This window comes from Streptomyces sp. NPDC088554 (assembly GCF_044752945.1).
Lineage (GTDB): Bacteria > Actinomycetota > Actinomycetes > Streptomycetales > Streptomycetaceae > Streptomyces.
Genome location: NZ_JBIVMF010000016.1, coordinates 54,952 through 108,321, shown reverse-complemented (window position 1 = coordinate 108,321; position 53,370 = coordinate 54,952). Strand labels below are relative to the sequence as shown.

The following is a 53,370-nucleotide window of genomic DNA, read 5'->3' as shown; positions in this document are numbered from 1 at the left end:
GTCATCCGGCAGGGCGAGGACATGGGCCGTCCCTCCACACTGACCCTGGCTGTCGACGCCGCCGATCCGCGGGTCCGGGTCAGCGGCCGGGCGGTCTCCCTCGTCTGACGTCCCTGTGTCCCTAGTGCCGGATACCGGTCAGCAGCACCGGCGCGACGGCGATGAGCAGGGGCAGCAGGGGGGCGAGCGTGGCGGCCATGGTGGTGGCGGCCCTGCGGGTGGGGTCGAGGCGGGGCGGGGGTTCGAGGAGACGCTGGACGCGCTGGTGGAGCAGGGGGCGCGGGGTCGCGCAGGAGAGGACGCCCCGGTGCTCGTTGAGCCCGATCAGGGCGAGCGCGGTGGTGAGGTGTCCGCAGCGGCGGGAGGCGGTGTCGTCGGCGGCCAGCTCGACCAGCCGGTGGGTCTGGGCGCGGAAGTGGGCGAACAGCGGGACGCCGGGGAAGCCCGTGGCCAGGGCCTGGGAGAGATGCAGGAGCCAGTCGTGGTGGGCGCGGGCGTGGCCCAGTTCGTGGGCGAGGACGGCGTCGACCTGGTGGCTGGTGAGACGGGCCAGGGCTCCGGTGGTGACGACGAGCTGGGGCGGGCTGCCGGGCAGCCACCACGCGTCGGGGTACTCGTCCTCCAGTACGAGGAGCGCGCCCCGGACGGCGGGCAGCCCTGCGGGCAGCTCGGGGGCGCGTTCTCGCAGGTGGACGCGGCGCAGCCGGCGGCGTCTGCGGGCGTCGGCCAGCTCGCGGGCGAGCATGGCCGTGGTCCAGGCCGCCCCACTGGCCAGCAGGAGCGTCAGCGCGGTGGTCCAGGGCGGCACGGCCGCCAGGTCGTACGCGGCGGTGCCCCGGGGGGACGCCGCCGAGAAGACATGGGCCCGGAAGGTGTGGAAGACGGCCGAGGCACCCAGCAGGAGCGCCGCCAGACAGCACAGCAGGACGGTGGCGACCAGGCACTGCCACACCCACAGCGCGAGCACGGGTTCCCGGTCCGGCCAGTCGGCCCGGGTCAGGACGCTGGGCACCACCAGCGCGGCCGTCAGGGCGATCCCGGTCAGCAGGGACAGGGCGACCGTCATCGCGCCGGCTCACCGGCCACCGCGAGAGCCACCGCGAAGGCCGCCGCGGACTCCCGTACGGGCTCCGGCGCGGACTCTCGTACGGACTCCCGTGCCGCGTGCGGCACCGGGCTGTCGGCGCGTACGGTCATATCGCGGGTCCTTCTCCTTGAACAGGGCGCCCGCCGCCGCGCGGCGGCGGCGATCAGCGGTGTGGCGGCACAACCGTTGCCGCACGCGTGGTGTGCCGCCTCCAGCATGCCCGATCCGGCGCCCGGAGGAGCCGTTCCGCCACGGCGCGGGCCTCGTGCTCGCGGTGAGCGGTGGCCCGTGACAGCCCTCCGGCCGCTGACCTGTGCGGTCAGCGGCCGGAGGGGTGCGGTGGTGGGGCGTGGTTCAGGGGCGGCGGGCGATGATCCCGCCGTACGGCCACTGGTCGCGGAACTCCTGGTCGGGGAAGATCCGGAACTCCGGGAAGCCCGCGTCCCGGAGCGACAGGGACCATTCCTCGGCCGTCAGATAGCCGACGTGGGATCTGCGGGGCGGGTCCAACTCGGCCCGGTAGTAGCTGTGCAGGGTCGACTGGAGGAACTCGCACGGGAAGAACTGCCCCGGGCGGCCCCGGCTGCCGATCGTGAACGCGAGCCAGCCGCCCGGCTTGAGGATCCGGTGGCACGAGGTGAGCACGCGCTCCAGGTTCTCCACGTCGTGCAGGACGCTCTCGAAGATGACGATGTCCGCCGACGCGTCCTGGAGGTACGGCAGTTCGTCGTAGTCGTCGAGCTGGTCGAGGTCGACCCGGTCGAAGTGGATCCGCTCCAGCAGCTCGGGCGCCTCCTCACGGACCATCTCCTCGGACCGTCGCATCAGGGCCCGGTTGATGTCGGTGAAGCCGAACGACTCGATGTGCTCGGCGCGTTCGCGGAAGCCCTCGATCCGGAAGGCTTCGCGCAGCGTCGCGCCGAGACCGGCGCCGCCCTCGAAGACCACGACGGGCTTCCCGGCGCGCAGCCGCAGGTCGAGGGTGCGGGCGACCAGGCTGTTGCACGCCCGCTTCGGGGCGGCGTCGACCATGAGGTACTGCCAGGTGCGCCAGGTCTCCTCGGCGCCGATCGCCTCCTCCAGCAGGACCAGGCCGTCGCGCCCCTGGAGCACACCGCCCGCGATGCTCTCGATGTGTTTCATGGCCAGGAGGGTCGGCGAGTTCGCCCCGTCGCCGAAGTACTCCGCCTCGGAGGTGGCGGCCCGCCGGATCATTTCCTCCGTGGGGCGGTAGGCGTCACCGTCCCGGAGCAGATCGCCCCGGTCGTGGAGGTATTCGATCAGGCGCTTGCGGAAGAAGAACGGCTGGCGTTCCGTCACGCCCTTCGGCGGTTCCGCGTCGGGGTCGTGGATGACCACGCCCTCGGCGATGAGATGTTTCAGCGCGATGCGCGGCAGAACGAGCGCGGCTTCGTGCCGAATCGTGCGGACGTGTTCCGTGTACGCGACGGAGTACACATCGTCCATGTAGAGGGAGTCTATTTCCCACTCGTGTTCGGTCGTCTTCATTCGGTTTTCCCCCGTTGTCGTACTGTTTCGATGGTGCCGCGCACGCCTCTGTGCCATGCGCGTGAAGAGTGCCGTGCGCGTCGTTCTTCCCGTACGCGCCGATGGCACTTCCGTTATGTCGCGCTCTCCCGCCGGGTCCATTCCGATACCCGGTCGGCGACCGCCTGCGGGCGGGCCACCCAGCGGAAGTGATCCGTCTTCTTGAGCCGGAGTTCCTCCGGGGGGATCTCCATACGGGTCACATCCGCCGCCCTGAGCTTCCCCACGAAATGCTCCGCGCAGGTGAGGGGGACAAACGGATCGTCCGGGAACACCACGCAGAGCGTGGGTACCTTTGATTCCGCGAGGGCCTTCTCGTAGTCCACGGAGCTGTTCGCGACCTTGTAGCGGCCGGTCATCGATTCGTATCCCCAGTCGCGCATGAGGCGGCGGGCCTCTTTCCCCGCGAAGGGGATCCACTGCGGGAGATAGCCCCACAGCAGGGTGACCGCGAACATCAGCTGAAGGCCGAAGAACCGGCCGACAGCACGGAGTCCCGGCACCTTGCGGTACCAGGCCGAGCCGCTGGCGATCACGACGACATGACTGACCCGCGCCGAGGTCGCGCCGAACAGCGCCCCCAGTTGCCCGCCGAGACTGTGCCCGGCGACGACGACCTGTTCGGTGCCGAATTTCTGGCACACCGAGTCGACGATCGCCGGGAGTTCGAGTTCGACGATCTCCGCGTAACCGAAGGAGGTACGGCGGGACGCCCGTACCGAACTGCCTCCGCTTCCGCGCAGATCCGCCAGCGCGACATTGAATCCCTCTTCGGCGAGGACATCACAGAGAATTTCGTAGTACGCGGCCCTGACGCCCATCGCCGGAAGGAGGAGAAGGGCGGGCGCGTTCGGCGCGCTCGTCGGGAAGAGACTGATCTCCGTGGAACTTCCGTCCTCGAAGAGCACCTGGGTCGTCTGCGACGAGTCCTGGTCGTCTGCTTGGCTGTCGGGCATGGTCACACCGTTTCTGGCTGCTGGCCGGAGCTAACCCAGCGGGAAGTCGAGATCGGAGAACAGATACTGGTCGTCATGGGCGCGTTCGAGACGGGCCAGCGCGGCCCGGTCGATATCGTCGAGGACAATCGGTTCCCTCCCGATCCGTGTGGCGATCCGCCGCAGGCACAGCACCAGCCAGGTTCCGTCGGCGATGAAGGGATCCGACGATTCCGTACACCAGTTCAGCCATTTCCAGGCGCATGCTCCCGCGGCATGGAGATGACTGTAACGGGCCGCGAGATCATAGGCGGCGCCGCTGCGATTCCAATCGGCGTCGCCCGCGTTCCGTACGGTCTCGGTGTCGAGCCGGTCCGTCTCGGCCCCGAACCACTCCAGGAGTTCCAGGAGTTCCCGCCGGGGGGCGAGTGTGTGGTGTCCGTCCCTGAGCGTCCGGTACGCCGCCGTCAGGCCGTGGAGGACCGCGTCCGCGTCCGTGGCGAGTTCGAGATCCTCCGCCGCCACCCAGTCGAGCGCGGGAGGTGCCGGGGCGAAGAGCCCGGAGGGTACGTCCGTGACCTGGTCCGCCGACCGGGCCCGTGCCAGACCGGGCAGTTGTTCCACGATCGCCTGGAGATTGACCGGGGACGACCCGTCGAACAGCGTGGTCACCGAGCAGTCGCGGCGCATCTTCTCGAAGATGCCGTGCCAGTGTTCCTCGGCCAGATAGGACCGGGCGCCGAGCACTCCACTGAGCGACTCGATGCTGTCGGTGGCCGTTCGCGGGACGAGGTACTTGACGCAGGCGGACATCAACGGGAGCTGGTCCGGGGCCAGATGGGCGGCCCGGCACGCCCCGAGGGCCAGGGTCTCGCCGATCAGGACATCGGTGTACGCGTCGACGAGCCGGCGCGCGACGGGCTCCATTGTCACGATCGGGGCGCCGTAGAGCGTACGGGAGCGTGCGAAGTCCAGGGCGGCCCGCAGGCAGGTGTCGAGCGCTCCCAGCGCGAAGCTGCCGACCATGACCCGGGTGATCTGGAGGGTTTCGAGGAGGATCTCCAGCCCCTGGCCCTTCTTGCCGATGACATCGGAGTCCCTCGCCGGGAGGTCCGTGAAGGTGATGCCGCCGAAGGCGGAGCCGCTCAGCCCGTGGGTGGCGATCCCGGGCAACGGTGTCCACGCGTCCGCGCCGGCCTCGGAGCGGGTCAGCAGGAAGAGGGTCAGGCCCCGGAAACCCGTGCCCGTACGGGCGGTGACCGTGGCCGCGGAGGCGTGTCCGGCGTTGTTGATCAGCCACTTCGTCCCGTCGATCCGCCAACCGCCGTCGGTGGTACGGGCGGTGACCTCGCCCGCGATGATGTCCGCGCCGTGCTCGCGCTCGCTCAGCGCGAAGGAGAGGAAGGCGCGCGACCTCAGCAGCGCGGCGACGGTGTGCCGCTGTTCGGTGGTGCCGCGCAGCCACACCGGAAGGCTTGCCAGCAGGCTGGCCCCGATGGCGACGGTCGCGGTCAGATCCCTGCGGGACAGCACCCGGGACAACGCGAAACACTCCTCCAGCGCGCGCAGCCGCCCGCCGTACGCCTCGGGAACGAGCTGGTCCGCGACCCCCCACGCGAACGCCGCGTCGCACAACTCCCCGGGGAAGGCACCCTTCCGGTCGGCCCGCACACTCCGGGCGAAGGAGCCTGGGCTCGCCTCGTCCCGGGGGTCGCCGAGCGCCCGTTCCAGCGATACGGCGAGGGACGGATCCTGTGGGGTGGTGGTCATGGCGCCTCACTCCCCCGACTGTCGGTGGGGAACATCGTGTACGGGGACGTCCCGTCCGCGTGGAGCCGCAGCAGCTCCGCGCAGAGGGACCGGGAGGTCGCGCGCCCCATCCGGGTGCCGGGGCGCAGCAGCGACACCAGGCCGGCCGCGAGCCAGGGCGCCGGGACGCCGGGGCCACCGTCGGGCGCCGCGAGCCAGGTCCTGGCCAGGCACACGGCGGCGAACACCCGGGCGTAACGGTCGCCGAGGCGCTGCCCCGCCTCGGCGCGCGGGTCGATGGAGCGCTCCGCCTCGGCGTACAGCTCCCCACCCAGCGTACGGAGCAGCTCCGCCGCTCGATGGAGGTCCGTGTCCTCCTCGGCGGCGGCGCGCGCCGTCAGCTCCGTACAGACCGGTTCCAGTCCGGCCGTCACCGGGTCCTCGTCCGCCACGGTGGGGAACGTATGGGCGCCGAGGGGGTGTTGGGGGTGTCCGGCCGGGGCGAAGAGGCGGTCGGCGCCGTGGTGGTCCGTGTCCGGTTCGCCCAGACAGGACGCCTGCGCCGCGAGGGCGCTCAGCACCACCGGTTCGCTCCCGTCGAAGAGGCTGAACAGCCGGACGTCCCGCAGCATCTTCTCGAAGATGCCCGCCCAGTGGCCCTCGCGCAGGAAGTACCGCGCGCCGAGCACCGTGCTCAGCGCGCGCATCCGTGACTCGACCAGGTGTGGTACGAGGTACTTGGCGACGGCCGACGAGACCGGGGCCAGGTCCGGGAGGAGGTGGAGCGCCCGGACGCAGGTGCGGCCGACCACTTCGGCCACGGAGAGATCGAGGTAGGCCGCGGCCAACTCGTCCTGGACGAAGGGGATGTCGATCGCGAGTCCGCCGTACAGCCGTCGCTCGCGCAGGAAGTCGACGGTGCAGCGCAGCGAGGTGTCGAGGGCGCCCAGACTGAGTCCGGGCACCAGGGTGCGGGTCACGAACAGCGCCTGGGCGATGAGTTCGAGGCCGCGCCCCGGCCGGCCGACACAGGCCGACGCGGGAACGCGCGCGTCCCGGAAGCGGATACCGGCGATATCCGCGCCCCGGATCCCATGGGTGGAGATCTTGGGAAGCAACTCGTAGCTGTCGGACGGCAGTTCGTGGAGGTCGATCAGCAGGAGCGTCAGGGACCGCAGCCCCTGCCTGTCCGGCTCGCGGACCAGCAGACACAGGAAGCGGGCCAGCCGGATGTTGTTGATGAGCCATTTGGTGCCGTTGACGGTGTAACCGGCCTCCGTGCGGTGGCCGGTGACCTCGCCGGAGAGCAGGTCCGCGCCGTGGTCCCGCTCGGTGAGCCCGAGGGCCACCCGCTCGCTGTTGAGGACCGACCGGGCGACTTCCTTACGCTGGGCTGGAGTTCCGGCGAGCCAGACCGGCATCGCCGATGCCACGGGCGAGTTGGCGATGACGGCGACCGCCGGATCACGTCCGGCGACGACCCGTCCCAGCTCGAACAGCTCCTCCAGGGAGGCCAGCCGCCCGCCGAGCGCCTCGGGCACCTGGTGGGCGGAGTATCCCCAGTCGTGCAGGGCGTCGAGCGAGGCGCCGGGGAACCGTTCGCGCCGGTCGTCCGCGACCGCCCGCCCATAGGTGAGCGGGCCGTCGGGACGTAACGGATCGCCGAGGAAGTCGGCCAGCCGGCGGGCCCGGTCCCCCGGCACCGAGGGGATCATGGTCAGGCGGGAGATGGCGCGCTCCCCTCGTCCGGGGGAAGCGGCGCGCCCGCGGCGACCTGGACGAGCACGCGCTTCAGCGTTCCCTCCAGCAGCTGACCGCGCGTCAGCAGGCGCTGGAATTTTCCGCTGGTGGTCCGTGGCAGCGCGTTCCTGCGCAGGAGTACGACGTCGACGGAGGCGCCGGCCAGCTCTCCCGCGGCGGCTTCCCTGATCGCCGATACGGTCGGCCCGTACGGCGGGGACACCACGGCGACCTCGGCGAGCACACCGATGCGTTCGGGTGTTCCGGTCCCGGGATCGGGCGGAAGAACGACGGCGATCGCGTGCCCCTTGTGGACGCCCGGCAGATTCCGGATCGCGTCCTCGATGTCCTGCGGGTAGTAGTTCTGCCCGCCGAGGATCATCATCTCTTTCCGGCGGCCGGTCACATAGAGCCGGGAATCCGCCAGATAGCCGAGGTCTCCGGTGGAGCACCATTCGATGGTGCCCCCGTCGACAGCGCCGGTGTCACCGGCTTCTCCCTTTTCCCCGAAGTATCCCCGCATCACAGGGACACCACGGATCTCGATCTCGCCCACGGTGCGCTCGGGGAGATCCGTTCCGCTATCCGTGATCCTGACGTCGACACTCGATACCGGAATACCGCAGCTGACGATTCCCCGGGCTCCCGGAGTGCGCGGTTCGGCGGGTCGGGCGTGACCGGTGCTGTTCAGCACGGACCGGTCCACCCAGTCGACCGCGGCCCTCTCGTCGACAGGGGCGAAAGTGACCGCGAGGGTCGCCTCGGCCAGCCCGTAACAAGGGGTCATGGCCTCCGGAGCCAGACCGGCGGCGGCGAAGTGGCGGCCGAACTCGGAGACGAGTTCCGGATCGATGGGTTCCGCTCCGTTGAGCGCCACCCGGAGCGAGGAGAGATCATATTCCGCGACGTCGTCCGGCTCGATGGCGTCGATGAGATACCGGTACGAGAAGTTCGGTCCGACGGTGATATCGGCCCCGAACGCACAGAATTCCCGCAGCCACTCCTCCGGATGTTTGACGAAGTCCTGCGGCGCCGAGATACGGATGTCGATTCCGGCCGCCACCCCCGCCAGCGTGGAGAAGAGGCCCATGTCGTGGGAGAGCGGCAGCCAGTGGCAGAGCACGTCGTCCGCGCGGGGGCGGACGCCCTCGTGCAGCGCCCTGATCCCCGCCAGCACATTGCGGTGTGTCAGCGCGACACCGCGGGGGTTCGAGGTGCTGCCCGAGGTGTACTGGATGAGCGCCAGGTCCTCCTCGTCCACCACCGGCAGACCGGCCGGGCCGGCGTCCCCGCCGGTGGCGGTATCGGTACGGCCGGGCCCCAGCGTGATGGTCCTGATGTGCGGCAGCAGCTCCGCGAAGTGCTCGGCGTAGGTCTCGTCGACCACGGCGAACCGGACGCCGCAGTCCTCCACGACATGGCCGAGCCGGGCCAGATACGCCGCGCTGAGGCCCACCGAGACGGAGAGCGGCACGATGACCGCGCCCGCCGCCGCGACGCCGCCGAGGGCGCGCAGCAGCTCCAGGTTGGAGCGGATCAGTACGGCGACGGGCATGCCCGGCTCGATACCGGCGGCCAGCAGGCGGTGCGCCACCTCGCGGCCGCTCCTGGCGAGTTCCTCGAAATCGACGGATTCCTCTTTGGGGAAGGACCCGATCGTTTTCCCCGGATAACGCTCCGCCGCATGGTCGAACATACCGCCCAGGGTCCGGACGGAAGCGGGAAGCAGGGTCATCAGGCCGCCGACCTCTGCTCGTCACGCGCGGCCCGCCGCAGAGCGACGACCTCGTTCGCGATATCTCCCAGCGGGGCCTTCTGGAAGAGGACGTCGTCTTCCAGCTCGATCCCGAATTGACGCTCCATCTTCCCGGCGATCCGGAGGAGCTTGATGGATTCGACCAGTGCGAGGTCGGTGATCCTCGACTCCTCGGTTATCCGGTCGAGCGGAATCTTGAGAATGTTCGAAATGATGTGGGCCAGGCCCTCGAACACTTCGGCGCGGTCGGATGATTCCGGCACAGCGACTTCCCTTCGATGTTCAAATTTTGACGGAGTGGTGCGCAGTGAAGGAAATACCTGCGACACCTCTACGCCCCCGTTTTGGTGTCTGCCCGTTCGGCCGACCGATACAGAGTCAACAGCCGTCGAGCTTGCTCCCGCAAGTGGAACCAGCCCAATTTTACTGGCTGTTAACTTCATCAATCTTCATCCAGCCTACGTCAACTCGCATTCGAATGAGAGGGGTTTTCCCAGTGACCTGCGCTACTCCCCGATGATCCCGACCAAACCAGCGCATTCAAGCCACTGGCCGTAAAAAACTTCTTGACACAGAAGAGACCGGCCGCGTCCGGGGGATCGTGCTGATTCCCCGGACGCGGCCGGCCGCGTACCGCTCGCTGCGCTCCTCGGGCTGCCGCGCGAGGTTCTTCGGACCTACTTGAGCAGGTACGCCTTCTCGACGGTGACGTCGTAGGTGTTGCCGCTCCGGTCCGTGAGCTTCGCCTTGAAGGAGACCGACGTGGCCTTCTTCGGGTGGCTCAGGGACAGGCTGCGCTTACCGCTCTTGGTGGTGACCGGCGCCTTGGACCACTTCTTGCCGCCGTCGTAGGAGACCTGCACCGAGAGCGACTTGAAGTTCTTGGCCGCCGGGCCCTGGATGGACAGCGGTACGGTGAGCTTCTTGCCGGCCGCCGCGGTGCTCGCCCGGGTCAGCTTCGGGGCGAAGCCGACCGTGGAGAGCGGCAGCGTCACGATCTTGGTGTCGGAGGTCTTCTTCGAGGTGAAGGTCCAGGCCGCGGCGATCCGGGTGCTGACACCGGCGACCTTGGTGGAGCGGGTCGCGTCCGTGCTGATCCGGTACTTCGCCGAGGTGTCGACCAGTTGGTCGGTGTACTCGCAGAGCGGGCCCCGCACGTTGACGATCTTCTTGCCGTCAACGGTGATCACCGTCTGCTGCTTGGTCACCTGGGAGTAGCCCGCGTTACCGGATCCGTCGGCGAACTCGGCCACGCAGGCCAGCATCTCGTTGCCCAGCCGCAGCGCGTTGCTGTTCCCGTCGATCCTCGGGCTGAACACACCGACGTTGTAGGTGTGGGTGTAGACCTTCTTGGCCTGGTAGGCCCTGAACCCGCCGTAGAGCTCCAGGTCGCTCCACTCGTCCGTGCTGGATCCCTGGCCGACGTTGAAGGCCCACTTGAAGCCCTTGGGCGTGGTGACGTACGCCTTCACCGCGCCCGGCAATGCGAAGCCCTTGGTGTACGTACCGCCCCCGGTCAGGTTGTTCTTGCTCCAGTACGGGTTGACGGAGCCCTTGCGGCTCTTGGCGGAGGAGCCGATCTTCAGGTTCACCTGGGCCAGCTCGCCCTTGGCGGCCTTGCGGGTGAACCCGGTGTACTGCGAACCGGCTCGGTTGTAGAGCAGGTTGTAGCTGGTCGATCCCTTCTGCCAGGTACCGCCGACCTGCGCGTCGAACTTCGAGGCGGGCACCGCCGCGCCGACCTGTCCGAGGCTCACGCCCTTGAAGGATTCCAGCGACCAGCCGGCGGTGAAGCCACCGGCGGGCGTGTTCAGGGCGTAGCCCGTGTAGGTCTCGACGACCTTCGCGGAGTCGGGCGCGGTGATGCTCACCGGCTTCGCCTTGCGCGCGTCGAAGACGACGGTGGTGTTCTTGGTGACCGACAGCTGCGGCTGCACCATCAGGGCGAGATCCTCGCCCCGGCTGCCCTGGGAGGTCATGATCGGCGCGTCGACCAGGTAGGAACCCTTTTCGAGCCGGATCTTCGCGACGCCGTCCTTCGCGTTGCCGTTCGCGTTCTTCCAGACATCGTTGGTGTGGCCGATGACCATGGCCATCGCCGGGGAGGGCTTGCCCTTGGCGTTGACGAACTTCAGTGTGACGTCGTACGACTCCTTCTCGCGGACCACACCGAAGGAGGTACGGACGCTCTGGCCGCCCTCCGTCGCCCTGGCCACGACCGCGCCGGAGAACCCACCGTCCACACCGCCGATCGAGGTGTTCGCGGTGAGGGTGACACCGGCCGTGCCGCCCGCGGGGACGGTGACCTGGTTCGCGCTCGTCGCGAAGAATCCGGCCGGGGCCGCCTTGCCGGTGGGTCCCGCCGTCTCCAGCGAGAGGTCCAGGGTGACCGGCTCCGTACCGCTGTTGCTGTAGGTCACCTGCTTGGTGATCGGCTTGGCGTTGGTGTGCGGCCACCGCTGGAGGCCGAAGTTGACCGACGTCTGCTCGCTGACCACGGTCTGGGTGATCGCCCTGGTCACATCGGCGCGGCCGGCGCCCTGCTGATAGGCCGTCAGACCCGCGCCGGACTTGGCGGACGCGGTCAGCACCTGCTTGATGCGCTTGCCGGTCCAGTCGGGGTGCCGCTGGGCGAGGATCGCGGCGGCACCCGCCACGTGCGGGGTCGCCATCGACGTACCGGACATCGACACATAGCCCGCGCCGGCCGGGGAGCCGAGGCTGCCCTGCGCCGCCTTGGCCGCGACGATGTCGACGCCGGGGGCGGTGATGTCGGGCTTGAGCGAGCCGTCCGCGGTGGGGCCGATGCTGGAGAAGTCGGCGATCCCGTCCTTGCGGTCGACCGCGCCCACGGTCAGGGCGGAGGCAGCGCTGCCCGGTGAGCCGATCGTGCTCACGCCGGGGCCTTCGTTGCCCGCCGCGATGACGAAGAGAATGTCCTTCTGCGCGGAGAGCCTGTTGACCGCCGTCTCCAGCGGGTCGTTCTCCGCGGTGTCCTCGCCGCCGAGGCTGAGGTTGGCGATCTTCGCACCCTGGTCGGCGGCCCACTGCATGCCCGCGATGATGCCGGAGTCCTCACCGAAACCGGTGTCGTCGAGCACCTTGCCGTCGAGGATCTTCGCGCCGGGCGCGACCCCCTTGAACTTCCCGCCGGACTTGGCGCCCGAGCCCGCCACGGTGGACGCGACATGGGTGCCGTGACCGATGTGGTCCACGGTGTTGCCCGAGCCGGAGAAGTCCTTCTGGGTTATCTCCACACCCTTGAGATCGGGATGCGTCTGGTCCACACCGGTGTCCAGGACCGCGACCTTCACGCCCTTGCCGTCGTACCCGGCGCCCCACGCGGTCGGCGCGCCGATCTGCGGCACACTCTTGTCCAGCGCCGCCTTGCGCACACCGTCCAGCCACACCCGGGCGATACCGGGCGCGGCCGTACGCGCCTCGGTCCCCTGCCCGCCCTCGGAGGTGAGCGCCTCCCACACCTCGGCGGTGTCGGTCTTGGGCGCGGTGAGCGCCTCCCCGCCGACGGCCGGGAGGTTACGGCGCACGGAGACGTCCGCGTCCTCGATGGCGGCCTTCGCGCGGGCCTTGTCCTTCGTGTACGAGACGATCAGCGGCAGCGTCTCGCGGTGCGCGTCGTCGTACTCGGCCCTGATCAGACCGCTCACATTGAACAGCCGCCGGTCCAGCTCGCCCCGGCCGATCAGGTCGGAGACATCGGCGGGCAGGACATACACATCGCCCGCGACGCGGTTGACGGCGATCCGGATGCCCTCGCGGCCCTTGGCGCGCTGAATGCGTGTCACCTGGCCCGCGGGGTCCAGATGGACCTGGTCCCCGGTGATCAGGGTCACCACGGAAGAACCCCGCTCCGCCTGCGCGGCCCGCGCGCCGAACGCCTGCCCGGCCGTACTACTGCCGCCGGAGTCCGGAACCGCCCCCACGGCCGCCCCCGACGTGAGTCCGGCGGTGAGCAGGGCGGCCACCATGACCGCGCCCGCTCTCTTTGTGTTACTGCGCAAATCTCCCCCAACCATGAGGTATCAAATCGAACAAAACCTCGAAGCAATAGATACCGAGTATGCACGTACCCAAAGGTCTCCGAGAACGACTCCCCGCCGGCCTCCTCGCCGCGCATGCCTCGTGCCGGGCCCCGGCACGTACGCATGACACCACGGTCGAGCGGGGTCACTACAGCCGAGAAGACGTTCCAAGGGCCGCGCGGGTTGCCCCGTACAGTGATCGATTTTTACCCGCCCTTGACACCCGGGCCCGTCAACTGGGCCCGGAGACCCCACCGATGGGCCCGGCCCCCGCCGGGGACGCCCGCAGGCGCTCAGGGCAGTACGGCGATGCCGTCCAGCTCGACCAGGGCCTGTTCGTCCCAGAGCCGTACAACTCCGATCACCGCCATGGCCGGATAGTCGCGGCCCGCCAACCGACGCCAGATCGCGCCGAGTTGGGGTGCGTGGGCACGGTAGTCGGCGATATCGGTGGCGTAGACGGTCACCCTGGCCAGCTCGCCCGGCGCACCGCCCGCCGCCGCGAGCGCGGCCAGCAGATTGGCGAGGGCGGTCTCGAACTGGGCGGGGAGGTCCGCCCCGACGACCTCGCCGTCTCCGTCGAGGGCGGTCTGCCCGGCCAGCAGGACCAGCCGGCCCCCGGTGGCGGTGACGGCGTGCGAGAAGCCGGTGGCGGGGGCGAGCCCGGGGGGATTGACGCGCTCCAGGGTCATCGGCGGGGCTCCGTCGCGTGCGGCCCGGATGCGGACACTGCTCGGCCCGCGGCTCCGGATCCGTACAACTCCTTTGCGATGATGGTGCGTTGGATCTCGCTGGCACCCTCGTAGATCCGGGTCGCCCGGACCTCGCGGTAGAGGTGTTCGAGCGGATGGCCCCGCTGGAGGGCACGGGCGCCGTGCAGCTGGACGGCGACATCCACGGCGTACTGCGCGGTCTCGGTGGCGTACAGCTTCGCCATGGCCGAGCGGGCGGGTACGTCCGGGGCGCCCGTGTCGTACGCGCAGGCCGCCGCGTACACCAGCAGCCGCGCCGCCTCGACCCGGGTCGCCACCTCCGCGACCTGGTGCGCGACGGACTGGAGGTCCTTGAGCGGGCCGCCGAACGCGGTGCGGTGCGCGGTGTGTTCGAGGGTCGCGTCCAGGGCGGCCTGCGCCATGCCCACCGCGAAGGCGCCGACGCTGGGGCGGAACAGGTTCAGTGTGTTCATCGCGACGCGGAAGCCGTGGCCCACCTCGCCGAGCACATCCGCGCGAGTCACCGGCACACCGTCGAAGGCGAGGGCGCCGATGGGGTGCGGGGAGAGCATCTCGATCGCGGATCCCGACAGGCCCGGCCGGTCCGCGGGGACGAGGAAAGCGGTGATGGACCGGGCCGCGGCGCCCCCGCCGGTCCCGCCGCCCCCGGCCTCGTCGCTCCCGGCCTGCTCGCTCCCGGTGCGGGCGAAGACCGTGTAGAAGTCGGCCTCGGGCGCGTTGGAGATCCAGCGCTTCTCACCGGTCAGCCGCCAGCCGTCGCCGCCACTGTCCGGTACGGCCCGCAGGGCGAGCGCGGCGGCGTCCGACCCCGCTCCGGGCTCGCTCAGCGCGAACGCCGCCACCGCCCGGCCCGCGCATACCTCGGGCACCCAGCGGTCCCGCTGCGTGCGCGTACCGGCCAGGACGACCGGGTACGTACCGAGGCCCTGGAGCGCGAGCGCGGTCTCCGCCTCGGTGCACCCCTGGGCCAAGGACTCACGCAGCAGGCATATTTCCAGTGCGCCTGAGCTGAACAGCCTTTTCAATAGGCCCAGTTGGCCGAGAGTAGAGACCAATTCCCGGTTGACTCTTCCGGGTCCACCCTTCTTGATGAGCGGGCGCAGCCGTTCCACGGCCAGTGTGCGCAGCTGTGCGCACCAGTCGTTCTGTACCGGATCGAGCGAGAATACGGGCATCCGGGCCCCCACTTCCAGCGCGTCTATCGCGTACGGTTGACTGTCGTCAACTTCACGATACGCTCGATGAGCGACGCCACCACCTCTAGGGGGCGAACCATGGAGCTGACACCGTCCGCCCACATCGACACCTTCGCGCGCGACCATCTGCCGCCCGCCGAGCAGTGGCCCCGGATTCTTCCCCTTCCCTCCGGGGCCCCCGCCTCCGACCGGCTCAATTGCGGCGCCGAGCTGCTGGACCGTACGGCCGAGCGGTTCGGCGCGGGACGGCCCGTCCTCCGTACCGGCGCGGGCGAGGTCTGGTCGTACGGGGAGCTGCGCGAGCGGGTCGACCGGATCGCGCATGTGCTCACCACGGATCTGGGCGTGGTGCCGGGCAACCGGGTGCTGCTGCGCGGGCCCACCACACCGTGGCTGGTCGCGTGCTGGCTGGCGGTGCTCAAGGCGGGCGCGGTGGCGGTGACGGTCCTGGCCCAGCACCGCGCGGCCGAGCTGGCCACGATGTGCGGGATCGCCCGGGTCGGACACGCGCTGTGCGACATCCGGTCGGTGGACGACCTGGTGCGGGCCGGGGTGCCGGGGCTGCTGATCACCACGTACGGCGGGGACGCGCCGGACGATCTGCTGCGGCTGGCGGAGGGCAGGCCGGCGCGGTACGAGGCGGTGGCGACGGCGGCGGACGATGTGGCGCTGATCGCCTTCACCTCGGGGACGACCGGCCGACCCAAGGGGTGCGCGCACTTCCACCGCGATGTGCTGGCCGTGGCCGACACCTTCTCGCGCCAGGTGCTGCGGCCGGGGCCCGGGGATCTGTTCGCGAGCAGCTCACCGCTCGGTTTCACCTTCGGTCTGGGCGGCCTGGTGGTGTTCCCGATGCGGGCCGGAGCGTGTGCGCTGCTGCTCGAACAGGCCACGCCCCGGCAGCTGTTGGCGGCGGTCGCGGAGCACCGGGTGTCGGTCCTGTTCACCGCGCCGACCGCGTACCGCGTGATGCTCGACGAACTGGCGGCGCGACCGTACGACATCTCCTCGCTGCGCCGGTGTGTGTCGGCCGGCGAGAATCTCACCGAGGCCACCTGGCGCGCGTGGCACGGGCGGACCGGGCTGCGGCTCATCAACGGGATCGGTGCGACCGAGCTGCTCCACATCTTCGTCTCCGCCGCCGACGGAGCCGCCAGACCCGGCTTCACCGGTGTGCCGGTGCCGGGGTGGCAGGCGCGGGTGGTGGACGGCGCGGGGGTGCCGGTGCCCGACGGGGAGCCGGGGCTGCTGGCCGTGCGTGGGCCGGTGGGGTGCCGTTATCTGGCGGATCCACGCCAGGCGGAGTACGTACGGGACGGCTGGAATCTGACCGGGGACACCTACATACGGGAGCCGGACGGCTACTTCCGCTATGTGGCCCGCGCGGACGACATGATTATCTCGGCCGGTCACAACATCCCGGGCCCGGAGGTCGAGGACGCGCTGCTGGCCCACCCCGATGTGGTCGAGGCGGCGGTGGTCGGGCTGCCCGACGCGCTGCGCGGCCGGACCGTGGCCGCGTATGTCGTGCTGCGCGCGGGAGTGGCGCGGGACGAGGGCACCGCGGGGGCGCTGCGGGAGTTCGTACGGGCCCGGCTGGTCCCGTACAAGTGTCCGCGCTCGGTCGTCTTCCTGGACGCGCTTCCCCGTACGCCCACGGGCAAGCTCCAGCGCTTCCTGCTGCGCGAGCCGTCCGGGGCGCGCGCGGAGCCCGGCTGAGCGGGAAGCCCCCACGACACGCCCCCCCATTCACCGGTCGGTCTAAAGTGATCCGCGTGGCCGAGCAGCACACCCCCCGATCCCTGATCGTCACCCTGTACGGCGCCTACGGCCGTACGGCGGCGGGCGCCCCGTTGCCCGTGGCGGAGCTGATCCGGCTGCTGGGCGCGCTCGGTGTGGACGCGCCCGCCGTACGGTCGGCGGTGTCCCGGCTCAAGCGGCGCGGGCTGCTGCTGCCCGAGCGTACGGCGGACGGCGCGGCCGGTTATGTCCTGTCGGCGGAGGGCAGGGAGCTGCTCGACGACGGCGACCGCCGGATCTACGCCCGCCCGGCGCCCCGGCTCTCCGACGGCTGGGTGCTGGCCGTGTTCACCGTCCCGGAGACCGAGCGGCACAAGCGCCACCTGCTGCGCTCCCGGCTGGGCAGGCTCGGCTTCGGTACGGTCGCCCCCGGTGTCTGGATCGCGCCGGCCCGGCTCCACGAGGAGACCCGGCACACCTTGCGGCGGCTCGGACTCGACCCGTACGTCGGGCTGTTCGGCGGTGACCACCTCGGTTTCGAGGCCACGGCGGACGCGGTGGGCCGCTGGTGGGACCTGGCCTCGATCGCCGCCCGGCACGAGGAGTTCCTGGCCGCGCACGAGCCGGTGCTGAACGACTGGGACAGCGGGGCGGGGGGTTCGCCCGAGGACGCCTACCGCGACTATCTGCTCGCCCTGGACTCCTGGCGCCATCTGCCGTACGCCGACCCCGGTCTGCCCGCCGCGCTGCTGCCCCGGGACTGGCCCGGCGACCGTTCCGCGCAGGTCTTCACCCGGCTCCACACCCTGCTGCGGGACACGGCGCTCGCCTTTGTGACCCCGCCGTTCAGCGGGGAGGGCCCGGCGTGAGCCGTGGTGTCGGGCGGTCCGCGCGGCCCGTCGGGGGCGGCCGGCTGCCCGCGCGGTAGGGCATGGGCCAGGGGGCGGCCGGGCCCTGGTACCCCTGTTCGGCGGCGGCGTGCAGGGTCCAGTGCGGGTCGTGGAGATGGGGGCGGGCGAGGGCACACAGGTCTGTACGGCCCGCGAGGATAAGGGAGTTGACGTCGTCCCAGGAGGAGATCGCGCCGACCGCGATGACCGGGACGGACAGGGCGTTGCGGATCAGATCGGCGAACGGCGTCTGATACGAGCGGCCGAACTCGGGGCGTTCGTCCGCGACGACCTGGCCGGTGGAGACATCGATCGCGTCGGCGCCGTGCGCGGCGAAGGCGCGGGCCATCGCGACGGCCTCCTCGGGGGTGGTGCCGCCCGGCGCCCAGTCGGTGGCGGATATCCGTACGGTGACGGGGAGTTCGGCGGGCCAGTCGGCACGTACGGCGTCCAGGACTTCGAGCGGGAAGCGCAGCCGGTTCGCCAGCGAACCGCCGTACGCGTCGGTGCGCCGATTGGTCAGCGGGGAAAGGAAACCGGAGAGCAAGTAGCCGTGAGCACAGTGCAGTTCGAGCAGATCGAAGCCGCTGCGCTGGGCCCTCCGGGCGGCTGCGGCGAACTGTTCGCGTATCAGGTCGAGTTGGCGCAGGTCGAGCTGGTGCGGGACCTGGCTGACGCCCGGCCGGTACGGCAGCGGCGAGGCGGCGGCCAGCGGCCAGTTGTCCACCGGGAGCGGCTCGTCCATGCCGTCCCACATCCGGCGGGTGGAGCCCTTGCGGCCCGCGTGGCCGAGCTGGACGCCGATCGCCGTACCGGGTGAGGACCGGTGGACGAAGTCGGTGACCCGGCGCCAACTCTCGCCCTGCTCACGGGTGTAGAGACCGGTGCAGCCGGGGGTGATCCGGCCCTCGGGGCTGACGCACACCATCTCGGTCATCACCAGACCGGCGCCGCCCAGGGCGCGCGCTCCGAGATGGACGAGGTGGAAGTCGCCGGGGACGCCGTCCACGGCGGAGTACATGTCCATGGGCGAGACGACGATCCTGTTGCGCAGGGTCAGTCGGCGCAGCCGGAAGGGGGTGAACATCGGGGGTGTGCCGGGCGGGCAGCCGAACTCCTCCTCCACCGCGCGGGTGAAGCCGGGGTCGCGCAGCCGCAGATTGCCGTGGGTGACCCGGCGGCTCCGGGTGAGCAGGCCGAAGGCGAACTGGCTCGGCGGCTGGTGGACATAGCCCGCCAGCTCCTCGAACCAGCGCAGACTGGCGGCGGCCGCGCGCTGGGTGGACTCGACGACCGGGCGGCGTTCGCTCTCGTACGCGGCGAGTGCGGCGGGCAGGTCCGGTCGCTCCTCGATACAGGCGGCGAGGGCGAGGGCGTCCTCGACGGCGAGTTTGGTGCCGGACCCGATGGAGAAGTGGGCGGTGTGGGCGGCGTCGCCGATGAGGACCGTACTCCCGTGGCTCCAGCGCTCGTTGACGACCGTGCGGAACGTGTTCCAGGTGGCGGAGGGACCGGAGCGCAACGGGCGCCCGCCCAGCGCGTCGGTGAACAGTTCGGCGCAGCGCTCGGTGGACTCCCGTACGCCGAGGTCCGCGAAGCCGGCGGCGCGCCAGACCTCTTCGCGCATTTCGACGATGACCGTGCTGCGGCCCCCGGTGGCGTTCCGCTCGTACGGATAGCCGTGGAGCTGCATCACCCCGTGTTCGGTCTCGGCGGTCTCGAAGCGGAACGCGTCGAGGGCGAAGTCCGCCGCGAGCCAGATGTAGCGGCAGCGATGGGCGGTGACGGTCGGCCCGAAGGCGTCGTGGTGTGCCGCGCGGGTGAGGCTGTGGACCCCGTCGGCGGCGACCACCAGGTCGTGGGTGGCGGCGAGTTCGGCGGCGGGTGGCGCTTCGGTGCGGAAGCGGAGCCGTACGCCGAGGGAGGCGCACCGCCGGTGCAGGATCTCCAGCAGCCGCTGTCTGCCGAGCGCGGCGAAGCCGTGGCCGCCCGAGGTGAGGGTACGTCCCCGGTGGACGATGTCGATGTCGTCCCAGCGGACGGACGCGTCCCGGAGCGCGTCGTGGAGCAGGGGGTCCGCGGCCTCGATGCCGCCGAGCGTCTCGTCGGAGAGGACCACCCCGAAGCCGAACGTCTCGTCGGGCGCGCGCCGTTCCCAGACGGTGATCTCGCGGGTGGGGTCGAGCTGTTTGAGCAGGGCCGCCGCGTACAGCCCGCCGGGTCCGCCGCCGATGACGGCGATACGCGCGGGCGCGGCCGGCGCGGACACGGTCAGCGCCCCTGCCACTTCGGCGGGCGTTTCCCGGTGAAGGCCGCGTGGAACTCCGCGTAGTCCTCGCCGTGCATCAGCAACGCCTGGGTGGCGGCGTCGAGTTCGACGGCGGCGGCGAGCGGCATGTCCAGCTCCGCGGTGAGCAGCGCCTTGGTCTGCGCGTACGCGAGAGCCGGGCCCGCCGCCAGCCTGCGCGCCAGTTCGCCCGCGCGGGCGTCGGCGCGCCCCTCGTCGGTCAGCTCACTGAGCAGCCCGATCCGCTCGGCCTCCGGCGCCGGTACGGGCTCGCCGAGCATCAGCAGCCGGGTCGCGTGGCCGAGCCCGACGACCCGGGGCAGCAGATAGGCCGCGCCCATGTCGCCGCCGGAGAGGCCGACCCGGGTGAAGAGGAAGGTGAAGCGGGCGGTGGGGTCCGCGATACGGAAGTCGGCGGCGAGGGCGAGGACGGCCCCGGCCCCGGCGGCGACTCCGTGCACTGCGGCGATCACCGGAAAGGGGCACTCCCTGATGGCCCGGACGACCTGCCCGGTCATCCGGTTGAAGTCGAGGAGCTGCCCGGTGTCCATGGCCAGGGTCGCGCCGATGATCTCGTCCACATCGCCGCCCGAGCAGAAGCCGCGCCCCTCCCCGGCCAGCACCACGGCGCGCGCGGAGCGCTCCCGGGACAGTTCGGCGAGCAGATCGCGCAGATCGGCGTAGGCGCCGAAGGTGAGCGCGTTGAGTTTCCCGGGGCGGGCGAGGGTGACGGTCGCGACACCGTCTTCTCTGGTCAGCCGCAGATGGTGCCACTTCGGGGTGCGGGACGCGGAGCCGGGGAACGGGCTCATGGAGTGCGGCCTCCTTCGGCGGAGTGTGCCGGTCACCTGGAGGGCGCGTACGGGTTCGCCGTACCGGCCCCGTAAAAAGGTATCACTCGCATGTGACCGTCGTCACGACCACGCGATAGAAGAGCGCGCACCCCTCCCGGGCCCACCTCGCCCAAGACCCCGCCCCTCGGGGCCGAAGGCCCCCCGCGCAAGGGGCGAAGGTCCTCCGTGCCCCGGGCAGCCGACCCTTTGCCCTACCTTTTAGGCACCGTAAAGTTGAATGTAATAGGACTTGCCGCGAGAACCCGCCCGCCCCACGACCCGCGCGCCGACCCGCGCGGCCCTCGATCGGACCACCCGCCCATGCCGGACACCGAAGACGCCTCACCCTGGCGCATCACGCTGCCGCACAGCGCGGAAGCCGTGCCGCTCGCGCGCGCCCTGGTGCGGTCGGCGCTGGCACATCTGACGGAGTCCGCCCACAGCGACACCGCCGAGCTGCTCACCGCGGAACTGGTCGCCAACGCCATCCAGCACACCGCGGGCGACCAGCCCATCGAGCTGGTCGTGGAGCTGCTGCCGAGCGGCTGCCAGGTCGAGGTGCACGACCGCGACCCGGCGCCGCCGGGCGATCTCGCCCACCCCGGGTCCATGCCGGACCCCTGGCAGGAGGACGGCCGCGGCCTGCTGCTGATCAGTACGCTCAGCTCGGCCTGCGGCCATCGCCCCACGGAACGAGGCAAGGCGGTCTGGTTCACCCTGCCCGCCGTCTGACCCCCATGCGCGTCAGGGAGTCCGCGCCAGCGTCGCGACCAGCACGGCCTTGATGGTGTGCAGCCGGTTCTCCGCCTCGTCGAAGACGACCGAGTGCGCCGACTCGAAGACCTCGTCGGTGACCTCCAGCGAGGTCAGCCCGTGGCGCGCGTGGATCTCGCGGCCGACCGCCGTGCCCAGATCATGGAAGGCCGGCAGGCAGTGCAGGAACTTCACCCCGGGGTTGCCGGTCGCGCGCAGCACGTCCATGGTCACGGCGTACGGGCCGAGCGCCTCGATCCGCTCGTCCCAGACCTCCTGGGGCTCCCCCATCGACACCCAGACATCGGTGGTCACGAAGTCCGCGCCCGCGACGCCCTCCTCGACGCTCTCGGTGAGGGTGAGCCGGGCCCCGCTCTCCTCGGCGGCCTCGCGGGCCAGGGCGAGGATCTCGTCCGCCGGCCAGTAGGCGCGCGGTGCGACGATCCGTACGTCCATTCCGAGCAGCGCACCGGTGACCAGGTACGAGTTGCCCATGTTGAAGCGGGCGTCCCCGAGGTAGGCGAAGGCGGTCTCCGTCAGGGGCTTGTCGGTGTGCTCGGTCATGGTGAGCACGTCGGCGAGCATCTGGGTGGGGTGCCAGTCGTCCGTCAGCCCGTTGAAGACCGGGACACCGGCGTGCGCCGCCAGCTCCTCGACCGTCGCCTGGGCATCCCCCCGGAACTCGATGCCGTCGAACATCCGACCGAGGACGCGCGCGGTGTCCCGGGCCGACTCCTTCTTGCCGATGTGCGAGCCCGACGGGTCGAGATACGTCGTGGAGGCGCCCTGGTCGGCAGCCGCCACCTCGAAGGCGCAGCGGGTGCGGGTCGAGGACTTCTCGAAGATCAACGCGATGTTCCTGCCCCGCAGCCGCTGGACCTCGGTACCCGCCTTCTTCGCCGCCTTCAGCTCGGCGGCCAGATCGATCAGGCCGCGGAACTCCTCGGCCGTGAAGTCCAGCTCCTTGAGGAAGTGGCGGCCTTCGAGGTGTATCGCCATGGTGGCTGCTCCTGGGGCACGAGAGAGGCGGAAAGGGTTCAGAACAGGGACAAACAGGGGTACGAGCCCATGTGAAGCTGTAACTATATACGATGCCCCGTATTGCTATACGGCCGCTTACCGCATCGCCGCCCCATCGCCGTACCGCCGCTCCACTCCACGACGTTCCGCTCCACGGCCGCTCTACTCCACAGCCGCCCGCTCCACCGGACAGCTCATACAGCGCGGCCCGCCCCGGCCCCGGCCCAGCTCGCTGCCCGGGATCTCGATCACCTCGATGCCCTGCTCGCGCAGATACGTGTTGGTGGTGACGTTGCGTTCGTACGCGACGACCACCCCCGGCTCGACGGCCAGGACGTTGCAGCCGTCGTCCCACTGCTCGCGCGCCGCCGAGTGCACGTCCTGGGTGGCGGTCAGCACGCGGATCTCCGGCCGCCCCAGGGCCGCCGCGATGGCCCGGTGCATATGCTCCGGCGGATGGTCCGTGACCTTCAGCTCCAGGCCGTCACCGCCGGGTTCGATGGTGTACGAGCGGAGCATGCCGAGCCCCGCGTACTGCGTGAACGTGGCACCGTCGACCATCGTCATCACCGTGTCGAGATGCATGAACGCCCGGCGCTTGGGCATGTCGAGCGCCACGATCGTGGTGGCGGAACCGGCCGCGAACAGCCCGCGCGCCAGCATCTCCACCGCCTGCGGGGTGGTGCGCTCGCTCATCCCGATCAGTACGGCGCCCCCGCCGATGACCAGCACATCGCCGCCCTCGATGGTGGAGGGGTAGTCGTCCTGCCCCTCCGACCAGTGGTGGAAGTCCCCGGCCGGGGCGCCGGATCCGGCGAAGAGGGGATGGTGCTTGTAGATCGCCTCGAAGTGCACGGTCTCGCGCTGCCGGGCCGGCCAGCGCATGGCGTTGATGGACACCCCGTCATAGATCCAGGCGGAGGTGTCGCGGGTGAAGAGGTGGTTGGGCAGCGGGTCGAGCAGGAAGTCGTCGAGCCCCATCACATGGAAGCGCACCGAGGTCGGCTCCGCGTGCCGCTCCAGGAACTCACGCTTGGTCATCCCGCCGACCAGCGCCTCCTCCAGCTCGGCCGCGGACAGTCCGTCGAAGATCTCCCGAAGGTGGTTGGTGGCGAGCGGCCCGTACGCCTTCTCGTCGAAGACCCGGTCCAGTACGAGCCCGCGCGCCTCCGGGATCTCCAGCGACTCGCGCAGGAGATCGCCGAAGAGATGGACCTGCACCCCTCTCTCCCTCAGCACCCCGGCGAACGCGTCGTGTTCCTCCTGTGCGCGGCGTACCCAGAGCACATCGTCGAAGAGCAACGCGTCCTTGTTGCCCGGGGTGAGCCTCTTCAGTTCGAGATCGGGGCGGTGCAGTATGACGCGGCCGAGGCGGCCGGTCTCGGAGTCGACATGAAATCCCATGCCCCCATCGTGACTCGATCACATCGTCAGCACCACCACGACCAGGGCCGCGACGATGGCCGGGATCAGGCCGGCGAAGCCGATCAGGACCATCCGGACATTGCCCCCCGTCCCGTGGTCGTCCCGGAAGACCGAGGGCGACACGGCGGAGGGCGGTACGAACCGCCCCCGGGTACGGGGCTCCTGAGTACGGGACTCCGGGCGGGGTTCCGTACGCGGCAGGTATCCCTTCGGCGGCCCGTACACCCGGCCGGTGTCATGGGCGGTCCCCGGCGGTTCGGACGTACCGTCGCGGCGGGCCGCCCGGTGCAGCGCCAGCCAGACCTCGTCGGTCAGCAACGGACCCCGCTCCGCCTCCAGGATCTGCCCGACCGCCGCCCGGCCCACCGGCCCCGACGCCTCGCTCAGCCGGGGCAGTACGGTGGCGAGCCGACGGCTGACCCGGGGGGCGCGTCAGTGCCGGACCGCCCACCGGTAGAGCGCGGCGGCGTTGGCCGCCCGGACCTCCGGGGACGGTGACGCCCCGGCGCCGTACCCCCGCGCCTCCTCCCCGCCCACCATGAACAGTTCGCGGTCCAGTACGGCGTCGCACAGCCGCCGCTTCTCGCGGGCCCAGTCGCAGTTGGAGTCGAGGGCGACCAGCCGGGACCGGTCGAAGGCGACCGGGATCGGACAGTGCGGGCAGATCGTGGGCCGGCGCACGGCTGCCGCGGCACCGGGGCGGGCGCGGGCGGGGCCTCGGTGGCCGGGGCGACCCCCCCCCGCCACCAGGAGCGCAGCCCCTTGCGGGGTGGGGTGAACTCGTACGACGGCTCCTCCTCCCAGCCGTCCCCGTCGCCCCCGGTCCCACCCCAGCTCCTGGCGCTTCCTGGCACGCCGGGCATCGAACTCGGCGCGCGCCCGGCCGAGCGGGTCCACCCCGACGGTGGCGCCCGCCAGCGGGTCGGGGACATTGAGCAGCCGCATCAACTCCACTGCGCCGGGCCGCTGTTCGGCGTACTGCTGGGACTGGCATGGCGCATAGCCCGCCGCCTTGGCCGCACCATCGGTACGGTCGACGACTTCATCACTGACTGGAACAGCGTCGACGAGCGTCCCGGAGTCCCCGAGCGCAAGGGGGTGATGTTGCGCCTGGACGGGATCGGGGACCGACTCACCGCAGTGGAACACGAACTCCCCCCCAACTCGGGCGCGTCCCTGCGAGATGCGGTCGACCGCGTAGACGTCGCACTCAACGGCTCACCACCGACACCAGCCGAATGACGCACCAAGCCCCTGCCCTCCTCCGGGAGGGCGGGGGCGCATCGTCATGTCCGGCTGCTCCTCGGTCGCGTATCGCAATAGCCATACAATCGCCGCCATGATTCGTGCGGTGGTCTTCGATGTCGGCGAGACGCTGGTCCGCGATGACCGGTACTGGGCGTCCTGGGCGGACTGGCTGAGGGCGCCCAGGCATACGGTCGCCGCGCTCGTCGGTGCCGTCGTCGCGCAGGGCCGGGACAACTCGGACGCCCTCCGCTTGATCAAACCCGGCCTCGACATCGCTGCGGAGTACGCGGCGCGGGAGGTCACCGGGCGCGGCGAGCAGCTGGATGACAGCGACCTGTACCCGGACGTCCGATCAGCGCTCGCGGCTCTCCAGGAATGCGGTGTCCGCGTGGTGATCGCAGGCAACCAGACGGCCCGAGCGGGCGAACTGCTGCGCGCGCTCGATCTGCCCGCCGATCTCATCGCCACCTCAGGCGAGTGGGGCGTCGCGAAGCCGTCGCACGCTTTCTTCGCCCGCGTCCTGGACGCCGCAGGCACACCGTCGCACGAGACGCTGTACGTCGGTGACCATCCAGCGAATGACATCGCCCCGGCTCGTGCGGCCGGACTGCGCACCGCGCATCTGCGCCGCGGCCCATGGGGATACCTCTGGGCTGACACCCCGGAAGCCGCCGAGGCGGACTGGCGAATCGACGACCTCCACCAGCTGCTGGGCATCGTGCGCTGACACTTTTCGGGGGGGGTACCACGACGAAAGTTCTCCAGGTCTCCACGCACTCGTACGGGTACGGTGCGAGCAGCCTGTCCTGAGGAGCACGCATGGCCTCCGACCGTCCGCACATCGGTCACCGCATCGCCACCCACCGCCGGGCCCGCCGTATGACGCAGGCGGATCTCTCGCGGATCTCGGGTGTCTCGCTCGCGATGATCCGCAGTATCGAGCGCGGTGCCCGCACCCCGAGTGACCGCACTCTCGACGCGCTCGCCGACGCGCTCGGCACCGATCCCTCGCGGCTGGTGACGGGTGGCCAGGGGCGCATGTCCGAGCGCGTGCAGGTCGCACTGCCTCGGCTGTCGGTGGCTATCGCCGGGTACGACATCGGCACGGAGGGGCGGCCAGGCCGACCGCTCGATGCGCTGCACGCTGCGGTAGCGTCCGCCAAGAGCCAGCGCCTGGCGGCCCAGTACAGCCGCCTCGCCGCCGGAGCGCCCGAGCTGATCGCGGACCTGCTGCACGCCGTGCACACGGCCGATACGGAGGGGCGGGCTCGGGCGGTACGCCTGCTGGTACGGGCTGCTCGCTCGGCGGACGCCGTGACGTACAAGGCGGGCTCGCACGACCTGTCCGCGCGCCTGATCGACGTGATGCGATGGGCCAGCGACCAGGCCGAGGACCCGCTGCTCATCGCTGTAGCTGCGTACGTCCAGACGGAGGTATTCCTGGCGGCCCGGTCCTACGTGCTGGGGCTGCGGGCGCTGGAGACGGCCATCGACGCGTGCCCCAGCCCTGACGATACGGCGGGTGCCGCCGCGCTTGGCGCGCTCCACATGCGCGCGGCTGTCGTCGCGGGCCGGGCGAACGATGCGGGTGCAGCCGATGCGCACATCGCGGAGGCCGGCATCTTGGCTGAACGGGTTCCCGAAGAAGTTTACTGCGGGACGGCATTCGGGCCGGACTCCGTCCGTATCCACATCCACGAGGTGAGCCTCGCCGTGAGCCTCGACGGGGATCACAACAACCGCGCGCTCGACATCGCCCGCGAGTGGGCACCGCCAGCCTCGATGCCGCGCGAGCGCCGGTCCGGCTTCCACATCGAGCTGGCCCGTGCCCAACTGCGCACCGGTCAGCGCCGGTCGGCCTTCGAGTCCCTGGCCACCGCCCGGTCGATCGCACCGCAGCACACCCGGTCGCATCCGTGGGCGACACCCAGTAGTGCTTGGCGTCGTCGAGCACCGGCAGCAGGACATACAGCTGGCGCAGCGCGTCCGCGAGCCGCAGCTCGTCCTCCAGGACGAGCCCCACATGGCGCGAGTCGCCCCACTGCGGGAACTGCTCGTCCAGCGCCACCGGTGTGACCTCCGCTGCCCAGCCCAGCGGCCCGAACAGCGCGCGGACCAGGTCGGCGCCGCCCCTCGCGGGCACGGCGGGGATCTCGATCCGCAGCGGCAGCGGGCTCGCCGCGCGCTCGGGAAGCGCCTTGCAGACACCGCTCAGCGCGCTCCCGAAGACCGTGCTGAGCGCGACCGCGAGCAGCGAGGAGGCCGCGTAGGGACGGTCGTTGACATACTGCGCGAGCGTCGCGTCGGGCGCGCCTCCCCGGCCCTTCCCCTTGCCCCTGCGGACCAGTGCCACCGGATCGATCTCCAGCAGCAGCGCCGCCGTACAGCGCTCGGCGGTCGCCTCGGGGTAGAGCACATGGGCGGTGCCATGCGACGTGGAGAACGTCTGCGCCCGATCAGGATGCTTGTGCAGCAGGAATCCGAGGTCGGTCGCGGGACGTTCTGGGGTACCGGTCGTACTGATCGTCAGGAACACCCGGTCGAGTATCGCTCCCCTCGCCCGCCGCCACGAGGGGTTTTACCCGCGACCTCCCGTGGTCAGGGCGGCGAGCGTCCCGATCTCGCTCGGGCCCACCCGACAGCAGCCGCCGACCAGTCGCGCTCCGGCGGCCTGCCAGGACCGCACCCTGGTCGGGTCGAAGGCGGGTTCACCGCGCCAGCCCCGGGCGGTCGCGTCCCACTCCTCGCCGCTGTTCGGGTAGACGACGACGGGCTTGCCCGTCACCTCGGCGGCTATCTCGACGGCGCGGTCCGTGTCCCCGGGCTCGCAGCAGTTGACGCCCACCGCGATCACCTGGTCGTTCCCCGCGGCCAGCGCGAACGCCTCGGCCAGCGGCTGTCCGGCCCGGGTGTACTCGCCCGCGATGGAGTACGAGAGCCAGACCGGCACCCCACAGCCGTCGGCGGCCCGCAGCAGCGCCTGCGCCTCATCGCTGTCCGGCACGGTCTCCAGGGCCAGCACATCGGGACCGGCCGAGGCCAGGGTCTCGATCCGGGGCCGATGGAAACGCTCCAGCTCGGCCACCGACAGTCCGTACCGCCCCCGGTACTCGCTGCCGTCCGCGAGCATCGCGCCGTACGGACCGACCGAAGCGGCCACCCATACCTCCCGCTCCCCCGCCGCACCCGCCGACCGCGCCAGCTCCACACTGCGGACCAGCAGCTCGCCCGCCTTCTCCCGGTCCATCCCGCGCTGGGCGAAGCCCTCGTAGGTCGCCTGGTAGCTGGAGGTGATGAGCACCTGTGCGCCCGCCCGTACATACGCCGCGTGGGCCGCCTCGATCTGCTCCGGGCTGTCGACCAGGAGCCTGGCCGACCAGAGGGAGTCGGACAGATCGCAGCCCTGGGACGCGAGCTGGTTGGAGAGGCCGCCGTCGAGGACGACGGTCTCCTCGGCGAGGGCTGCGGCGAGTGTACGGACGGGCTTCACGGCTGCTCCAGTGCTCCGGTTCGGTTGCTCCTGCGGTCAGGAACCAGGGAAATCCGGGACGGGCCCGGGGGAAACCAGTCTTACAGGTGCCGGCGCACCGGCACCCCTCAGCCCAGCTGGGACTGGACCTGGGCGGAGACCAGCTCCAGATGGTCGAGGTCGTCCAGGTCCATCACCTGGAGATAGATCCGGGACGCGCCGACGGCACCGTAACGTCCGATCTTGTCGACGACCTCGGCGGGCGAGCCCGCGAGCCCGTTCTCCTTCAGCTCGTCCACCTCCCGTCCGATGGCCGCGGCCCGCCGGGCCACCTCCGCGTCGTCCTTGCCGACACAGACGATCAGCGCGTTCGAGTACACGAGATCGTCCGCCGTGCGCCCGGCCGTCTCTGCGGCGGCCCGCACCCGGCCGAACTGCCGCTCGGTGTCCTCGATCGAGGCGAACGGCATATTGAACTCGTCCGCGTACTGTGCGGTGAGCCTCGGGGTGCGCTTCGCGCCGCCCCCGCCGATCAGGACCGGCACCTTGCGCTGCGCGGGCTTGGGCAGCGCGGGCGAGTCGGTCAGCTGGTAATACGTGCCGTCGTAGGTGAAGGTCTCGCCGACCTCGGTGGCCCACAGCCCGGTCACGATGGCCAGCTGCTCCTCCAGCCTGCCGAACTTCTCCCGGGGGAAGGGGATTCCGTACGCCTTGTGCTCCTCCTCGAACCAGCCCGCCCCGAGGCCCAGCTCGATCCGGCCGCCGGACATCTGGTCGACCTGCGCGACCTGGATGGCCAGCACACCCGGCAGCCGGAACGTCCCCGCGGTCATCAGGGTGCCCAGCCGGATCCGCTTGGTCTCGCGCGCCAGCCCGGCCAGAGTGATCCAGGCGTCCGTCGGTCCGGGGAGCCCGTCGACCGAGCCCATCTTCAGGTAGTGATCGGACCGGAAGAACCGGTTGTCTTGCTACCTGACTCTAGCCCAGGGGCCTGTGCACGCGAAAGCCCCGGCCACTCCATGGGGAGAGTGACCGGGGCTTCGAGCGGACGGGGACGCCACTGGCCGACCTCACCAGCAGCAGCGTCCCCGCCGCCCCTTCCCCGCGCAGGCCCGTCGGGAGCGCGCGCGGGGGTTCAGCGCTCCGTCCGTGCCGACTGGGGGAGGCAAGCACGGACGGAGCTGTCAGGAGGACTTCAGCGAGTACAGCCGCTCCCGCTCCGCGCGGGACTCTTTCACTCCTTCACGCCAGCGACGCAAAAGCTCCGCACCATCGGCGCAGGGCGCGTTGAGGCTGCACGGCTCGCATTCTTCGACGTGTGCAAGCCGCAGTCGGTATATGGCCTGCACGCGAGCGTTGATGGCCTTGATCGTGGTTGTCACGAGCGCCGCCCCTTCTTGTGCGGGTGCCGGCCGATCTCGATCGCCAGGTCCAGCGCGTGCGAGAGGTCATAGGCGGGACTCGTCGCGTCCGTTGCCTGCTTCCACTGCTTCGCCAGCGCCCCGCAGACGTCGCATCCGGGGGCGGGCTCGGGCGCCTTATGGACGGCCGGCTCCATCAGGTGCACCGGAGGCGTCATATGCCTCTGTCGGTATTCAGTAAGGTGGTTCACGTCGATCGCTCCTTCGAAGCGTCGTCCACGTCCCGGGACCGCCCCAAGCGGTCGCCGGGACATTCCTGTGCCTCCGCCCACTTTCACTCGCCGTGTGCGGATTGGCACTGCTAGTGTGACCCCACCGCAGGCATAGCGCAAGAGGACTTCACTAAAGAGCAAAATTGCTCGGCATGCTCCTACGTCCATCCCCTTTGTGGAACGATGTACCGACGAGGTGAGGAGGGGTAATGGCTGATCCAACAGTCCGGCGTCGACGACTCGGGTCTGAGCTGCGACGGATGCGTGAATCGGTGCCACTGACGCTGGATGAAGTCGCGCTGCGCGCAGATCTGACAGCAACCAAACTGAGCCGCATCGAGACAGCTCGTATCAACGTCAAACCGTCTGATCTTGACGGGATACTGGATCTGTACGGCGGGGTTGACGTCGCGAAGCGAGCGGCCCTTCACACCCTCGCCAAGGATGGCGGCAAGCGCGGATGGTGGCAGACGTACCGGGATGTCATCTCGCCGGAGTACGCGGACCTGATCAGCCTGGAGGCTGACGCCAGGTCGATGCGCGTCTTTCAGACGTCGCTTATTCCGGGCTTGCTCCAGACATCCGCCTACGCCCGCGCAACGATCGACGCCATCAACATGACGTCGACGGCCGACCACGTGAACGCCCTCGTCGAAGTCCGCATGGCACGCCAGTCGGTACTGACGAGACCGGAGCCGCTGGAGTTGTGGGCGATCATCCACGAGGCCGCACTCCGTACGACGATCTCGGGCGCCCGCGCGATGAAGGATCAGCTACAGAAGCTGCTGGACCTCTCTGAACTTCCGCATGTATCCATACAGGTGCTCCCGCTGAGCGCCACACCGCACCCCGGGATGGCGGGATCGTTCTCAGTGATCGGATTTTCCGACACCACGGGACTGGACGTTGTCCTGGTTGAGGGCATGACGTCGTCCTTGTATGTGGAGGATCCTGCGGAAGTATCGCGGTACGGCCTTGCGTACGAACGCCTCCGGGCGAGCGCACGGCCGTTCAGCGAATCGGCCGACCTCATCGCAGAACTGAAGGACACCCTATGACTCACATCAACGCGTCCGTCCACGGCGTACTCGCGTGGACGAAGTCGTCGTACAGCGACGGCGGGAACAACTGCCTGGAGGTCGCTCACGGCCTCTCGGCCGTCATGCCCGTGCGCGACTCCAAGAACCCCACCGGACCCGCTCTCGTCATCCCTGGGGGCGCCTGGAGCGCGTTCGTGGGTGCGGTGAAGACAGGCGACGTCGCCTAATCTGACGCCCAACGCGCAGAGCCCCCATCAGATCGGTGGGGGCTCTGTCGCGGTTCAGAGGTGCGGCAGATCGGCGTAGAGGTCTGGCACCGTGCCCGTACCGTCGCACGCGGAGCACTCCATGGTGTCCGGGCCGGCGCAGAGCGGGCAGTGAGGGTCTCGGTAGTCGTTCGCCGTTCGGCCGGTGCCGAAGCAGTCACCGCAGATCGTCCGGGGCGGGGAGGGTGTCGTCGTGGAGGATGCCATGGGTCCATTGTGGCCGACGTCGGTCCGCGGACGGGCCAGAACGCACGAAACCCCCTGCCTCGTCTGAGACAGGGGGTCGGGTGACTCTTATAGATTCGGGCTCAAGGGTCCACGTCGGATAAGACTGATCCGGTCTTCGGATTGGTAGGTGTTCGTCCAATGGTCACCTCCGGACGTCCACCGAACGTTGACGAAGCCGCCAGCCATCCACATCTTCTCAGCGACGATGTGCACCTTATCGTTCAGCACGTCTCCCGAGCGCATCTCTACAGCCGTCACGATGGGGTAAGGATCGATCTCCTCTTCTTGGTTCTCCGGACGTTGCGGCACTCCCCCGGAGGCGGCCCACTCCGCCTCGTCGGCAGCACGGAAGAGGGCGGCAGCCACGGCGCGAGCCTGCGCGGGAGTGGCGTCCGCGCGCGACGTCGTCACGACGCTGATCAGCCCGTCCGGCGTGCGTCCGTCGTTGTATGACACCGCCAGCCGGTTGCCCGATTCGTCTTCGATCTCGAACCTCATCATCTCTCCTCACGTGCCCACGGGTCGACGAGTCTTTCCGAACACATCGTGGCACTGCTTCATGTCGACGCGGACCGTGTTGGCCGTCGGCCCCGGGTACTTCTTCAGCCGGCCGTCGTTGGCGGCTCCGCGGACGGTCGGCTCCGCCACTCCGAACGCGTCGGCAGCATCGGCGTAGGAGGCGAGAACCGGAACGTACGGAACTTCCACCGGCGGAGCGGGGAGTTGGCCCTTCGGATCCTCCGTAGGCTCTCCAGCGGCCTCCTGCGGCTCATGTGCGGATGCCTCAAGCTGCTCCACGTCGGAAACGCCGACGGGAGGATCAATGTGGAGCACGTGGGCCGCCACAATGGGCGGAACCGCAGACACAACGACGATAACCCAGAGTGTTGGACCAACGGCCGACGCTGCAATGACGTGTTCTGTGATCTGTGCTGCTGTCGCCATGGCCAGCGCGATGAGCGCGCCGGTCGTTGCGGTACGGGAACGGCGTTTAGCATCCGCCTCCAGCGGCGTTCCGGCCGCTAGACGAGCGGCCGTCTTCTGCGCCTTCGCGACGCTCGCGCCGATGGCCGCATACAGCGACATCACGGCAGGCATCAGCCATGCGACGGACGTGCCCCAGCCGGCTATCAAGGCGAGTTGGTACTCACCGGGAGCAGAGAGCGCCAAGGCGGCGTATAGGACGGCGGTCTGGCCATGCTTCCGGGCAACTCTGATGTGCCAGGGGGTGCGTGTGGTGGACATGGCTCCTCTTGAGTGTGCGTGGGCCGTGATGTAGGTGGAGCCCCTGTCTCCGCAATTGACAGGGGCTCCGATAGGGGCGCCAACTAGCTTCGCTGGTCGGCCACCTCACGGATGCGGAACACCGCGCCCTTCAGGCTCGGACCCTCGCCCCACGGGGCGCCGGTCCGCTTCCGCAGCAGCTTCGACGAGAGGCGGAGCGTCCCCGTGCCGCGCGAGTGCCACGTGTATATAAGGTACTCGGTGCTGTCGGGGTCCAGCATGTGAACCTTGACGAACAGGTGGTCGCCACTGTCCACACCCCACTGCCAACCGGTGGTCCACTGAGCCAGCGCCGCCGTGGTGATCAGATTGACCGCCGCCTTGGGGAGCTTGTAGCCCTCGGGGTCAGCCTGCGTGGTCAGCGCGTTGTGGATCATTTTCTTCTCCTCCATCAGTCCCTTGCGTGACTCGACTATCGCATAGTTGGGCCGTACTGCACAACATGGATGCGTAAGTCGACTTGCGTTACTTCACCCGGCGGGCCAACGAGAACCCTGTCCCGCTCCCCTCGCACGTCTGAAGGACAAGGTCCGCCCCGCCGAACGACGGGATCGCTCCGCCCTGCCGGCTGAGCCGGAGGTGCCCGTACACCTTGTAAGTCCCCTCCAGGGGCCCGTAGAGGACGCGCACCGTGCGGCCGACGGGGATACGGGAGAGCCACTGGTAGCCCAGGTAGTTGTGACCGGCCAGGATCCGCCCGCCGTACATGGTCAGCTCCCCCGCATCGATGCACTCCTGAGCGTGGCCCGTGCAGTCCTGGTAGAAGCTGATCCGGATGTCTGCTGGCGGAACGGGGATCGGGCGCCACGTTGTCGGAGTGGCAGACGGCTTGGCGATCTCCTCCCGGACGGGCAGGGCGGCGCGCGTGCCCTGGCGCGACGTCAGGGATGAGACGCGCGGCTCCGGGAGGTACGGCTTCAGCGTGCGGACGGGCGACGCGGAGGGGGCCGTCGTGGGCGTCTCCTCCCCCTGCTGCGCCAGGGCGACAGAGAGGGCCAGTGCCGTGGTGACTGCGGCAGTGGCAGCAGCGGCACGGAGGGGGATCTTGGAGGGCCGTCCAGTGTGTGCCAGTGCCTCGCGCTGCACGAGCGCCGTGTCCGCGGCCTGGAACGTCACCGGGAACCACTGAGGGTTCACCTCGTTCACGGTGTACGCCGACACCCACACGTCGCCGGGGCTCGCGATGACCTCAGCAACGCGACCGTACGGAGTCCGCGCCGGAGTGCACAGGAGGTCACCCTTCACGATGTCGCCGGCCAGGATGGAGAGGACCGTCGTCTCCTCCGGACGGAGCACGGTCACGATGTCGTCCGGCAGGAACTCCACCGGGAACCAGGACGTCGACCGGTCCAGGATCTTCGTCGTCGCCCACACACGGCTTGCGGTCACGTCGACCGTCGACACGATGGCGAACGGGACGCCGTCCATGCCGCACAGGGTGTCGTCCGGCCGGAGCTGAAGGGCCGTGATGTCAGTGGGGATCATGGGCTCTCCCATGTAGAGCGTGGGTGCTTCGAGTGCCCCGGGCGAGACTCGCACTCGCCTGACTGCCTGTCCGGGGCGGTGGTGCTAGGCGAGTGGCTCCCACTGACCCGTAAGCCGGTTGAGCGACGTCCATGAGCCGTCGGCGGCCCTAGTTGCGTAGGCGTCGGTGAGGTTATTTGACGCCCGCCAGACGGAGACGTTCCCCGGAACACCGAGATCGTCAAGAAACTCTCGCGCCTCACGGAAGGTGGTGGAGCGCTGCTCACGTCCGGCGTACTTCGTACCGTCCTCGCGAGATTTGGTCTCACTTGCGTAGAACACCCACTTCGCATTACGAGGGATGCGGATCGCCATCTCGTCCTCCTGCTTGCTGGTCGTTGCGTGCCCCGCCGCGGATTCGAACCGCGCGCCCTGGCACTGGGGGTGCCGTCTGGGCTTACCTATGCGGGGCGGGTGTTACTTGGCGGTGGCCACGACGGTGGCCTGAACGTCGAGCGTGCGCGGCGACTGTTGAAGCTGGTTCAGGTAGTAGCTGCGGACGTCGTCCCTCACCTCTGCGTGCGTTGCTACGCCGAACTGCTCGCACCACTGCTCCGGGTCGACGTCGACGGTGAACGTCATGCGAACCTTCACTTCTCCTCCTACGGCCTGCCTCATCAGCGCGGGTAGGCCAGTCCCCGCGGACGCCCCGGAGGGCGTTTCGGCTACGCAGCAAGCGTGTGCGCCAGGGCCGCAAGCTCCGCTTCTGCCTCGCGCACCTTGTCTTCAGCCCAGTCGTTGCGCTTGGAGGCCGCGACGAACTCACGCCACTTGATAAGTCGCACCGTAGGACCGGCCGCCGGATCGGCCATCAGTTCTTCCATGCTGCGCGTCCAGTCCAGATGCACCATCTCGGTCAGCGCTACCTCGCGTGCCCGTTCCCGTGTCTTGAACACGGGGCCAAGGTGGACATTCGGGCGCTCCTCGGTGACAGAGAGGACGTGGCAGAGGACCCACTTCTTCCCATACCGACGCAGCTCCAGCCCGGGAAGAACCTCGTCGGACAGTTCTTCCGCGCCCAAGGACTGCGCGGCCTCCGCTGTGGCGTAGTGTCCGGGGGCGATTTCGACGAGGTATTCCGGGATGGGCTTGCCGCACGAAGCCTTCGGGAAGCCCTTGCGCGCGCCGACATAGGCACTCGATATCGCCTTTACGGGCTTCGCCGTGCCGTACGTGTGGTGCCACATTTCCGCATTCTCAAGCGCACGCCGACGGGAGCGCTCACCCGATCCGGGGAACCCCTCCCTGTCGGCCACGGGCTCTTGTGCTGCGGACACCATGTCGGCGTACTCTGCGTCCAGCTTGGCCTGACGGCCGTTGTCGATGGCAGCCTTGACGGCCTTCATATGCGCCGCTTCGAGTTGCTTCACGCTGCCCGCGCGCTCGGTGCGAACGATGCGCTCCACGCCGAAGATGCGGAGCTTCGTCTCTCGGAAGTCGTTCGACACACTGGCCTCCCTCGTCTGCCTCATCAGGCCCGGTAGACACTCCGGACGACGCCCCGAAGGGCGTTTCGGCTACGCGATGATCACGGGCCCGAAGTGTCGGCGAGCAGCCGCCCACGCCGACACCTTGTTGTTCAGGCCCGACTTGATCGGCGCCCCGTCGGTGGTGAACAGCGTCCACGATCCGTCGACTTCGCGCCCGACGAAGGCGATGTGAGCGGTCGCGTAGTACTCACCACGCACGCCTTCAGTGAAGGCGCGGGTGACCGGGTCGTACGACAGGCTGGGGACGGTCCGCACCGCCCGATCGAAGACCATCTCAACGCGAGTGCGGGTGCCGATGATCTCGATCGTGGTCAGCTCCATGATGTCCTCCCCTGCCGGACCCTCCGTGAGTCCCTGGCGTGACTCGACTATGACATGGATTGGCCGTACTGCACAACCCCTATCGCTGAAGTAGCGCAAGTCGACTTGCGCTACTCGGGCAGGTCGAAGGCCAACCCATACGGGCTGCGGTCCGTCAGCTCTTCGACGGCGTACCGTACGTCGTCGCCCCACAGGGCGGCGTCGGTCAGGCGAACGCCCTGGACGTCGTACTCGTCAAGGGAGGGGAGTCGGGACATGGGCTTCCTTTCATCGATATGTGAGTGACTCACGCTACGAGTTCCTGGGAGGCCGCCACCTTGCGGGCGCTCGTCAGGCCGTTGCTGCGCAACTTCCGGAGGGCGGTGGGCTTGACGCCCATGTCGGCGGCGACGTCGGCGTCCGGGGTCGGCGTCATGTTGATGCCGTAGAAAGCGCGGAGCGCGAGGGACTGGCGCTGCGGGATCTCGCGGAGGAGGTAGCGGGCCAGGTCCCGTCGCTCGGTGGGGTCCGTGAAGTCGGACGAGGCGTCAGGAAGGATGTCAGCAACGGCCACGTGACCGTCCCCCTTCGCGGCACCAACAGAGGCGTCCATCGACACGGCGGCGGTCAGCGCCTCGATCGTCGCGACGAACAGTTCGCGGCTCATGCGCCGGCGGGGGTCCGCGCTCGACCCGACGATCATCCACGCCCCTTCGACGTCCCCCTCCGTCTGCCAGAGCGCGCGCTTCACGGTGAGCGCCGTCGAGGAGTCCACGGAGAGGGAAGTCGTCGCCTCCACCCACGCCTTCGCGATGGCCCGGTGCAGCGCGCGGTGCGCGTACGTCGACAGGGAGGCCGCGGAGATCGACGTGTCGTAGTCCCGCATGTGCTGAATGAGCGTGGCCCTGGCCTCCTGGAGGAGATCCTCCGCGTCGTCCACGCCAGCGGTGGGGGCGACCTTGCGGATGAGGTGGCGGATCACCCCGTCGTACTCGCTGACGATCTGCCACACGGCGTCGCCGTCCCCGCCCTGCGCGGCGGTAATGAGTTCGTCCGTAACCTTCGTGGCGGTCATTCGTTCTCCCTCTGTGAGTGACTGGCGTGACCTAGTTATGTGGGGGTAGCTGGCGTTTGTGACGCGAGACCTTTGTGACCTGAGCCACACGTAGGAGCCGATATTTAGGCAGCCCTAACCCATGGCCAGAGGTTCATGGTTCAATAAGGAAGGCGAGCAACCCGCGCAAGTCGACTTGCACTACTTGGTGAGGTACTGAACGTCGATGCCCAGCGCGTCAGCGATGGCGATGTCGGCCGCCGCCAGGGAGCACTTCTCCCAGCCGGCCGCGCAGTAGACGTCATTGGCGTCAGCCCAGTTGAGCCCGGGACTGTACGCGAGGAGTGCACCGTAGAGACCGGCCAGCTCCGCTAGATCTTCCCTCTCGTCGGCCGTCGACTGCGGCCCGGTCATGATGGTGGTCACGGCGTCATCCCCCGATGGTGATCGAGGACCTCGTCTTCTCCCTCCCATTGAAGGAGGGCGCGGTCCATGGATACGGCAACGCCTCGCACATACGCCACGGCGTATGCCAACTGCGCGGCGCCGGTGTGGAGTTCTAGGTGGAGAGCTTCACGCGCCCCGTCCAGGGCCGTGATCTCTGTCGGGCGGGATGGGCCGTTGGATGTGCGGCGGCCGGTACCGTCTGCGTCCACATCAGGCCGTCGGCCCGGCATGGTCACTGCGTCGCCATAGATGTCGAGCAGCCTCCGGACCTCCTCCAACTCGCCTTGCAGCGAGTCCAGAAGGCCCGAAAGATGATCTCCGTCTGTGGCGTGTTCAGGACTGTAGGTCACTACCCCTCCATGGGCAATCGATGTGTGGCCGGATCGCGGCGCCGCTAGGTACCGATTCAAGGCGTTTTATCCGCCCTGCAACTTCGGAGTGTTAGTCGTACTTATGCGGGTCGGCCAATGCTCACCTGCGGTTATGCAGTGCGGCCCAACTCATGGGACAGAATCGGTCGTAACCGATTCGTGACCTTGTGAAGATTTAGTCATCCCCCCGCCGGGGCGCGTCGACTCCGCTAGGTGACCGGAGTTTGACACTCCGTATCCAACTGACCAGCAAGAACACCCAGCCAATCCGTCATGTCCGTGTCGCCCTTAGCCCGGTTGCACTCCCGGCAGGCGGGCGTCAGGTTGACCCAGATGTGAAGGCCACCCTTCGCAAGTGGGCGAATATGGTCAACCTCCGCTACAACCATTTCGCCAAATGGAGCGTCGCAGTAGGTACATGACCACCATTCCAGCTCCTCCCACAGTCGCAGACAGTCACTACGTGACGGTCCGTGAGGGGGCTCGGGGGGCCGCAGAAGGGGCGAGATACGCGTGGGGCGACGAACCGCCCGCCGGGCGATGGGACGGATTCCCGCCACCCTGCGAGCAACTGAGCTTCTCTGGAAGGGAGTTGGCGGACGCCTCACGCTCGCGCCTTCTCGGCCGCCTCCGCGGCGCCGGGATGCGCCGCGTACCACGAGTCATTCGCGATCATGGTGTCCGCCTTCTTCATGTACAGCGAACCCCACGAGTGCCCGCCGACGTCGGGATCGGTACCCAGCGGGATTCCGCGGAGGGACATCGTCATTGCCTCCCCGATCTCCCGCGCCACTTCCTCAGCGTCGTTGTCAGTGGCGTCTGCGACGATCTCGTCATGGACCGGAAGCAGGACGTGGGAGGCAAGCCCGCGCTCATGGATCTCCAGCAGACCCTGAGCGAAGATGTCGCGTGCCGTCGACTGGATCTCCCCGTTGAACGAGGCGTACGCGGCGTCCCGGTCGAAGACCAGGCGCCGGCCCGACGGCGTGCGGAGGGTGTACCCGTCACGGATGACTTGCGCTTGCAGGCTGCGGATGTACCGGGCGAGCCGCGGATAGGTCCGCTTGTAGCCCTTCTTCGCGCTACTTGCCTCCGCCTCCGTCAGCCCGGTCTGAGCTGCAATCGTCGACACACCTCCCCCGTACGCAACGGACAGTTGAGTGACTTTGGCGACCTTCCGTTGTCCAGGCGTGAAGCCCGGACCATAGATCGATTGCGCGGTCAGGTTGTGCAGGTCGTCGCCCCGGAGGATGGCGGCCGTCATCCTTTCGTCGCCGGACAGCGCAGCCATGACGCGCGGCTCGACGGACGAGTAGTCGACGGAGATCATCCGGTGTCCGTCGTCGGCCCGGATGGCGTGGCGTACCTCCCACTTGCCGGATGGGAGCTGCTGGAACGGCGGGTCGGAGATGGACATACGAGCCGTGCGCGCGGCCAGTGCGCCGATCTTCGGGTGCACCCGATCGTTCTCGTCCGCCGTCCGCAGCATCGCCTCCGCGTACGAGGTGCGCCACTTCGACGCACGCTTGGACCGAAGGATCGCCATGGCCAGGGGGTTCGGCGTGCGGGAGCCAATCGGGTCCCACTGCTTGTCGACGTCGGCCAGACGCTTCAGGACGTTGCCGTCGACCTGGACGGCCCCGCCGGCGGTGCGCTCCTTGATAACCTCCCCCATGCCCAGCAGTGCCGCAGACACTTGGCGGGTGCTGTTGATGTTCTCCACGCCGTACTTCTTGGCCTCCAATGCCCACCGCGCGGACTCGTCGGCCAGCTCTGCGGAGAGCTGCGTCGTGTACTCACGGCTGATCCGCATCCCGCGGCGCTCAATCAGCGCGCAGACGTAGCCCACGGCGTGCTCGAAGGGGATCAAGCTGGGGTTGATCCCCAGCTCCTTGACGCGCTGTTCCAGCTTCGGCAGGAGGCGGCTCGTCAGGATCACGTCCCCGCCGGCGTAGCTCAGGTACAACGGATTGGTGATGTCGATGTGCCTCCACCCGGTGTCTTTGGTGTGGCCGATCCTGTGGAACTCGTCGTACAGCCCGGCGGCCGTGTCCGGCGCGGACGGGTCGACGTAGTGGGCAGAGGCATCCTTCAGGCCGTTCCCAACGCCCCCTTGGTCGCGACGTCTCGGGTCGGAAAGATGGCTCAGGATGTAGGTGTCGATCGTCTTTGGAGCCAGCTCCTCCAGCGTGATGTCAGGCAAGTGCCTGTCGACCGCCAACGAGTCGAAGTTCCTGTTCTGCATGCTGATCGCGGGCAGCGTCCGCAGCGCCCACGAAGCGAGCCGCTGAAGCTCCTCCCCCCGCTCCACCTGGAGGACCCACGCCTGATCCGGGGTGCCGAACTGAGCAGTTCGGACACGGAAGTCGCGGGAGAACGTCGCGAGCCCGGTCGTCTCCGTGTCGAAGGCAACCCGCTCCCCAGCGTTGGCTCGACTCATGATGTACCGCTGGAACGCCCGGAAGTCGTCGGCCGACGTCGGGACGTGTACGGGGATTTGCTGTCCCAGCACGGGGAAGCTGTGGGTGATCATGCTGCGTCCTCCTTCTGCTGCCCGAAGATGTCCGTCGGTCCGTCAATGGGCTCATCCGTGGGCTCGTCGTCAGCGCCTTGCGCAAGTCGACTTGCGCTCTCCCGCTCGTCGTCGGTCATGAGCCGGATGCCGTCGAACCCCCACCGACTCCGGACCTTCTCCTTGGTGAACCCGCGGCTCTCCAGCTCCACACCGAGAGCCCAGCCGGAGAGCACTTCCTTCCGGCTCAGCCCCGCGTCCTCCGCCCACTCCGCGTACGCACGGCGAACAGCCATGGGGGCGACACGGGCGCCGTCCTCCACGACGAGACGAGCGGCGATGAACTCCGCGAGCCTGTCTTCCGACTCCCGGTAGTCCCGAGTGGCGGTGGTGACGGACGTCGGCTCACCCAGCCCGGTCGCGTGCCACTCCACGGAGCCGGCCACGGCCCACGCGAGGATGCCTTCCGCCTCCGCACGGAGCTTGGCGGGAAGTGCCACATCCTTGTTGCCCAGCGCGTAGGAGAACGTGGCGTCGAAGGGGATCAGCTTGACCCGTCGCCACGTCCCCTCATCCTGAGACAGGATCGCCGGCTTGAAGTTCCCGGCGACGAGGAGAAGGAAGCTCGGCACGTAGGTGAACGGGTTCTGGTTCAGGAACCGACACGTGATCGGGTCGCCCCCCGTGAGCTGCTTGACGAGGGCCTCCGCCAGGCGGCTGTACTTCTCGGTCTCCGACGCCGTCACGAGCCGCGCGCCCCGGAGGGAAGCCAGCTCCGGCGACGCCTGGCCGACGGTGACGGACTTCTCGAAGGTGGAGAACTGCGTTGCCTGAGTGACGCCCTTGAAGACGTGAATCAGTGCGTCCAGGAACGCCGACTTCCCGTTACTCCCCTGCCCGTGAAGGAACGCGAACGCGTGCTCCGACGTGCTTCCCGTGATGCCGTACCCAACGAGCCGCCGCATGAATTCCGGCATCTCCGGGCGCCCGGGGAACACCTCCATCAGGAATCGGTTCCATCTCTCCGCGGGCGCGTCAGGGTGGTAGGCGACGTCCAGCCGCTTGGTGATCATGTCTGACGGGCGGTGTGGGTGAAGCTCCCCAGTGCGGAGATTGACGGTGCCGTTCTCCACGGACAGCAGCTCGTGATTGGCGTCGAAGTCCGCAGCCTTCGCCGGCACGCCCGGCACACTTGGCAGTTCTTTCAGCACTGCGTCGATGGACCGGTTGGTCAGCGCCTTCAGTGCCAGTCGACGGTTGGCGTCCTCACCGGAGGCAATCAGTTCGGCGCCCATGAGATGGAGGGACTCACGTACCTTGGCCTCTCCCGGCGTCCAGATGGTGCCGTCCCATGTGAGGTACCCGAGCCCCGGCGCGTAGCGCACTCCCCCACCGTCGCGCTGCATGAAGTCACGGAGACGGACCGCAACACCCACGTCGGAGTTGTCGAAGAGCTGACGCGAGGAGACGTCCATCGATTCCAGGGCGGCGTCAGTGGCGGGCATGTCAGCCTCCTTCTTCGTCGGCGTGGTGACGGTCTTCGGCTGCTCCGTCTCCACGCCGGGCGCGGAACGGACGGCGGTGTGGAGGTCCGCCGCGAAGGTGCCCGGCGTCCGCTCGCGCCAGGCGGTCAAGTCCTCCTTGGCGGTGGGGAACGCCAACTGCCGCGGAGCGTTTCCGTCCTCGATGAGCGCCGTCGCCAGCACGCCGATGCCACGCGTTCCTGCGTCGTCGGGGTCAAAGGCGAGGACCACGTCACGGCCACGAAGATGCTCCACGAGTTCGGCGATGAGGGCGGGGCTCCGCGCGGTCCCAGCACCGCGGATGATGAGCGCGTCGTAGCCGACGCCGACTGAGGTCAGTCCGTCGCCCGGTCCCTCCGTGACGAGGATGGTGTCATAGCCCGTGCCGGCGTTCAGTACGCCGTACTTCGACCACGTCCTCCCCTCGACGTTGGCAAGTGAGACCCACCGGGCGGGGCACTTGCCGGAGAGGTCGCGCCCTTGCATGCCGCGAGTCACGCCGTCGAAGCCGACGAGCGGGACCGTGATGCGGGGGTACCGGGTGAAGCCGCGGGTAAGCCACTTCGCCGGCCGGTCACCTGGCGCGGCGTACCCGATCTCCAGCTCCTCGCACTGCTCGCGCGAGAGTCCGAACCGGCGGAGCACGTAGTCCGCGGCAGCGTCAGCGTCGTACAGGCCGACGTGTTGCATGCCTGCGGCCGTCTCGTCGACGAACATCCGCAGGCCGGCGATCTCCCCGGGGCCGATCGACTCCGGCGCCTTCGCGCTGATGGTCTTCACGCCCTGGCCGTCGACGTTGAAGAGGTCTGCGGCCGTCAGGTTGAGCTTCCGAAGGATCTCTGTCCGGTCGCAGCCTGTGCGGCAGACGAGCAGAAGCATGCCGTCCGTCTTCAGCGTGAGCTTCAAGCTCGGATGGTTCCGGTCGTTGTGAGCGGGGCAGAGCGCAAGGTAACCGTCGTGGTCCTCCTCGACCCCGCTCAGGCGCCCCAGGATCTCGGTCAGTCGCACGGCTCTCCTTTCGTGATGGGTAAGTGCCTTATGCAGCGCTCCACAAAGGCGCTTCCTCGTTGACCCGACGCACCCACTCCAGGCACTTGGGAAGGTTGACGTCAGGACCGAACGCGACGTAGGTCCCGTCCGCAGACCGGCATCCGATCGACTGTGCGTACCGGAGCCTCTTCAGGCTGTTCACACGGCCCATATGGACCCACTTACCGCGCCGACAGGCTTCCGACGTCAGAGCGCGGGCGTGCTCTCCCAACTTCCACTCCGTGTCACCGCCTATGAACAGGACGTCGAAGTCGTCCCACGGAACAGTCAGCGCCTCCAATCCGTTCTGCGCGACGAGCGCCGCCGGGTATCCGCGTCGACGTATCTCCGGCAGGAACGGAAGTGACCTTGTCATCGTCTTTGCTGCATCGCCCACCACATCGGGCGCCGTCGCAAAGAGGCAATCCCGCGCCCGATCACCATGAGCTGAAAGGAAGGACAGATACCCCTCGTCACCCGGGTACCCGCGACCGAAGCAACCGTTGTCTGCGCCCCATGCCTGGCCTGGGGGCAGGATGTTGCCCTGTGCGGGCGTCTGCATCCACCCCAGCAAGCCCGCCGCCATGGCAGCGCGAACCTTAGCCCCGGACGGCGTTGTCAGATACAGCACGCTGGCTCCGAACGTGGCGGATGACACGGGCCGTCAGGACCGGTGCCACGACAACCACAGTCGCCCACCCCTTGCCGACGAGCTGCCCGCCAACGGCAAGCATCGTCACCGGAAATCCAGCCACCCACAGGAACACGAAGGTGTCGACGACGGCCCCGATCAGGTTCGACGCAGCCGCCGCCCGCACCCATCCCCGCTTGCGCAACTTGGTGTATACGCCCATGTCCAGCAGTTCCGCCAGGCCGAACGCCAGGGCGGACGCCAGTGCCAGCGCTGGCGTCGCCATAAACGCGGATACAGCGCACGCGACGGCCAGAGCCGCGAGCGCCACCCGTCGCCCGGCGATCTCCTGGACAAGGTCCCGAAGCACGAAGGATGCGCCCGCGAAAACCGTCCCCGCCGTCGCCATGAGGCCAAATCCCACCGGCCACAAGCCAGCCGACGACGTCATCATGTTTGCGGCAATCACGCCCGCGACGTACCCCGCCACTGCAAACCCTGCGCGTAGCTTCATCTTTCCTCCTTGTGCGGTCCTACGCACTCAGCCCCCGGGACCGAAGTCACCGGGGGCTAGGCACTTGCGTCAGTCGACTTGCGCTACTCGTCCGGGTTGTAGTCCTCGAACGTCAGGCTGTCCGCGCCGGCCGACGTCAGGTAGTTACCTGCGTGCTTGTCACCGCGCGCCATGGCGTGGGCGACCCACCCGTGGGCTTCTCCCAGCGTCATGCTCTCGCCCTCGTACTCGTCGCCGTCGGGGTAGACGGTGAGAGTTCCTGAGAACGTGATGACTGCCTGTCTCACACTGACTCCCCGAACTGCTCAGCCCAGCACGCCGGAGGGACCTCCAGGAGGAAGACCTCTCCGTTCCCATTGACGCCCCGGGCGAAGATGGTCAGTCGCCCGCGCCCCCGGTCGTACGTGATGGCCTGACGTACCGCCTTCTTCGAAGGGTGCCCCTTCCACTTTTCACGCCGCCACGGTGCGAAGCTGATGTACTCGGTCACACTGTCTCCCTGTGCTGCTTGTCGAGCGCGTACCAGCGGTCGAAGCCGACGTCCTGCAACGCCTCCTCCATGTCCCGCAACCTGTTCATCAGCCGCACGTCCGTCGCCACGTCGCGCACGACGTAGCCGTCCGCGACGCCCTTCATCCGTCGCTTGACGACCGCGCAGCCATAGGGCTGGCCCGCGTGGACGGCCTCCTTGGTGGCCTGTGCGATGTAGGAGGAGAGGGTAATGGTCTTCTCCGCCTTCGCCTCCGTCGCGTGGAGGTAGTAGCCGTCGATGTCTCCGATGTCGAGCCGGCCCATCTGCGCGTTGCGACGGGCGCCGGGGTTGTGGTGCTCGCGAAGGTAGGCGACGAGGGTGGTCTCCCAGGAAGTGCCTTTAGCTTTCGCGGGGTTCGCCATCTGGCCTCCCTTCCAGAGCGAGGCTGGCCGCCTCGCCCAGTGCGTCACGAACTTCACGAGTGCTGTACTCGTCAGGCCACTCCCCGCCGCACTCGCGCATTTCGGTCTGAAGATCGGTGATGTCATCGGAGATCGTCACCCTAAGAACTCGCTCCTTCACCTTCCACACCGCCTGCGCCTCGTCGACGCCACGGCGGAACCAGTAGCCGCACATCCCGTTCCACTCGCCATCGAGGGCGGGTGGTACAGGGACGTCCCTGTACGTGTCGGGGGCTGCTGTGCCCGTCAGGCCGTCAGGGCTCACGCGCTCTCCTTCCGCAGCTCCCGCGCCTTGGTGCTGAACAAGTCGTAGATCCGGTAGTTGATCGCGGAGTCGGTGTCGTCATCCGCGCACAGGTGCGAACGGTGCGCGGAATCCGCCATCTCCTCCAACACATCCGCCAGCAACGCGCGAACGTCAGGGCGGATCTCGGTGAGAGGGCCGTGGTCGTCACGGACGTCTTCGACGCTGGCCACGCAGCCCAAGTGGCGGATAACGCCGTTCGCCCGGTCCGTCAACCGCAGCCAGCCCGGCTCGTACTCGGTCCAGGTGTCGCCGTCGCAGTCGAGGAACTTCCGCTCAGACACTCCCGCTCACCCCGCCCGGTCCGCCGGCGCCGACGAGGTTCGTCCCGCACGGGGCGCCGAAGTCGCCGTCCTCGATCACGCCGTCGCCGTCGAACTCCCGCAGCAGTGTCACACGCTGCTGCGCGTCCAGCTCGTCGGCGTACGGCCCCCACTGCTTGCCCTCGGGGTACTTGAAGGCGGGCTTCGTCTGGATCACTCGGTAAGTCATGCGACTACCCCCCACTTCTTCGACTCAGGGTCGCGCTCGTCGAACGGCTCCCACGCAAGCGAGGCGCGTTCGACGTAGACGCGGACAACTCGGGACGTCACGACACGTGGAATGCCGTATCCCCCGCACCCGTCCTGCTCCCGGGTCTGCGCGTCTCGGCTCGCCTGTCGACGCGCGTTCCCTGCCGACTGGTACGGTCCACGGACGTCGGTGTGAATGTCCTCGTGCCACTCGTCCAGGTACCGCGGAACGTTCGGGTTGTCCCGCCAGTGGTAGGCGGGGTTGGACTTCCGTTTCTGGTACTCCACTACGGAGCGCCACTGCTCCATGTCGTTGATGGCGCCGTTCGTCGCCATCAGCTCTCCTCCCGGTTCATCACACGGACAGCAGCCCCGCGCACGAGCGCTACACCGACGGCTTCCCAGTACCGCGGGAAGTCCCGCCGGCTCGTCGCTGCGGGGCGGATGCAGATCACGTCGCCTTCGCCGGCCGTCCGGATGTCTCCGAGTGCGGGCGCCATGGCGTCGTCGATGAGGTGGACGTTCACAGAGTGACCTTGGTGAGGGGGCCAAAGTCGCTCGCCACCTCCGCGAGCGTCCAACGCGGCCCGCCGAACGAGCTGCCCTCACGGTTCCCGATCCGCCCACGTGGGGTGTTGTCGGTGAGGCTCAGCGGTGTCTCGAACTTAAAGTGGTCACCCTCCTTGTCCCGGTATACCGCGCCCATCTCGTACGTCACGCCGCCATACGTGAACACGGTAGGGGTGTACGTCTTCTCTCCCGCAGCCTCCAGGGATGCAGGCTGCGCCGGCTTCCCCAGCGCGCCGAAGATGTGCACCATCGTGCGGGTACCGTCGGCCGCACCGACGACATGCCGCAACTCGTCCGCCTCGTCCTCCGTCAGTGTGAGGACGACGACCGTCTCCTCCGCAGTGCGCGTGCGGGTGTCGTACTGTGCGGTTGCCATGGGTTCTCCTCGTGTCAGTGGGCGTGGTAAGCGAGCGCTCTACGTGCTTGATCCCCGGTGACCGGATGGGCGGGCGGAAGGCCGTATGCCGCGGACGATTCATCCATTATGCGAAACGCAGATACCGTCACTCCCACCGCGCTTGCCACCGCTTCATCGTGGGGCAGTCGGTCCTCTTCGCGGTATCTCCGATAGAACTCAGCCACTACGGCGGGCACGTCCCGACGACGCAGGGCGGGGGTAACGTCCATGGGGTCTCCTCTCTCCTACGCACTCAGCCCCCGGGCCACGTGGACGCCGGGGGCGAGAGGTCAGACCTTGAGAAGGGGGCCGTGCATGATGGCTGCGGTCTCCAGGGTTTCCGAGAAGTTGTCGATGTGGGGCTCGTACGTCGACGTGGACGCGCGGTACTCGCCACGTACCGCCCCGTCCGGCATGCGCTTGAAGAACCAGACGTCGCCGTCGCTGTCCCGGTACTGCGCGTCCACGTCGTACGTCACGCCGTCGTACTCGTAGGTGTCGGTGACACGCTCCACGGCGACGCAGTTCCAGTGCCCGTTCTCCTCGCCGTGGAACCCACGACCATCGCCGAACTGAACGCGATACGGGAGACGAGATGCGTCGCTGTTGAGTTTCACCACCCTGCCGATTCGGCCGACGAATTGGTGTGCGCCATCGTCGTCCGTCACACGCACCCGGTCGCCCGCCTTGATGGGGTCGGGAGCGGGCAGCGCCGTCAGGTCGCCCTCGGACGCCGTGGCATCGCCGACCTCCGCCTTCACCGCGAACCACACGCGGTACCGGTTCTTGTACGGGCCGCCGATGATCTCCACGGGCTCCGTCTCGCCCGCCATCTTCGCCTTGTCGCCCACGGCGAAGGCGGGGAGCGGGGCTGAGACCTCCAAGTCATCTGCGTCGAAGTGCGTACCGTCCGCCATCTCCAGGAGGTACAGATCAGGGTTCCACCGGGTCCTGTAGGGGCCGTAGCGAACTGTGCACGTGCCGCCGGTCGGGTGCTCCACCTTGTCGCCCACCTTGAACTCTGCCATGCGTCTCTCCTCCGTGAATGCCTTGCGAAAGGCCCCCGCATCGTCGGTGTGCGGGGGCTGTGGTGTGTTCGGTGTGTCAGGCGTCGAGGGCATCGCCGATGACGACGACGTGTTCGGCGCTGACGTACTGCGGGACAAGGGTGGACCGGGCGCTGAAGCCGGAGTCACGGCCCGTCGGCTGGACCTTCAGCCGCGGGATCACGCGGCCGGCCCGCTTGTCGCTCATGGTCTCCATGACGATGGCCTCCGTCATCCGCACGCGGTTCCCGCGGCGGGTGGCGTAGGCCACCACCCTGTCCGGCCGGATCTCAGCTCCGGTGAAGTCGGTGAGTCGGGTCTTAGCCATTACTGCTCTCCTCTGTGAATTCCTTCTGCTCCAGACACCATCGGAATGCGAAGAACGACTGCATCGGCACAACTCCGTTGCCGATACGGCCGATCTGTTCTTCCCGTGTCAGCCCCGGAACGTCGGTTACCCATCCGTCCGGTAGCCCCATCAGCCATTCCGCAAACTTCGGGGCCAGCTTCACCCCACCACGAGGGCCGAACATAATGGGAACTGGTGCCGCAGTCCCCATTAGAACTTCCCAGCGGTGAACGGCTTTGGAGAACGGACCCCACCATTCAGCGGGAGTGTGTGGACCGTCTACCGGATCGGCATCTGGGTCGACGTCCAGAAGGAAGCAGACCTCATCCTCCAGTGTCGGCCCGTGGCCTCCGGCTTTCCGCTTATCGGGGTGCTGCGCGCTGCCATTCCGAGCGAGATTAGCTGTCGGGGTTTTGAAAAGTTGCTCCGCCTTTTCCCGAGGGAAGAGCCGGGCAACTGCGGTGACCAGGTCATCGCCGCCCGATCCTTCCCGATCCCGCTTCGCGAAGTCCGGTCCTCGATAACCATCAGACACTGTCGGAGATGGCAGGTGTGGCGACGCAAAACCATCTGTCCCGGTGATGGGCGGCGCCGATCTCGCTAGCTCGAAGAGACGTCCACGTCGCGTCATACCCGATCTCGTGAAGCGATGCGAGGACTTCGTCTTGTCCCCGATTACGGAGTGCTGAGACGTTCTCCAAGAACGCGTATCTCGGTCGAACGATCCGTATTGCTTCGGCAACGTTGAACCAGACGCTTGACCGGTCACCCTTGATTCCCTCCCGACGCCCGGCATTGCTGATGTCTTGACAGGGAAATCCCGCAGTGATCGTGTCGATCTCACCGACGAGCGGCGTCCATGTCTGATACCTGATGTCACCAATGTTCGGGGCGTCAGGGAACCGGTACGACATCACCTTGCACGCTGCTCCGTGGACTTCGGCGACCACCGTCACCTTGTCGCCGATGAGTGCTTCTACCGCGATCCCCAGTCCGCCGTATCCGGCGCAGAGTTCGAGGATGGGCACGGGATCACCCCGCGTTGAACGAGCCGAGAATGAGACCTGCGGGCCCCGCTGACAGAATCATCTCCGCCTTCAGGTTCGACCCGTCACGCTCGAACCCGGAGAACTGCGCGTCCCACTCCACGTCGTCGCCGTACCGACGCTCATCGCCCATTGTGGCGATCTCCAGAGCAGCCTTCTCGCTCGTGGCCCGGACTACGATCGCGTCGTACTCGTCGTACCGGCAGCCGTCCGTACGGCTCACCTTGTAAAGCGCCATCTCTCCTCCTCGTGTGCGTAGAATCGTGACTACGCCTGCCCCTTCCGACCGCAATTCGGAAGGGGCAGGCGCTTCGGTGTGAAGGTCAGGCAGCCATGGCCAGATCCGCCGTACCGGCGGCCTCGTACGCGCCGGTCACCTTGATGACGGGCTTGTTGTACGAGACGTCCCGGCCCGCCTTGGTCGTGTACGAGACGTTCTCGATCGACAGCAGCGCCCGCACCGGACCGCCGGTCGCGCCGTCCGTCGCGCCGCCCGCCTCGTCGATGTCCTTCAGCACCGTGTGCAGCACCTTGACCAGCTCCCACGAGCCGCTGTTGAAGCGGAAGACGCCCAGCTCCGGGGTCTCGGCCAGCTTGAACGTCAGGTCGATCGACGGCTTCGGCCCGCGTCCCGCCCGCGCCCGGTCCTTGCGGTCCTGGAGCAGCGCGGGGCACCCGCACTTCTCGCCCTTGTCCTCGTCAGGGCTGAGGAACTCCACGCCGTCGCAGTGATGGACGAGGCCGCTCATGCCGAAGAGCTTCATCGAGGCGTCCAGCTTGTCGGACGACTCGATGATGATCTCCACCGACGAGGAGTCGGTGAGCACCTCCGTGCTGTCCTCCTTGTCGGTCTCCCACTCCTCCGGTGTGCCGCCCAGCAGCGCCGCGATGGCGTCGGCCACGACCGGGTCGCCAGTCGTCACGCGCCATTCGTTCAGCGCCTCCGGCTGCTTGCCGACGAGCCGGCCGGACCGGAAGCGGCCCACGATGTCGCTGCTGAACTGCCGCTCACGGGGCTTGCTGTCGGGGTCGGTGTCCCAGATGCGTGCGATGTTGTTGGCCATGTGTGAGTGCCTCTCGTCAGTCAGTGTGTGTCGAGCGGAGTGTGTTGTCCGCTGACTTAGTTATGTGGGGGTAGCGGGCTGATGTGACGCGGGAGTTCAAGGGACTAGCGCAAGTCGACTTGCGCTAGTCGCCCCTGATGCACGCGCTCCAGCTCCGCCTTCCAGTACGCAACGGTGGCGACCTCGTCGTCACACGTGCATGGCGTCGGCTGCGGAAGGTCGTCCTGGGCCATGTGGCAGCGCGGACACATTTCACGCATGTGCTCCGGACCTACACGGGTCCATCGATCGCGGTACGGGCGGCCCTCCCGCTGCGCCTCCCCCAGCTCGTGGAGAGCGTCGTAGATGGGACGGAGGTGAGTCCGATAGGTGTCGCCATCCATGGTCCAGCCACGAATCTGCTGAACCTCCGCGACGAATGCGTGGGCACGCCGCAACTCCTCCATGCGCTTCCGTATGTGCGGCTGAAGTTCGGCAGTATACGAGCGGCGCCGCGCCTCCTGCTGCGCCAGCTCCACGTCCTTCAGTGTCAGAGCCTCCGTCGCGAAGTTCGCCTCCATCGCCGCGCGACGTCGGGCGGAGATCCCGGCAAGGCGGTAACGGTCGCGCTCATGCAGGCGCTCCGAGGACGCGCTGAGAAGCTCCCGGATCACCCCGTTCAGGTCTCGGGTGATCCGCCGGTACGACTCGCGCGTTGCGCTGGACACCTTCCATGCGCTGCGGAGATGCGCAACCTCTCCTCGCAGGCGCTCAATCTCCGCGTGCGCCTCCGCCATGTCGGCATGCATGCCGGTACAGATGCCGTCGACGTCAGCGCCTAGTTCGTCTTCCAGGTCGACGATGCGTTCCGCCAGATCCCACGCGCTTTCATGGTAATACGCCTCGATGCGCTCATCCCGCGATTGCTCAGTCACAACGCCTCCACGGTGAGTGTGACGCGGAAGTCCCGAGCGTCCGATGGGTATGAACCCAGAGTCTCCACCTGAACGTCAATGCTCCGGCCGTCGTCCGCTACAGCCACAAGGGTGTACTTCTGCTGTGGCCCTGACTCCGGGTAGGTGTAGCCAGGGAGCCACTCCGCCAAGGTGCCAAGGGCGGCGTCCTGGACGTCGGCCGTCAGGTCGTAGGTGTCTGCCACTTCTCCTCCTCTGACAACGTGTGTGCCTTGCTGAGCGCCTCCGAGATGACCGACGACCATCTCCGTTGGGCGCGCTCTATGGCGTCCATGTAGGGCTGCTCATGGGCTCGCAGGACGTCAGCAGACCGAGGGACCGACGCCATCAGCCGTTGCAACTTCAGCCACGACGCAAACCGCCGGTACATGTGCAGCTTCGCCCGCGACTGTTCCAACTCCCAGTGGAGGCGGGCGTCGTACGTGAGGTGCCAGAGCGACCGCCCCGCGGGTCCGGGGAACGTCTCGCACCGGATACAGCTTGCGGCACGGCCGTGCCAGGGGGTTTCACGGAAGTCGGTCCGGTCCTTCCGCTGACGGCACAGGCCGACGCAGAGGAGTGTGTTCTTCCCGTTCGGATGGTCGCGCTCGAACTGGAGCCGGATGGCGTTGGCGAGGGTTGTCACGCTGCCCCCACCTTCGCCAGCATGGCCGCGAGCCATGAGGCGGCCAGGTAGTCGACGATCTCCGGCGACCACCCACGGCGCAGGAGATCGGCCTTCATCCCGTCAGCGGCGTCGAAGAGGGGGACGACGAGGGTCTCCCGGATCTGCATGAGACCCTCAGTGAAAGCCTCGCGCTGCTCGTCGACGGTGGGCTGTGTGGGTCCAAACATCAGCTCTCCCCTTCCGCCAGGAACTCCGCCACGCGAGCAACGTCGTGCACGTCGACGGTGTATCCGCTCCAGTCCAGTGACTTGATGAGCTTGTACGAGGCCCGGAACACGTCCGCGCGGTCCATGATTTTCTCGGTGGGCGTCGGGTCGCCGGCGTCGATCTCGGTCACCGGGCCTCCTCTCGTGCCTCGCGGACCCAAAGACGTTCCTCGCGACGTCGCACCAGGCGCCGGAACCGCGGACCCTTGTCGCCCTCGTCGGCATACCGGTGCGCGATGATCCGGCTGTTGGCGCTGACGCCACGGCTGCGACGTCGGTGCCAGCGGAGGCGGCCTGTACGCGGGATGGGCAGGCGCATCATCGGCCCTCCCGCCGGTCGATCCCCTCAACCCACTTGACACCCACGGCGATCGCCTGGATCAACTCCGCGCGGAGGCGTACGGGGTCGGTCTCCGCCACGGCTTCGAAGACCTCTTCGAGAAAGACGTGACGGTAGGTGCCGTTGCCGCCCTTGAACGCTGCATCGCAGTTGTCTCGGTGCTGATTGGCCAGGCTGCGGAAAACGTCGTGCGTGCCGTCCGGCAGATCCTGAACGCCAAACCGGGCGTCCTGCGCGTCGCGCTCCCGGCGAACGTCGTCAAGGATGCGGGCCTGGCGGCCGTGGTGGGTTGTCATTCCGGCTCCCCCAAGTTCAGAACGAACGGCTCCGTCTCCTGCGGCACGAACCGCGCGTTGTCCGGGTATCGGCCACGATGTTTTGGCGGAATGGTTCCCTGCGACCAGAGATCGTGTGTCGTCACCAGCCGGCCGTCAAAGAACTTGATGTCGAAGCGTCGCCCGCCGAAGCCCCCGGAGTTGCCGGGTCCGATGGTGTAGTGCTGCCCGTCGACCACAACGCGCCGTTCCGGCTCGCAGTCCGCAGGCTGACGCCAGATGCCCGGGTGAGGACTGGGCTCGGTCCAGAAGTCATCCGCGCTGTCCTCCGACGCCTCCACGGTGATCGTGATCCGGTAGACGGTCGAAGTGCCGTCGTCCTGTCCCATCCTCATGTCGCAGGTCACGG

68 protein-coding genes, 2 other RNA genes and 3 pseudogenes (2 of these 73 cut by a window edge) are annotated in these 53,370 nt (G+C 68.5%); 10 read left to right on the top strand and 63 right to left on the bottom strand.

The annotated features are described in order from the left end of the window. Positions 1-108, top strand: the 3' portion of a protein-coding gene (locus ACIP8W_RS20235; RefSeq protein ID WP_402204022.1) for a PhzF family phenazine biosynthesis isomerase. 753 nt of this gene lie to the left of the window's left edge; the window shows 108 of its 861 coding nt (coding positions 754-861); its start codon lies beyond the left edge, outside the window; it ends in the stop codon at positions 106-108. Between the two features lie 13 nt (positions 109-121). On the opposite strand, the gene ACIP8W_RS20230 is transcribed toward ACIP8W_RS20235, so the two are convergent. From ACIP8W_RS20230 to ACIP8W_RS20180, 11 genes are all read right to left on the bottom strand, one after another. Continuing rightward, positions 122-1,066 (bottom strand): M56 family metallopeptidase, encoded by a 945-nt coding sequence (locus ACIP8W_RS20230; protein ID WP_402204021.1) that lies wholly within the window; start codon positions 1,064-1,066, stop codon positions 122-124. Next, positions 1,063-1,197: a hypothetical protein gene (locus ACIP8W_RS20225; protein WP_402149062.1), complete on the bottom strand. Its 135-nt coding sequence runs from the start codon at positions 1,195-1,197 to the stop codon at positions 1,063-1,065. The genes ACIP8W_RS20230 and ACIP8W_RS20225 overlap by 4 nt, the downstream gene beginning before the upstream one ends. A gap of 244 nt (positions 1,198-1,441) precedes the next feature. Further along, positions 1,442-2,596: a class I SAM-dependent methyltransferase gene (locus ACIP8W_RS20220; protein ID WP_402204019.1), complete on the bottom strand. Its 1,155-nt coding sequence runs from the start codon at positions 2,594-2,596 to the stop codon at positions 1,442-1,444. A 113-nt stretch (positions 2,597-2,709) separates the two neighbouring features. Then, complete coding sequence (locus tag ACIP8W_RS20215) at positions 2,710-3,591, bottom strand: alpha/beta fold hydrolase (RefSeq protein WP_402204017.1); 882 nt, start codon at positions 3,589-3,591, stop codon at positions 2,710-2,712. Between the two features lie 30 nt (positions 3,592-3,621). Then, positions 3,622-5,340, bottom strand: a complete 1,719-nt coding sequence (locus ACIP8W_RS20210) for an acyl-CoA dehydrogenase family protein (protein WP_401955963.1) — start codon at positions 5,338-5,340, stop codon at positions 3,622-3,624. After that, positions 5,337-7,022 carry an acyl-CoA dehydrogenase family protein gene (locus ACIP8W_RS20205; RefSeq protein WP_402204015.1) on the bottom strand — a complete coding sequence of 562 codons (1,686 nt, stop codon included), beginning with the start codon at positions 7,020-7,022 and terminating at the stop codon, positions 5,337-5,339. The genes ACIP8W_RS20210 and ACIP8W_RS20205 overlap by 4 nt, the downstream gene beginning before the upstream one ends. Positions 7,023-7,036: 14 nt before the next feature. Continuing rightward, the gene (locus tag ACIP8W_RS20200) at positions 7,037-8,794 is read right to left on the bottom strand and encodes an AMP-binding protein (protein WP_402204013.1); all 1,758 of its coding nucleotides are present in this window, start codon (positions 8,792-8,794) and stop codon (positions 7,037-7,039) included. Continuing rightward, the gene (locus ACIP8W_RS20195; RefSeq protein ID WP_401955966.1) at positions 8,794-9,078 is read right to left on the bottom strand and encodes an acyl carrier protein; all 285 of its coding nucleotides are present in this window, start codon (positions 9,076-9,078) and stop codon (positions 8,794-8,796) included. The genes ACIP8W_RS20200 and ACIP8W_RS20195 overlap by 1 nt, the downstream gene beginning before the upstream one ends. A 414-nt stretch (positions 9,079-9,492) precedes the next feature. After that, complete coding sequence (locus ACIP8W_RS20190; RefSeq protein ID WP_401955967.1) at positions 9,493-12,837, bottom strand: S8 family serine peptidase; 3,345 nt, start codon at positions 12,835-12,837, stop codon at positions 9,493-9,495. A gap of 314 nt (positions 12,838-13,151) precedes the next feature. Further along, positions 13,152-13,550, bottom strand: a complete 399-nt coding sequence (locus tag ACIP8W_RS20185) for a RidA family protein (protein ID WP_402204010.1) — start codon at positions 13,548-13,550, stop codon at positions 13,152-13,154. After that, positions 13,547-14,767: an acyl-CoA dehydrogenase family protein gene (locus ACIP8W_RS20180; protein ID WP_401955969.1), complete on the bottom strand. Its 1,221-nt coding sequence runs from the start codon at positions 14,765-14,767 to the stop codon at positions 13,547-13,549. The genes ACIP8W_RS20185 and ACIP8W_RS20180 overlap by 4 nt, the downstream gene beginning before the upstream one ends. Before the next feature lie 99 nt (positions 14,768-14,866). Here ACIP8W_RS20180 and ACIP8W_RS20175 point away from each other — a divergent pair, with 99 nt between their 5' ends. Then, complete coding sequence (locus tag ACIP8W_RS20175) at positions 14,867-16,507, top strand: AMP-binding protein (RefSeq protein WP_401956005.1); 1,641 nt, start codon at positions 14,867-14,869, stop codon at positions 16,505-16,507. Positions 16,508-16,563: 56 nt separating this feature from the next. Then, positions 16,564-17,397, top strand: coding sequence for a PaaX family transcriptional regulator C-terminal domain-containing protein (locus tag ACIP8W_RS20170; RefSeq protein WP_401955970.1), 834 nt, complete (start codon positions 16,564-16,566; stop codon positions 17,395-17,397). Here ACIP8W_RS20170 and ACIP8W_RS20165 read toward each other — a convergent pair. Both ACIP8W_RS20165 and ACIP8W_RS20160 read right to left on the bottom strand, forming a co-directional pair. Continuing rightward, entirely contained in the window at positions 17,375-19,705 is a 2,331-nt protein-coding gene (locus ACIP8W_RS20165; protein ID WP_401955971.1) for a bifunctional salicylyl-CoA 5-hydroxylase/oxidoreductase, read from the bottom strand. The two genes, ACIP8W_RS20170 and ACIP8W_RS20165, sit on opposite strands and share 23 nt — an antisense overlap. Beyond that, positions 19,690-20,517, bottom strand: coding sequence for an enoyl-CoA hydratase family protein (locus ACIP8W_RS20160; RefSeq protein WP_402204007.1), 828 nt, complete (start codon positions 20,515-20,517; stop codon positions 19,690-19,692). The genes ACIP8W_RS20165 and ACIP8W_RS20160 overlap by 16 nt, the downstream gene beginning before the upstream one ends. A 342-nt stretch (positions 20,518-20,859) precedes the next feature. Between ACIP8W_RS20160 and ACIP8W_RS20155 the strand changes: the two genes are divergently transcribed. Beyond that, positions 20,860-21,270, top strand: coding sequence for an ATP-binding protein (locus tag ACIP8W_RS20155; protein WP_401955973.1), 411 nt, complete (start codon positions 20,860-20,862; stop codon positions 21,268-21,270). Positions 21,271-21,282: 12 nt separating this feature from the next. On the opposite strand, the gene argF is transcribed toward ACIP8W_RS20155, so the two are convergent. The 4 genes from argF to ACIP8W_RS20135 all read right to left on the bottom strand — a co-directional run bounded on the left by argF (position 21,283) and on the right by ACIP8W_RS20135 (position 24,417). Continuing rightward, positions 21,283-22,290 carry an ornithine carbamoyltransferase gene (gene argF / locus ACIP8W_RS20150; protein WP_401955974.1) on the bottom strand — a complete coding sequence of 336 codons (1,008 nt, stop codon included), beginning with the start codon at positions 22,288-22,290 and terminating at the stop codon, positions 21,283-21,285. Between the two features lie 183 nt (positions 22,291-22,473). Then, positions 22,474-23,715, bottom strand: a complete 1,242-nt coding sequence (locus tag ACIP8W_RS20145) for an arginine deiminase (protein ID WP_401955975.1) — start codon at positions 23,713-23,715, stop codon at positions 22,474-22,476. A gap of 18 nt (positions 23,716-23,733) precedes the next feature. Further along, the gene (locus ACIP8W_RS20140) at positions 23,734-24,102 is read right to left on the bottom strand and encodes a hypothetical protein (protein ID WP_402204005.1); all 369 of its coding nucleotides are present in this window, start codon (positions 24,100-24,102) and stop codon (positions 23,734-23,736) included. A gap of 66 nt (positions 24,103-24,168) precedes the next feature. Continuing rightward, positions 24,169-24,417 (bottom strand): hypothetical protein, encoded by a 249-nt coding sequence (locus tag ACIP8W_RS20135; RefSeq protein ID WP_402204003.1) that lies wholly within the window; start codon positions 24,415-24,417, stop codon positions 24,169-24,171. An 81-nt stretch (positions 24,418-24,498) separates the two neighbouring features. Between ACIP8W_RS20135 and ACIP8W_RS20130 the strand changes: the two genes are divergently transcribed. The 3 genes and pseudogenes from ACIP8W_RS20130 to ACIP8W_RS20120 all read left to right on the top strand — a co-directional run. After that, positions 24,499-24,978: a hypothetical protein gene (locus ACIP8W_RS20130; protein ID WP_401955978.1), complete on the top strand. Its 480-nt coding sequence runs from the start codon at positions 24,499-24,501 to the stop codon at positions 24,976-24,978. A gap of 97 nt (positions 24,979-25,075) precedes the next feature. Beyond that, on the top strand, positions 25,076-25,711 hold the full coding sequence (locus ACIP8W_RS20125) for an HAD family hydrolase (RefSeq protein ID WP_401955979.1): 636 nt from the start codon (positions 25,076-25,078) through the stop codon (positions 25,709-25,711). Between the two features lie 92 nt (positions 25,712-25,803). Then, positions 25,804-25,986 (top strand): annotated as a pseudogene (locus ACIP8W_RS20120) (helix-turn-helix domain-containing protein); the annotation flags it as partial. Between the two features lie 910 nt (positions 25,987-26,896). Here ACIP8W_RS20120 and ACIP8W_RS20115 read toward each other — a convergent pair. From ACIP8W_RS20115 to ACIP8W_RS20095, 5 genes and pseudogenes are all read right to left on the bottom strand, one after another. Continuing rightward, positions 26,897-27,520, bottom strand: a pseudogene (locus ACIP8W_RS20115) (3' terminal RNA ribose 2'-O-methyltransferase Hen1); the annotation flags it as partial. A 42-nt stretch (positions 27,521-27,562) separates the two neighbouring features. Further along, the gene (gene mmuM, locus ACIP8W_RS20110; protein ID WP_402204001.1) at positions 27,563-28,474 is read right to left on the bottom strand and encodes a homocysteine S-methyltransferase; all 912 of its coding nucleotides are present in this window, start codon (positions 28,472-28,474) and stop codon (positions 27,563-27,565) included. A 107-nt stretch (positions 28,475-28,581) separates the two neighbouring features. Continuing rightward, positions 28,582-29,409 (bottom strand): annotated as a pseudogene (locus tag ACIP8W_RS20105) (LLM class F420-dependent oxidoreductase); the annotation flags it as partial. 228 nt (positions 29,410-29,637) lie between these two features. Beyond that, complete coding sequence (locus tag ACIP8W_RS20100; RefSeq protein WP_402203999.1) at positions 29,638-29,835, bottom strand: hypothetical protein; 198 nt, start codon at positions 29,833-29,835, stop codon at positions 29,638-29,640. Further along, positions 29,832-30,065 carry a hypothetical protein gene (locus tag ACIP8W_RS20095; protein ID WP_402203997.1) on the bottom strand — a complete coding sequence of 78 codons (234 nt, stop codon included), beginning with the start codon at positions 30,063-30,065 and terminating at the stop codon, positions 29,832-29,834. Before ACIP8W_RS20095 ends, ACIP8W_RS20100 begins: the two co-directional genes overlap by 4 nt. Positions 30,066-30,295: 230 nt before the next feature. On the opposite strand from ACIP8W_RS20095, the gene ACIP8W_RS20090 reads away from it, so the two are divergent. Both ACIP8W_RS20090 and ACIP8W_RS20085 read left to right on the top strand, forming a co-directional pair. Further along, a complete protein-coding gene (locus ACIP8W_RS20090) occupies positions 30,296-31,144 on the top strand; it encodes a helix-turn-helix domain-containing protein (protein WP_402203995.1) in 849 nt (282 codons plus the stop codon). Next, positions 31,141-31,353 (top strand): DUF397 domain-containing protein, encoded by a 213-nt coding sequence (locus ACIP8W_RS20085; protein ID WP_402203993.1) that lies wholly within the window; start codon positions 31,141-31,143, stop codon positions 31,351-31,353. Before ACIP8W_RS20090 ends, ACIP8W_RS20085 begins: the two co-directional genes overlap by 4 nt. Before the next feature lie 54 nt (positions 31,354-31,407). On the opposite strand, the gene ACIP8W_RS20080 is transcribed toward ACIP8W_RS20085, so the two are convergent. From ACIP8W_RS20080 to ACIP8W_RS20015, 14 genes are all read right to left on the bottom strand, one after another. Then, positions 31,408-31,599: a hypothetical protein gene (locus ACIP8W_RS20080; RefSeq protein WP_402203991.1), complete on the bottom strand. Its 192-nt coding sequence runs from the start codon at positions 31,597-31,599 to the stop codon at positions 31,408-31,410. An 87-nt stretch (positions 31,600-31,686) separates the two neighbouring features. Continuing rightward, a complete protein-coding gene (locus ACIP8W_RS20075) occupies positions 31,687-32,121 on the bottom strand; it encodes a hypothetical protein (RefSeq protein WP_402203989.1) in 435 nt (144 codons plus the stop codon). 6 nt (positions 32,122-32,127) lie between these two features. Then, complete coding sequence (locus ACIP8W_RS20070) at positions 32,128-32,865, bottom strand: hypothetical protein (RefSeq protein ID WP_402203988.1); 738 nt, start codon at positions 32,863-32,865, stop codon at positions 32,128-32,130. Positions 32,866-32,948: 83 nt separating this feature from the next. After that, complete coding sequence (locus ACIP8W_RS20065; protein ID WP_402203986.1) at positions 32,949-33,296, bottom strand: hypothetical protein; 348 nt, start codon at positions 33,294-33,296, stop codon at positions 32,949-32,951. 73 nt (positions 33,297-33,369) lie between these two features. After that, positions 33,370-34,389 (bottom strand): hypothetical protein, encoded by a 1,020-nt coding sequence (locus tag ACIP8W_RS20060; RefSeq protein WP_402203984.1) that lies wholly within the window; start codon positions 34,387-34,389, stop codon positions 33,370-33,372. 84 nt (positions 34,390-34,473) lie between these two features. Then, the gene (locus ACIP8W_RS20055; protein WP_402203982.1) at positions 34,474-34,743 is read right to left on the bottom strand and encodes a hypothetical protein; all 270 of its coding nucleotides are present in this window, start codon (positions 34,741-34,743) and stop codon (positions 34,474-34,476) included. A 102-nt stretch (positions 34,744-34,845) separates the two neighbouring features. Then, positions 34,846-35,022, bottom strand: a complete 177-nt coding sequence (locus tag ACIP8W_RS20050) for a hypothetical protein (RefSeq protein WP_402203980.1) — start codon at positions 35,020-35,022, stop codon at positions 34,846-34,848. A gap of 9 nt (positions 35,023-35,031) precedes the next feature. Continuing rightward, positions 35,032-35,095, bottom strand: an RNA gene (locus ACIP8W_RS20045) — hammerhead ribozyme type II. Continuing rightward, positions 35,094-35,876, bottom strand: a complete 783-nt coding sequence (locus ACIP8W_RS20040; RefSeq protein WP_402203979.1) for a hypothetical protein — start codon at positions 35,874-35,876, stop codon at positions 35,094-35,096. The genes ACIP8W_RS20045 and ACIP8W_RS20040 overlap by 2 nt, the downstream gene beginning before the upstream one ends. A gap of 9 nt (positions 35,877-35,885) precedes the next feature. Next, positions 35,886-35,947, bottom strand: an RNA gene (locus ACIP8W_RS20035) — hammerhead ribozyme type II. Continuing rightward, positions 35,946-36,239, bottom strand: coding sequence for a hypothetical protein (locus ACIP8W_RS20030; protein ID WP_402203977.1), 294 nt, complete (start codon positions 36,237-36,239; stop codon positions 35,946-35,948). Before ACIP8W_RS20030 ends, ACIP8W_RS20035 begins: the two co-directional genes overlap by 2 nt. A 110-nt stretch (positions 36,240-36,349) precedes the next feature. Next, positions 36,350-36,496: a hypothetical protein gene (locus ACIP8W_RS20025; RefSeq protein ID WP_402203975.1), complete on the bottom strand. Its 147-nt coding sequence runs from the start codon at positions 36,494-36,496 to the stop codon at positions 36,350-36,352. Between the two features lie 29 nt (positions 36,497-36,525). Beyond that, complete coding sequence (locus tag ACIP8W_RS20020; protein WP_402203973.1) at positions 36,526-37,293, bottom strand: RNA polymerase sigma factor; 768 nt, start codon at positions 37,291-37,293, stop codon at positions 36,526-36,528. A gap of 180 nt (positions 37,294-37,473) precedes the next feature. Continuing rightward, entirely contained in the window at positions 37,474-37,698 is a 225-nt protein-coding gene (locus ACIP8W_RS20015; protein ID WP_402203971.1) for a hypothetical protein, read from the bottom strand. Positions 37,699-37,712: 14 nt separating this feature from the next. Between ACIP8W_RS20015 and ACIP8W_RS20010 the strand changes: the two genes are divergently transcribed. Further along, positions 37,713-37,835 carry a hypothetical protein gene (locus tag ACIP8W_RS20010; protein ID WP_402203969.1) on the top strand — a complete coding sequence of 41 codons (123 nt, stop codon included), beginning with the start codon at positions 37,713-37,715 and terminating at the stop codon, positions 37,833-37,835. Between the two features lie 464 nt (positions 37,836-38,299). Here ACIP8W_RS20010 and ACIP8W_RS20005 read toward each other — a convergent pair whose 3' ends face one another. The 27 genes from ACIP8W_RS20005 to ACIP8W_RS19875 form a co-directional block, all read right to left on the bottom strand. Further along, a complete protein-coding gene (locus ACIP8W_RS20005; RefSeq protein ID WP_402203967.1) occupies positions 38,300-38,650 on the bottom strand; it encodes an HNH endonuclease in 351 nt (116 codons plus the stop codon). Between the two features lie 44 nt (positions 38,651-38,694). Continuing rightward, positions 38,695-40,623: a DNA polymerase gene (locus ACIP8W_RS20000; RefSeq protein ID WP_402203965.1), complete on the bottom strand. Its 1,929-nt coding sequence runs from the start codon at positions 40,621-40,623 to the stop codon at positions 38,695-38,697. Next, positions 40,620-43,133, bottom strand: a complete 2,514-nt coding sequence (locus ACIP8W_RS19995) for a phage/plasmid primase, P4 family (protein WP_402203963.1) — start codon at positions 43,131-43,133, stop codon at positions 40,620-40,622. Before ACIP8W_RS19995 ends, ACIP8W_RS20000 begins: the two co-directional genes overlap by 4 nt. A 28-nt stretch (positions 43,134-43,161) precedes the next feature. Next, positions 43,162-43,785, bottom strand: a complete 624-nt coding sequence (locus ACIP8W_RS19990; protein ID WP_402203961.1) for a hypothetical protein — start codon at positions 43,783-43,785, stop codon at positions 43,162-43,164. Continuing rightward, entirely contained in the window at positions 43,754-44,299 is a 546-nt protein-coding gene (locus tag ACIP8W_RS19985; RefSeq protein WP_402203960.1) for a VUT family protein, read from the bottom strand. The genes ACIP8W_RS19990 and ACIP8W_RS19985 overlap by 32 nt, the downstream gene beginning before the upstream one ends. An 83-nt stretch (positions 44,300-44,382) precedes the next feature. Continuing rightward, a complete protein-coding gene (locus ACIP8W_RS19980) occupies positions 44,383-44,586 on the bottom strand; it encodes a hypothetical protein (RefSeq protein WP_402203958.1) in 204 nt (67 codons plus the stop codon). Beyond that, positions 44,583-44,789 carry a hypothetical protein gene (locus tag ACIP8W_RS19975; protein ID WP_402203957.1) on the bottom strand — a complete coding sequence of 69 codons (207 nt, stop codon included), beginning with the start codon at positions 44,787-44,789 and terminating at the stop codon, positions 44,583-44,585. Before ACIP8W_RS19975 ends, ACIP8W_RS19980 begins: the two co-directional genes overlap by 4 nt. After that, complete coding sequence (locus ACIP8W_RS19970; RefSeq protein ID WP_402203955.1) at positions 44,786-45,193, bottom strand: hypothetical protein; 408 nt, start codon at positions 45,191-45,193, stop codon at positions 44,786-44,788. Before ACIP8W_RS19970 ends, ACIP8W_RS19975 begins: the two co-directional genes overlap by 4 nt. Next, positions 45,171-45,497, bottom strand: a complete 327-nt coding sequence (locus ACIP8W_RS19965) for a hypothetical protein (RefSeq protein ID WP_402203954.1) — start codon at positions 45,495-45,497, stop codon at positions 45,171-45,173. Before ACIP8W_RS19965 ends, ACIP8W_RS19970 begins: the two co-directional genes overlap by 23 nt. Then, positions 45,494-45,820 (bottom strand): hypothetical protein, encoded by a 327-nt coding sequence (locus ACIP8W_RS19960; RefSeq protein WP_402203952.1) that lies wholly within the window; start codon positions 45,818-45,820, stop codon positions 45,494-45,496. The genes ACIP8W_RS19965 and ACIP8W_RS19960 overlap by 4 nt, the downstream gene beginning before the upstream one ends. Then, positions 45,813-46,028 (bottom strand): hypothetical protein, encoded by a 216-nt coding sequence (locus ACIP8W_RS19955; RefSeq protein WP_402203950.1) that lies wholly within the window; start codon positions 46,026-46,028, stop codon positions 45,813-45,815. Before ACIP8W_RS19955 ends, ACIP8W_RS19960 begins: the two co-directional genes overlap by 8 nt. Further along, a complete protein-coding gene (locus tag ACIP8W_RS19950; RefSeq protein WP_402203948.1) occupies positions 46,025-46,384 on the bottom strand; it encodes a hypothetical protein in 360 nt (119 codons plus the stop codon). The genes ACIP8W_RS19955 and ACIP8W_RS19950 overlap by 4 nt, the downstream gene beginning before the upstream one ends. After that, the gene (locus ACIP8W_RS19945) at positions 46,384-46,575 is read right to left on the bottom strand and encodes a hypothetical protein (protein WP_402203946.1); all 192 of its coding nucleotides are present in this window, start codon (positions 46,573-46,575) and stop codon (positions 46,384-46,386) included. Before ACIP8W_RS19945 ends, ACIP8W_RS19950 begins: the two co-directional genes overlap by 1 nt. After that, positions 46,572-46,994 carry a phiSA1p31-related protein gene (locus ACIP8W_RS19940; RefSeq protein ID WP_402203945.1) on the bottom strand — a complete coding sequence of 141 codons (423 nt, stop codon included), beginning with the start codon at positions 46,992-46,994 and terminating at the stop codon, positions 46,572-46,574. The genes ACIP8W_RS19945 and ACIP8W_RS19940 overlap by 4 nt, the downstream gene beginning before the upstream one ends. Positions 46,995-47,305: 311 nt before the next feature. Then, positions 47,306-48,043, bottom strand: a complete 738-nt coding sequence (locus ACIP8W_RS19935; protein WP_402203943.1) for a phiSA1p31-related protein — start codon at positions 48,041-48,043, stop codon at positions 47,306-47,308. A 76-nt stretch (positions 48,044-48,119) separates the two neighbouring features. Beyond that, complete coding sequence (locus tag ACIP8W_RS19930; RefSeq protein ID WP_402203941.1) at positions 48,120-48,389, bottom strand: hypothetical protein; 270 nt, start codon at positions 48,387-48,389, stop codon at positions 48,120-48,122. Continuing rightward, positions 48,382-48,945 carry a DNA (cytosine-5-)-methyltransferase gene (locus tag ACIP8W_RS19925; protein ID WP_402203939.1) on the bottom strand — a complete coding sequence of 188 codons (564 nt, stop codon included), beginning with the start codon at positions 48,943-48,945 and terminating at the stop codon, positions 48,382-48,384. Before ACIP8W_RS19925 ends, ACIP8W_RS19930 begins: the two co-directional genes overlap by 8 nt. Continuing rightward, positions 48,938-49,438, bottom strand: coding sequence for a DNA cytosine methyltransferase (locus ACIP8W_RS19920; RefSeq protein WP_402203937.1), 501 nt, complete (start codon positions 49,436-49,438; stop codon positions 48,938-48,940). The genes ACIP8W_RS19925 and ACIP8W_RS19920 overlap by 8 nt, the downstream gene beginning before the upstream one ends. Positions 49,439-49,442: 4 nt before the next feature. After that, a complete protein-coding gene (locus tag ACIP8W_RS19915; RefSeq protein ID WP_402203936.1) occupies positions 49,443-49,694 on the bottom strand; it encodes a hypothetical protein in 252 nt (83 codons plus the stop codon). An 85-nt stretch (positions 49,695-49,779) separates the two neighbouring features. Then, entirely contained in the window at positions 49,780-50,520 is a 741-nt protein-coding gene (locus ACIP8W_RS19910) for a hypothetical protein (protein WP_402203934.1), read from the bottom strand. Positions 50,521-50,624: 104 nt separating this feature from the next. Beyond that, positions 50,625-51,434 (bottom strand): hypothetical protein, encoded by an 810-nt coding sequence (locus ACIP8W_RS19905; protein ID WP_402203932.1) that lies wholly within the window; start codon positions 51,432-51,434, stop codon positions 50,625-50,627. Next, on the bottom strand, positions 51,431-51,658 hold the full coding sequence (locus ACIP8W_RS19900) for a hypothetical protein (RefSeq protein WP_402203930.1): 228 nt from the start codon (positions 51,656-51,658) through the stop codon (positions 51,431-51,433). Before ACIP8W_RS19900 ends, ACIP8W_RS19905 begins: the two co-directional genes overlap by 4 nt. Continuing rightward, positions 51,637-52,098 (bottom strand): hypothetical protein, encoded by a 462-nt coding sequence (locus ACIP8W_RS19895; protein WP_402203928.1) that lies wholly within the window; start codon positions 52,096-52,098, stop codon positions 51,637-51,639. Before ACIP8W_RS19895 ends, ACIP8W_RS19900 begins: the two co-directional genes overlap by 22 nt. Continuing rightward, positions 52,095-52,307, bottom strand: a complete 213-nt coding sequence (locus tag ACIP8W_RS19890) for a hypothetical protein (RefSeq protein WP_402203926.1) — start codon at positions 52,305-52,307, stop codon at positions 52,095-52,097. The genes ACIP8W_RS19895 and ACIP8W_RS19890 overlap by 4 nt, the downstream gene beginning before the upstream one ends. Then, on the bottom strand, positions 52,307-52,477 hold the full coding sequence (locus ACIP8W_RS19885) for a hypothetical protein (protein ID WP_402203924.1): 171 nt from the start codon (positions 52,475-52,477) through the stop codon (positions 52,307-52,309). Before ACIP8W_RS19885 ends, ACIP8W_RS19890 begins: the two co-directional genes overlap by 1 nt. 187 nt (positions 52,478-52,664) lie before the next feature. Continuing rightward, positions 52,665-52,982: a hypothetical protein gene (locus ACIP8W_RS19880; protein ID WP_402203923.1), complete on the bottom strand. Its 318-nt coding sequence runs from the start codon at positions 52,980-52,982 to the stop codon at positions 52,665-52,667. After that, positions 52,979-53,370, bottom strand: the 3' portion of a protein-coding gene (locus ACIP8W_RS19875; RefSeq protein ID WP_402203921.1) for a hypothetical protein. 112 nt of this gene lie beyond the right edge of the window; only the last 392 of its 504 coding nucleotides appear in the window; its start codon lies off the right edge, out of view; it ends in the stop codon at positions 52,979-52,981. The genes ACIP8W_RS19880 and ACIP8W_RS19875 overlap by 4 nt, the downstream gene beginning before the upstream one ends.

Excerpts from the sequence above, each read along its gene's own strand:
- ACIP8W_RS20230 (WP_402204021.1), bottom strand. The coding sequence starts at position 1,066 with ATGACGGTCGCCCTGTCCCTGCTGACCGGGATCGCCCTGACGGCCGCG.
- ACIP8W_RS20225 (WP_402149062.1), bottom strand. The coding sequence starts at position 1,197 with ATGACCGTACGCGCCGACAGCCCGGTGCCGCACGCGGCACGGGAGTCC.
- ACIP8W_RS20220 (WP_402204019.1), bottom strand. The coding sequence starts at position 2,596 with ATGAAGACGACCGAACACGAGTGGGAAATAGACTCCCTCTACATGGAC.
- ACIP8W_RS20215 (WP_402204017.1), bottom strand. The coding sequence starts at position 3,591 with ATGCCCGACAGCCAAGCAGACGACCAGGACTCGTCGCAGACGACCCAG.
- ACIP8W_RS20210 (WP_401955963.1), bottom strand. The coding sequence starts at position 5,340 with ATGACCACCACCCCACAGGATCCGTCCCTCGCCGTATCGCTGGAACGG.
- ACIP8W_RS20200 (WP_402204013.1), bottom strand. The coding sequence starts at position 8,794 with ATGACCCTGCTTCCCGCTTCCGTCCGGACCCTGGGCGGTATGTTCGAC.
- ACIP8W_RS20185 (WP_402204010.1), bottom strand. The coding sequence starts at position 13,550 with ATGACCCTGGAGCGCGTCAATCCCCCCGGGCTCGCCCCCGCCACCGGC.
- ACIP8W_RS20180 (WP_401955969.1), bottom strand. The coding sequence starts at position 14,767 with ATGCCCGTATTCTCGCTCGATCCGGTACAGAACGACTGGTGCGCACAG.
- ACIP8W_RS20175 (WP_401956005.1), top strand. The coding sequence starts at position 14,867 with ATGGAGCTGACACCGTCCGCCCACATCGACACCTTCGCGCGCGACCAT.
- ACIP8W_RS20160 (WP_402204007.1), bottom strand. The coding sequence starts at position 20,517 with ATGAGCCCGTTCCCCGGCTCCGCGTCCCGCACCCCGAAGTGGCACCAT.
- ACIP8W_RS20155 (WP_401955973.1), top strand. The coding sequence starts at position 20,860 with ATGCCGGACACCGAAGACGCCTCACCCTGGCGCATCACGCTGCCGCAC.
- argF (WP_401955974.1), bottom strand. The coding sequence starts at position 22,290 with ATGGCGATACACCTCGAAGGCCGCCACTTCCTCAAGGAGCTGGACTTC.
- ACIP8W_RS20145 (WP_401955975.1), bottom strand. The coding sequence starts at position 23,715 with ATGGGATTTCATGTCGACTCCGAGACCGGCCGCCTCGGCCGCGTCATA.
- ACIP8W_RS20125 (WP_401955979.1), top strand. The coding sequence starts at position 25,076 with ATGATTCGTGCGGTGGTCTTCGATGTCGGCGAGACGCTGGTCCGCGAT.
- ACIP8W_RS20090 (WP_402203995.1), top strand. The coding sequence starts at position 30,296 with ATGGCTGATCCAACAGTCCGGCGTCGACGACTCGGGTCTGAGCTGCGA.
- ACIP8W_RS20085 (WP_402203993.1), top strand. The coding sequence starts at position 31,141 with ATGACTCACATCAACGCGTCCGTCCACGGCGTACTCGCGTGGACGAAG.
- ACIP8W_RS20080 (WP_402203991.1), bottom strand. The coding sequence starts at position 31,599 with ATGGCATCCTCCACGACGACACCCTCCCCGCCCCGGACGATCTGCGGT.
- ACIP8W_RS20075 (WP_402203989.1), bottom strand. The coding sequence starts at position 32,121 with ATGATGAGGTTCGAGATCGAAGACGAATCGGGCAACCGGCTGGCGGTG.
- ACIP8W_RS20070 (WP_402203988.1), bottom strand. The coding sequence starts at position 32,865 with ATGTCCACCACACGCACCCCCTGGCACATCAGAGTTGCCCGGAAGCAT.
- ACIP8W_RS20065 (WP_402203986.1), bottom strand. The coding sequence starts at position 33,296 with ATGGAGGAGAAGAAAATGATCCACAACGCGCTGACCACGCAGGCTGAC.
- ACIP8W_RS20060 (WP_402203984.1), bottom strand. The coding sequence starts at position 34,389 with ATGATCCCCACTGACATCACGGCCCTTCAGCTCCGGCCGGACGACACC.
- ACIP8W_RS20055 (WP_402203982.1), bottom strand. The coding sequence starts at position 34,743 with ATGGCGATCCGCATCCCTCGTAATGCGAAGTGGGTGTTCTACGCAAGT.
- ACIP8W_RS20030 (WP_402203977.1), bottom strand. The coding sequence starts at position 36,239 with ATGGAGCTGACCACGATCGAGATCATCGGCACCCGCACTCGCGTTGAG.
- ACIP8W_RS20025 (WP_402203975.1), bottom strand. The coding sequence starts at position 36,496 with ATGTCCCGACTCCCCTCCCTTGACGAGTACGACGTCCAGGGCGTTCGC.
- ACIP8W_RS20020 (WP_402203973.1), bottom strand. The coding sequence starts at position 37,293 with ATGACCGCCACGAAGGTTACGGACGAACTCATTACCGCCGCGCAGGGC.
- ACIP8W_RS20010 (WP_402203969.1), top strand. The coding sequence starts at position 37,713 with ATGGTGATCGAGGACCTCGTCTTCTCCCTCCCATTGAAGGAGGGCGCG.
- ACIP8W_RS20000 (WP_402203965.1), bottom strand. The coding sequence starts at position 40,623 with ATGATCACCCACAGCTTCCCCGTGCTGGGACAGCAAATCCCCGTACAC.
- ACIP8W_RS19985 (WP_402203960.1), bottom strand. The coding sequence starts at position 44,299 with ATGAAGCTACGCGCAGGGTTTGCAGTGGCGGGGTACGTCGCGGGCGTG.
- ACIP8W_RS19970 (WP_402203955.1), bottom strand. The coding sequence starts at position 45,193 with ATGGCGAACCCCGCGAAAGCTAAAGGCACTTCCTGGGAGACCACCCTC.
- ACIP8W_RS19955 (WP_402203950.1), bottom strand. The coding sequence starts at position 46,028 with ATGACTTACCGAGTGATCCAGACGAAGCCCGCCTTCAAGTACCCCGAG.
- ACIP8W_RS19950 (WP_402203948.1), bottom strand. The coding sequence starts at position 46,384 with ATGGCGACGAACGGCGCCATCAACGACATGGAGCAGTGGCGCTCCGTA.
- ACIP8W_RS19940 (WP_402203945.1), bottom strand. The coding sequence starts at position 46,994 with ATGGCAACCGCACAGTACGACACCCGCACGCGCACTGCGGAGGAGACG.
- ACIP8W_RS19935 (WP_402203943.1), bottom strand. The coding sequence starts at position 48,043 with ATGGCAGAGTTCAAGGTGGGCGACAAGGTGGAGCACCCGACCGGCGGC.
- ACIP8W_RS19930 (WP_402203941.1), bottom strand. The coding sequence starts at position 48,389 with ATGGCTAAGACCCGACTCACCGACTTCACCGGAGCTGAGATCCGGCCG.
- ACIP8W_RS19915 (WP_402203936.1), bottom strand. The coding sequence starts at position 49,694 with ATGGCGCTTTACAAGGTGAGCCGTACGGACGGCTGCCGGTACGACGAG.
- ACIP8W_RS19910 (WP_402203934.1), bottom strand. The coding sequence starts at position 50,520 with ATGGCCAACAACATCGCACGCATCTGGGACACCGACCCCGACAGCAAG.
- ACIP8W_RS19890 (WP_402203926.1), bottom strand. The coding sequence starts at position 52,307 with ATGTTTGGACCCACACAGCCCACCGTCGACGAGCAGCGCGAGGCTTTC.
- ACIP8W_RS19880 (WP_402203923.1), bottom strand. The coding sequence starts at position 52,982 with ATGACAACCCACCACGGCCGCCAGGCCCGCATCCTTGACGACGTTCGC.